46 protein-coding genes and 4 pseudogenes (1 of these 50 cut by a window edge) are annotated in these 55,605 nt (G+C 73.2%); 13 read left to right on the plus strand and 37 right to left on the minus strand.

Annotated features, from left to right (window positions below; translation table 11 throughout):
• Together AY578_RS06560 and AY578_RS06565 are read right to left on the minus strand one after the other, a co-directional pair.
• Positions 1-132, minus strand: the 5' end (the start) of a protein-coding gene (locus AY578_RS06560) for a lipase family alpha/beta hydrolase (protein ID WP_136237695.1). 732 nt of this gene lie to the left of the window's left edge; only the first 132 of its 864 coding nucleotides appear in the window; its start codon is at positions 130-132; the stop codon falls past the left edge of the window.
• A gap of 177 nt (positions 133-309) precedes the next feature.
• Positions 310-727 (minus strand): annotated as a pseudogene (locus AY578_RS06565) (MarR family winged helix-turn-helix transcriptional regulator); the annotation flags it as partial.
• On the opposite strand from AY578_RS06565, the pseudogene AY578_RS06570 reads away from it, so the two are divergent.
• Positions 728-919, plus strand: a pseudogene (locus AY578_RS06570) (cupin domain-containing protein); the annotation flags it as partial.
• Positions 920-930: 11 nt separating this feature from the next.
• Here the strand turns inward: AY578_RS06570 and AY578_RS06575 are convergent.
• The gene (locus AY578_RS06575) at positions 931-1,899 is read right to left on the minus strand and encodes a DNA polymerase Y family protein (protein ID WP_136237696.1); all 969 of its coding nucleotides are present in this window, start codon (positions 1,897-1,899) and stop codon (positions 931-933) included.
• Positions 1,896-5,429 carry a DNA polymerase III subunit alpha gene (locus AY578_RS06580; protein ID WP_161108362.1) on the minus strand — a complete coding sequence of 1,178 codons (3,534 nt, stop codon included), beginning with the start codon at positions 5,427-5,429 and terminating at the stop codon, positions 1,896-1,898. The genes AY578_RS06575 and AY578_RS06580 overlap by 4 nt, the downstream gene beginning before the upstream one ends.
• Positions 5,430-5,583: 154 nt before the next feature.
• Here AY578_RS06580 and AY578_RS06585 point away from each other — a divergent pair, with 154 nt between their 5' ends.
• The gene (locus AY578_RS06585; protein ID WP_019522792.1) at positions 5,584-6,630 is read left to right on the plus strand and encodes an ABC transporter permease; all 1,047 of its coding nucleotides are present in this window, start codon (positions 5,584-5,586) and stop codon (positions 6,628-6,630) included.
• Positions 6,631-6,699: 69 nt separating this feature from the next.
• On the opposite strand, the gene AY578_RS06590 is transcribed toward AY578_RS06585, so the two are convergent.
• The 3 genes from AY578_RS06590 to AY578_RS06600 form a co-directional block, all read right to left on the minus strand.
• A complete protein-coding gene (locus tag AY578_RS06590) occupies positions 6,700-7,782 on the minus strand; it encodes a S1 family peptidase (RefSeq protein ID WP_106959519.1) in 1,083 nt (360 codons plus the stop codon).
• 428 nt (positions 7,783-8,210) lie between these two features.
• On the minus strand, positions 8,211-9,116 hold the full coding sequence (locus AY578_RS06595) for a S1 family peptidase (RefSeq protein ID WP_019522794.1): 906 nt from the start codon (positions 9,114-9,116) through the stop codon (positions 8,211-8,213).
• Between the two features lie 329 nt (positions 9,117-9,445).
• Positions 9,446-10,606 carry a DUF5685 family protein gene (locus AY578_RS06600; RefSeq protein WP_019522795.1) on the minus strand — a complete coding sequence of 387 codons (1,161 nt, stop codon included), beginning with the start codon at positions 10,604-10,606 and terminating at the stop codon, positions 9,446-9,448.
• Positions 10,607-10,897: 291 nt separating this feature from the next.
• Between AY578_RS06600 and AY578_RS06605 the strand changes: the two genes are divergently transcribed.
• Positions 10,898-11,335, plus strand: coding sequence for a cell division protein SepF (locus AY578_RS06605; RefSeq protein WP_019522796.1), 438 nt, complete (start codon positions 10,898-10,900; stop codon positions 11,333-11,335).
• Positions 11,336-11,374: 39 nt separating this feature from the next.
• Here the strand turns inward: AY578_RS06605 and AY578_RS06610 are convergent, their stop codons facing one another.
• Together AY578_RS06610 and AY578_RS06615 are read right to left on the minus strand one after the other, a co-directional pair.
• On the minus strand, positions 11,375-12,565 hold the full coding sequence (locus tag AY578_RS06610; protein ID WP_019522797.1) for an acyl-CoA dehydrogenase family protein: 1,191 nt from the start codon (positions 12,563-12,565) through the stop codon (positions 11,375-11,377).
• Between the two features lie 391 nt (positions 12,566-12,956).
• On the minus strand, positions 12,957-14,708 hold the full coding sequence (locus AY578_RS06615) for an MFS transporter (RefSeq protein WP_019522798.1): 1,752 nt from the start codon (positions 14,706-14,708) through the stop codon (positions 12,957-12,959).
• A 264-nt stretch (positions 14,709-14,972) separates the two neighbouring features.
• Here AY578_RS06615 and AY578_RS06620 point away from each other — a divergent pair, with 264 nt between their 5' ends.
• Together AY578_RS06620 and AY578_RS34015 are read left to right on the plus strand one after the other, a co-directional pair.
• The gene (locus AY578_RS06620; RefSeq protein ID WP_019522799.1) at positions 14,973-16,253 is read left to right on the plus strand and encodes a glycosyltransferase family 39 protein; all 1,281 of its coding nucleotides are present in this window, start codon (positions 14,973-14,975) and stop codon (positions 16,251-16,253) included.
• Between the two features lie 231 nt (positions 16,254-16,484).
• Positions 16,485-17,474 (plus strand): annotated as a pseudogene (locus AY578_RS34015) (phosphatase PAP2 family protein); the annotation flags it as partial.
• On the opposite strand, the gene AY578_RS06630 reads toward AY578_RS34015, so the two are convergent.
• Together AY578_RS06630 and AY578_RS06635 are read right to left on the minus strand one after the other, a co-directional pair.
• Complete coding sequence (locus tag AY578_RS06630) at positions 17,468-17,683, minus strand: I78 family peptidase inhibitor (RefSeq protein WP_019522801.1); 216 nt, start codon at positions 17,681-17,683, stop codon at positions 17,468-17,470. The pseudogene AY578_RS34015 and the gene AY578_RS06630 overlap by 7 nt on opposite strands.
• A 395-nt stretch (positions 17,684-18,078) precedes the next feature.
• Complete coding sequence (locus AY578_RS06635; RefSeq protein WP_161231020.1) at positions 18,079-18,711, minus strand: LysM peptidoglycan-binding domain-containing protein; 633 nt, start codon at positions 18,709-18,711, stop codon at positions 18,079-18,081.
• 545 nt (positions 18,712-19,256) lie between these two features.
• Here AY578_RS06635 and AY578_RS06640 point away from each other — a divergent pair.
• Entirely contained in the window at positions 19,257-20,126 is an 870-nt protein-coding gene (locus AY578_RS06640) for a DUF8842 C-terminal domain-containing protein (RefSeq protein WP_019522802.1), read from the plus strand.
• A gap of 176 nt (positions 20,127-20,302) precedes the next feature.
• Positions 20,303-20,677 carry a hypothetical protein gene (locus AY578_RS06645; RefSeq protein ID WP_028961892.1) on the plus strand — a complete coding sequence of 125 codons (375 nt, stop codon included), beginning with the start codon at positions 20,303-20,305 and terminating at the stop codon, positions 20,675-20,677.
• A 55-nt stretch (positions 20,678-20,732) separates the two neighbouring features.
• Here AY578_RS06645 and der read toward each other — a convergent pair whose 3' ends face one another.
• The 5 genes from der to aroH all read right to left on the minus strand — a co-directional run bounded on the left by der (position 20,733) and on the right by aroH (position 25,213).
• The gene (gene der / locus AY578_RS06650) at positions 20,733-22,223 is read right to left on the minus strand and encodes a ribosome biogenesis GTPase Der (RefSeq protein WP_019522804.1); all 1,491 of its coding nucleotides are present in this window, start codon (positions 22,221-22,223) and stop codon (positions 20,733-20,735) included.
• A gap of 64 nt (positions 22,224-22,287) precedes the next feature.
• Entirely contained in the window at positions 22,288-22,947 is a 660-nt protein-coding gene (locus tag AY578_RS06655) for a lysophospholipid acyltransferase family protein (RefSeq protein ID WP_136237702.1), read from the minus strand.
• Positions 22,944-23,630, minus strand: a complete 687-nt coding sequence (cmk, locus tag AY578_RS06660; protein ID WP_019522806.1) for a (d)CMP kinase — start codon at positions 23,628-23,630, stop codon at positions 22,944-22,946. Before cmk ends, AY578_RS06655 begins: the two co-directional genes overlap by 4 nt.
• 138 nt (positions 23,631-23,768) lie before the next feature.
• Positions 23,769-24,854 (minus strand): prephenate dehydrogenase, encoded by a 1,086-nt coding sequence (locus tag AY578_RS06665; RefSeq protein WP_019522807.1) that lies wholly within the window; start codon positions 24,852-24,854, stop codon positions 23,769-23,771.
• On the minus strand, positions 24,851-25,213 hold the full coding sequence (gene aroH, locus AY578_RS06670) for a chorismate mutase (RefSeq protein ID WP_019522808.1): 363 nt from the start codon (positions 25,211-25,213) through the stop codon (positions 24,851-24,853). Before aroH ends, AY578_RS06665 begins: the two co-directional genes overlap by 4 nt.
• Positions 25,214-25,406: 193 nt before the next feature.
• Here aroH and AY578_RS06675 point away from each other — a divergent pair, with 193 nt between their 5' ends.
• Together AY578_RS06675 and AY578_RS06680 are read left to right on the plus strand one after the other, a co-directional pair.
• Positions 25,407-25,826 carry a Rieske (2Fe-2S) protein gene (locus AY578_RS06675; protein WP_019522809.1) on the plus strand — a complete coding sequence of 140 codons (420 nt, stop codon included), beginning with the start codon at positions 25,407-25,409 and terminating at the stop codon, positions 25,824-25,826.
• A 22-nt stretch (positions 25,827-25,848) separates the two neighbouring features.
• Positions 25,849-26,544 carry a nucleotidyltransferase domain-containing protein gene (locus AY578_RS06680; RefSeq protein ID WP_215048307.1) on the plus strand — a complete coding sequence of 232 codons (696 nt, stop codon included), beginning with the start codon at positions 25,849-25,851 and terminating at the stop codon, positions 26,542-26,544.
• Between the two features lie 4 nt (positions 26,545-26,548).
• On the opposite strand, the gene AY578_RS06685 is transcribed toward AY578_RS06680, so the two are convergent.
• From AY578_RS06685 to AY578_RS06730, 11 genes and pseudogenes are all read right to left on the minus strand, one after another.
• Positions 26,549-27,577 (minus strand): ADP-ribosylglycohydrolase family protein, encoded by a 1,029-nt coding sequence (locus tag AY578_RS06685; RefSeq protein WP_019522811.1) that lies wholly within the window; start codon positions 27,575-27,577, stop codon positions 26,549-26,551.
• Complete coding sequence (locus AY578_RS06690) at positions 27,574-28,293, minus strand: NUDIX hydrolase (protein WP_026243506.1); 720 nt, start codon at positions 28,291-28,293, stop codon at positions 27,574-27,576. Before AY578_RS06690 ends, AY578_RS06685 begins: the two co-directional genes overlap by 4 nt.
• Positions 28,294-28,374: 81 nt before the next feature.
• Entirely contained in the window at positions 28,375-29,490 is a 1,116-nt protein-coding gene (locus tag AY578_RS06695; RefSeq protein WP_019522813.1) for a pseudouridine synthase, read from the minus strand.
• Entirely contained in the window at positions 29,490-30,143 is a 654-nt protein-coding gene (scpB, locus tag AY578_RS06700; protein WP_019522814.1) for an SMC-Scp complex subunit ScpB, read from the minus strand. The genes AY578_RS06695 and scpB overlap by 1 nt, the downstream gene beginning before the upstream one ends.
• Entirely contained in the window at positions 30,140-31,039 is a 900-nt protein-coding gene (locus AY578_RS06705; RefSeq protein WP_106432446.1) for a segregation and condensation protein A, read from the minus strand. Before AY578_RS06705 ends, scpB begins: the two co-directional genes overlap by 4 nt.
• 549 nt (positions 31,040-31,588) lie before the next feature.
• Positions 31,589-32,072, minus strand: a pseudogene (locus AY578_RS34020) (hypothetical protein); the annotation flags it as partial.
• A gap of 41 nt (positions 32,073-32,113) precedes the next feature.
• Positions 32,114-33,250: a ParA family protein gene (locus tag AY578_RS06710; protein WP_078492773.1), complete on the minus strand. Its 1,137-nt coding sequence runs from the start codon at positions 33,248-33,250 to the stop codon at positions 32,114-32,116.
• Between the two features lie 413 nt (positions 33,251-33,663).
• A complete protein-coding gene (gene ald, locus AY578_RS06715; RefSeq protein WP_019522818.1) occupies positions 33,664-34,788 on the minus strand; it encodes an alanine dehydrogenase in 1,125 nt (374 codons plus the stop codon).
• A gap of 136 nt (positions 34,789-34,924) precedes the next feature.
• Complete coding sequence (locus AY578_RS06720) at positions 34,925-36,982, minus strand: tetratricopeptide repeat protein (RefSeq protein ID WP_258902170.1); 2,058 nt, start codon at positions 36,980-36,982, stop codon at positions 34,925-34,927.
• A gap of 184 nt (positions 36,983-37,166) precedes the next feature.
• A complete protein-coding gene (locus tag AY578_RS06725; protein WP_189902441.1) occupies positions 37,167-37,793 on the minus strand; it encodes an NUDIX domain-containing protein in 627 nt (208 codons plus the stop codon).
• Between the two features lie 107 nt (positions 37,794-37,900).
• A complete protein-coding gene (locus tag AY578_RS06730; RefSeq protein ID WP_019522821.1) occupies positions 37,901-39,550 on the minus strand; it encodes a CTP synthase in 1,650 nt (549 codons plus the stop codon).
• A 462-nt stretch (positions 39,551-40,012) separates the two neighbouring features.
• Here AY578_RS06730 and AY578_RS06735 point away from each other — a divergent pair, with 462 nt between their 5' ends.
• Together AY578_RS06735 and AY578_RS06740 are read left to right on the plus strand one after the other, a co-directional pair.
• Positions 40,013-41,815 carry a glycoside hydrolase family 15 protein gene (locus tag AY578_RS06735; protein WP_215187726.1) on the plus strand — a complete coding sequence of 601 codons (1,803 nt, stop codon included), beginning with the start codon at positions 40,013-40,015 and terminating at the stop codon, positions 41,813-41,815.
• 108 nt (positions 41,816-41,923) lie between these two features.
• On the plus strand, positions 41,924-43,555 hold the full coding sequence (locus tag AY578_RS06740; RefSeq protein ID WP_019522823.1) for a PucR family transcriptional regulator: 1,632 nt from the start codon (positions 41,924-41,926) through the stop codon (positions 43,553-43,555).
• 21 nt (positions 43,556-43,576) lie between these two features.
• Here the strand turns inward: AY578_RS06740 and AY578_RS06745 are convergent, their stop codons facing one another.
• The 5 genes from AY578_RS06745 to AY578_RS06765 all read right to left on the minus strand — a co-directional run bounded on the left by AY578_RS06745 (position 43,577) and on the right by AY578_RS06765 (position 48,915).
• Positions 43,577-44,716 (minus strand): glycosyltransferase family 4 protein, encoded by a 1,140-nt coding sequence (locus AY578_RS06745; RefSeq protein ID WP_161108355.1) that lies wholly within the window; start codon positions 44,714-44,716, stop codon positions 43,577-43,579.
• A gap of 207 nt (positions 44,717-44,923) precedes the next feature.
• Positions 44,924-46,666, minus strand: a complete 1,743-nt coding sequence (gene recN / locus AY578_RS06750; RefSeq protein ID WP_215048310.1) for a DNA repair protein RecN — start codon at positions 46,664-46,666, stop codon at positions 44,924-44,926.
• Between the two features lie 167 nt (positions 46,667-46,833).
• Positions 46,834-47,739, minus strand: coding sequence for an NAD kinase (locus tag AY578_RS06755; RefSeq protein ID WP_026243509.1), 906 nt, complete (start codon positions 47,737-47,739; stop codon positions 46,834-46,836).
• Positions 47,736-48,551 (minus strand): TlyA family RNA methyltransferase, encoded by an 816-nt coding sequence (locus AY578_RS06760; protein ID WP_019522827.1) that lies wholly within the window; start codon positions 48,549-48,551, stop codon positions 47,736-47,738. The genes AY578_RS06755 and AY578_RS06760 overlap by 4 nt, the downstream gene beginning before the upstream one ends.
• 7 nt (positions 48,552-48,558) lie before the next feature.
• Positions 48,559-48,915 carry a hypothetical protein gene (locus AY578_RS06765; RefSeq protein ID WP_019522828.1) on the minus strand — a complete coding sequence of 119 codons (357 nt, stop codon included), beginning with the start codon at positions 48,913-48,915 and terminating at the stop codon, positions 48,559-48,561.
• Between the two features lie 42 nt (positions 48,916-48,957).
• On the opposite strand from AY578_RS06765, the gene AY578_RS06770 reads away from it, so the two are divergent.
• Positions 48,958-49,305 carry a sterol-binding protein gene (locus AY578_RS06770; RefSeq protein WP_019522829.1) on the plus strand — a complete coding sequence of 116 codons (348 nt, stop codon included), beginning with the start codon at positions 48,958-48,960 and terminating at the stop codon, positions 49,303-49,305.
• A gap of 4 nt (positions 49,306-49,309) precedes the next feature.
• Here the strand turns inward: AY578_RS06770 and AY578_RS06775 are convergent, their stop codons facing one another.
• From AY578_RS06775 to AY578_RS06790, 4 genes are read right to left on the minus strand one after another with little or no spacing between them, the layout of a single operon-like run.
• Positions 49,310-50,161, minus strand: a complete 852-nt coding sequence (locus AY578_RS06775) for an ABC transporter ATP-binding protein (protein ID WP_086020112.1) — start codon at positions 50,159-50,161, stop codon at positions 49,310-49,312.
• Positions 50,158-51,195 (minus strand): FecCD family ABC transporter permease, encoded by a 1,038-nt coding sequence (locus AY578_RS06780; protein ID WP_161108353.1) that lies wholly within the window; start codon positions 51,193-51,195, stop codon positions 50,158-50,160. The genes AY578_RS06775 and AY578_RS06780 overlap by 4 nt, the downstream gene beginning before the upstream one ends.
• Positions 51,192-52,235 carry a FecCD family ABC transporter permease gene (locus AY578_RS06785; protein ID WP_161108352.1) on the minus strand — a complete coding sequence of 348 codons (1,044 nt, stop codon included), beginning with the start codon at positions 52,233-52,235 and terminating at the stop codon, positions 51,192-51,194. Before AY578_RS06785 ends, AY578_RS06780 begins: the two co-directional genes overlap by 4 nt.
• Positions 52,236-52,290: 55 nt before the next feature.
• The gene (locus AY578_RS06790; protein WP_258902171.1) at positions 52,291-53,319 is read right to left on the minus strand and encodes an HAD hydrolase-like protein; all 1,029 of its coding nucleotides are present in this window, start codon (positions 53,317-53,319) and stop codon (positions 52,291-52,293) included.
• A 72-nt stretch (positions 53,320-53,391) separates the two neighbouring features.
• Between AY578_RS06790 and AY578_RS06795 the strand changes: the two genes are divergently transcribed.
• A complete protein-coding gene (locus tag AY578_RS06795) occupies positions 53,392-54,684 on the plus strand; it encodes a DUF1015 domain-containing protein (protein ID WP_258902172.1) in 1,293 nt (430 codons plus the stop codon).
• Positions 54,685-54,771: 87 nt separating this feature from the next.
• On the opposite strand, the gene AY578_RS06800 is transcribed toward AY578_RS06795, so the two are convergent.
• The gene (locus AY578_RS06800; RefSeq protein WP_026243511.1) at positions 54,772-55,515 is read right to left on the minus strand and encodes a tetratricopeptide repeat protein; all 744 of its coding nucleotides are present in this window, start codon (positions 55,513-55,515) and stop codon (positions 54,772-54,774) included.
• Positions 55,516-55,605 lie beyond the last annotated feature (90 nt).

A 55,605-nucleotide genomic window follows, 5' to 3' on the forward strand; every position in this document is an offset into this window, starting at 1 on the left:
GCAGGCGAAGTCGTTCCAGCCGGAGCTGGGTGCGGCGGCGGCCTGCGCGCCCGAGGCGGCGGGGACGGTGACGGCGACCGCGGCCAGCAGGAACGCGGCCAGCGGTCTGATCACCCGCTTCCAGGGCAGCATCGTGTGATCTCCTTGCGGCTCAAGGGGAAGGGTGGGGTCCTACGCCCTGTGATCCGGATCACGGGATGCTGTTCACTCATCAAGTTACGGGCGAGTAGGGAAAGCCGGGAAGTTACGGGTCGGTAAAAAATTCCGACGATGACCCGCGACCACTCGCCGGGACCTGATAAGGGCTCGCCAAGCGGGACGAATCGCCCCGTTGGGCGCGATGCGCAGCAATTGCGCTCCCAGCGCCCGCACTTCGGACTCCCCGAGCGTCTCGCTCCAGACATGCACGGCCTCCGCCGCCCCCTCGGCCGCCCGGTACAGGCCCGCCCCGCCTCGGTGAGCACGACCAGCCGCGCCCGCGCGTCCGCGGGGTGCGGGCGGCGCTCGGCGTACCCCTTGCGCACCAGCTCGTCGACGGTCACCCCGAGATGGGCCGCGAGGTGGTGACGGTCGCGCCGTCCGGGGCGAGCCGGGTGAAGGCGAAGCCGTGCGCGGGCCGCAGCCCCTCGAACCCCCGGGCGACGACGCCCTCATGGATACGCCGGGTCAGCTCGCCCGCGACGGCGAGCACGGCGGCGGACAGGGCCATGGCCTCGGAGTTCTCCACGAGCTGCTGATCACGCTCGACGGCACCCCGCACCGCGTCGGCGCGGGCGACGCCGTCGGCGTGCACCCCGGCTCTACGCTCGCCGTCGAGAACCCGGGCGACGGGACGGCCGTCACCTGGGTCACCACCTCCCCCGGCCTGGAGGCGACCCTCGACGACGGCACGCGCATCGCGCCGCCGTGGACCCGGTGACCGAAGGGGACCTACGCCGCCAGCGACCCCGGCATCAGCGCACGCGGGCCGAACTTGGCCCGTACGCGGTCCGCGACCTCCTCGATGCGGCGCACCTTCTCGTCCACGGGGTCGAAGGTGAGCTGGTGGGCGGCCTGTTCGGCGGGGTCGAGGCCCTCCGCGCGGAGGGCGACCGCGCGTACCCGGGCGCGCTGCAGACCGAGCGCCTCGTACAGCCCGTACGCCGTCCTGGTGAGCGCGGGCGAGTGCGCGGTCGGTTCGGGGAGGGTGCGGGTGCGGGTGGTGGCGGACCGGTCGGCGTAGCGGACGGTGAGGGTGAGGCCGCGGCAGACCTTGTCCAGGGCGCGCAGCCGGGCGCCCAGTTCCTCGGCGGCCGAGAGCAGGGCGCGCCGGTGCCGGCCGGGGTCCAGTTCGTCGCGGGTGAAGGGGCGTTCGGCGGCCAGGGAGCGGGACACCGCGTTGGGGACGACCCGGCCGCGGTCGACGCCGTTGGCCTTCTCGTGCAGCTCGCGTCCGGCGCGGGCGCCCACCAGCCGCTGGAGCGTGGACAGCGGGGCGGCGGCGACCCGGCCGAGGGTGTCCAGGCCGTACTCGCACAGGGTGCGGGCGGTCCTGGCGCCCACGCCGGGCAGCGCGACGACGGGCTGCCCGGCGAGGAACTCCCGTACCTCGTCCGCGTCCACCGCGCGGGTCCGCCCCGGCCGGGCCTCCCGCAGCGCCATCCGGGCCGTCATCGGTCCGGGCCCCGCGCCGATCACGCAGTCGACGCCGTGCAGGGCGAGGGCGCGCACCCGGATCACCGAGGCCAGTTCCAGCGCGGTGCGCCCGAAGTACCGTTCGGCGCCGCGCAGATCGGCCAGCGCGCCGTCCGGCGGCAGGGCCTGCACGACGGGGGTGAACTCCTCCAGCAGGCCGAGCAGCCCCGGCAGGGCCGCCTCGTACATCGGCGGCAGCTGGAAACGTACGCAGAGAATGGTCATCCCGCACTCCCCGGACTCTGGTGCCACAACTTCCTTCCCACCGCGGGCCCTTCGCCCGCGGGGCGCAGATCGGCCCAGGGGTGCATCTCGTACCCCGTGGGCATGCGGATCGTCCGCTCCTCCATCGGATCGCGGGCGGCCGAGCCGGCCGGCGCGGGCAGCCCGTCCGAACCGGCCAGCCGCCTGCGGGCCGGCGCGTCGCCGTCGTCGGCGGCCCCGGAGCCGTTGCCCGCCGGGGCGGCGAGCCGCGCGGCGACCCCCTCCAGGCCCTCCTCCTGGCGGACCTCCAGCAGGTCGGCGAGGTTCCAGGCGGCGGAGCCGACCACGCTGAAGCTGCGCGGGCCGCGCCGCTGCACCACCCCGCGCACCAGCAGCAGCCAGGAGTGGAAGACGGTGTGGGCGCAGGTGTCGTGCGAGTCGTCGAAGAAGGCGAGGTCGACCAGGCCCGTGCCGTCGTCCAGGGTGGAGAAGATGACCCGCCTGCCGGAGCGGATGGGCGGGGTCTGGGTGGCCGCCTTGGCGCCCGCGACCAGCACCGTCTCCCCGTGCCGCACCTCGCGCAGCCGCCGCGCGGAGACCACGCCCAGCTCCTTGAGGAAGTCGCCGTGGTCGTCCATCAGATGGCGGGAGGCGTCCATGGAGAGCACGCCCAGCTCGGCGCTGAGCTTCTCCGGCTCGGTGAGATCGGGCAGCCCGGCCGGGGCGGTCCGCCGGCCCCCGGACAGCGGGAGCTGGTCTCCGCGCCCGCCGCGGGCGCCGCGGTGCAGTTCGGTCAGGTGCAGTTGCAGGTCGCGGCGGTTGGCGCCGAACGCGTCGAGCGCGCCGACCTGGGCGAGGCGCCCGGCGAGCGGACGGCTGGGCCGGGCCCGCTCCCAGAAGTCGAGCAGCGAGGAGTACGGCTGGCCCTCGGCGATCCGCTCCGCCTCGGCCTCGCTGATGCCGTGCACGTCGGACAGCGCCAGGCGCAGGCCCCACACCTTCGGCCCCGGCTCCCCTGATTCAGACATCAGTTCGATCCTGTGTGCGACCCCCGACTTGTTGACGTCCAACGGCAGTACCGGCACCCCCCGTCGTCGCGCGTCCGCCAGCAGCAGCCGCTTCGGATACATCCCGGGGTCGTGGGTGAGCAGCCCGGCGTAGAAGGCGGCCGGATGGTGCGCCTTCAGCCACGCCGACTGGTACGTCGGCACGGCGAAGGCGACCGCGTGCGCCTTGCAGAAGCCGTAGGAGCCGAAGGCCTCGACGATCTCCCAGGTCCGCTGAATCGTTTCCGCGTCGTAGCCCCGGTCCGCCGCGTGCTGGGCGAACCACACCTTGATCCGCCCCTGCGACTCCGGGTCGGACAGCCCGCGCCGCACCCGGTCCGCCTCGCCGCGCCCGCAGCCGGTCATCACCGAGACGATGTCGATGACCTGCTCGTGGAAGACCACGACGCCGTACGTCCCCTTCAGCGCCTCCTCCAGGTCCGGGTGCGGGTAGCGCACCGGCGCCCGCCCGTGCCGGGCCTCGATGAACGGCCGCACCATGTCGGCGGCGACCGGTCCCGGCCGGAACAGCGAGATGTCCACGACCAGGTCGTGGAAGGTCGACGGCTGAAGCCGCCCCACCAGGTCCCGCTGGCCCGGGGACTCGATCTGGAAGCAGCCGAGCGTCTCGGTCGACCGGATCAGCGCGTACGTCGCCGGATCGCCCTCCGGCACCGCGTCCAGGTCGATCCGCTCCCCCGTCGCCCGCTCCACCTCGCCGACCGCGTGCGCCATCGCCGACTGCATCCGCACACCCAGCACGTCCAGCTTGAGCAGCCCCAGGTCCTCCACGTCGTCCTTGTCGAACTGCGCCATCGGGAAGCCCTCCCCGCTGGTCGGCATGACCGGTGTGCGGGAGAGCAGGGAGGCGTCGGACAGCAGCACCCCGCAGGGATGCATGGCGACACCGCGCGGCAGCGCGTCGAGTGCCTCGACCAGCTCCCAGAGCCTGCCGTACTTCTCCTTCTCCCCCGCCAGCTGCCGCAGTTCGGGCAGCTCCTCGAGCGCCGCGCGGGCGTCGCGGGCGCGGATGTGCGGGAAGGACTTGGCGACCCGGTCGATCTCGGCCGGGTCCATGGACAGCGCCGCGCCCACGTCCCGGATGGCGTGGCGCACCCGGTAGGTCTCCGGCATGGCGACCGTGGCGACCCGCTCGGCGCCGAACCGGCCGATGATCGCGCGGTAGACCTCGAGCCGGCGGGCGGACTCCACGTCGATGTCGATGTCCGGCAGCACCACCCGCTCCTTGGACAGGAAGCGCTCCATCAGCAGCCCGTGCTCGACCGGGTCGGCGTGCGCGATGCCCAGCAGATGGTTGACCAGGGAGCCCGCGCCGGAGCCCCGCGCGGCGACCCGGATGCCCATGTCCCGCACGTCGTCGACCACCTGGGCGACAGTGAGGAAGTAGGAGGCGAAGCCGTGGTGGGCGATGATGTCCAGCTCGTGGTGCATCCGCTCCCAGTACTCCCGGCGGCGGTCGTAGCCGCGCAGCACCATGCCCGCCGCCGCACGGGAGGCCAGCGCCCGCTGGGCGGTGCGGCGGCCCGCGCCGACGAGGTGCGGCTCGGGGAAGTGGACGCTGCCCATGCCGAGGTCGTCCTCGGGGTCGACCAGGCACTCGGCGGCCGTGGCCTGCGTCTGGTCGAGCAGCCGCAGGGCGGTGTCGCGGCGGAATCCGGCGGCCTCCACGATCCGCTCGGCCGTCTCCAGCATGGCGCCCCGGTCCTTCAGCCAGGCCTCGCCGGAGTCCAGCCCTTTGGCCGGGTCGACCGGGACCAGCCGGCGGGCCGCGTCCAGGACGTCGGCGACCGGGCCGAGGCCGGGGTCGGCGTATCGGACGGCGTTGCTGAGCACGGGCCGCACCCGCTGCTCGGCGGCGAAGCCCAGGGTGCGGGCGGCCAGCCGCAGCGAGCCGGGGCCGGTGCCGGTGCGCCCGTGCCAGACGGCCTCCAGACGCAGCGCGTCGCCGTACACCTCGCGCCAGGGGGCGAGCAGCCGGGCGGCGCGGTCGGGGCGTCCCGCGGCGAGGGCGCGGCCGACGTCGGAGTCGGGGCCGAGCAGGACGGTCAGTCCGCCGGCGTGGTTGTCCTCCCAGGCGAGCCGGGGCAGGCCGTCGGCGGTGTGGGCGGCGGAGACCAGCCGGCACAGGTCGGCCCAGCCGCGGGCGCCGTCCCGGGCGAGGAAGGTCACACGCGGTGTCGACTCGTCGATGAAGGCGCCTCCGCGCACCGGGGTGCGGCGCCGGTCCCGCCGTACGGAGCTGTCGCCGGGGGCGGAGGCGGCGGCCGGGGGCGTCACCGCGAGCTCCGCGCCGAACAGCGGGCGGACGCCGGCCTTGGCGCAGGCCTTGGCGAAGCGGACGGACCCGGCGAGGGTGTCGCGGTCGGTGAGGGCGAGGGCGTCCATGCCCCGCTCGGAGGCGCGCTCGGCCAGCCGTTCCGGGTGGGAGGCGCCGTAGCGCAGGGAGAACCCGGAGACGGTGTGCAGATGCGTGAAACCCGGCACACGCACCTCCCGCACTCGTGAGTCCCGACCGTCTATCGAACAACTGTTCCCAGTCACCTCACCCCCACCATAGACCAATTTTCGAATGAGTGTGCGACATCCGTTCGGCCCTCCCCCACCTGCGCAAACACCCGCTCCCCCGGACCGTGGGGACATGACACAGAGCACCGTCCCCGGGGCCCGCCCGCACTCGTTCCCCGGCGAGGTGCGCGACGCCGTGACCCCGCGGGCCACCCTGCTGGTGCTCGGCGTGATCGCGCTGATGCTGCTGTTCATCACCTCGTACGTGGGCGCCCTGCACCACCCCGCCCTGCGCGACGCGTCCGTCGGGGTCGTCGCGCCCCCGTCCGTGGCGAAGGAGACGGTGGCCCGGCTGAAGGAGCTGCCGGGCTCTCCGCTGGACCCGCGGACGGTGCCGGACGAGGCGGCCGCCCGCCGGCAGATCGAGGACCGGGACGTCGACGGGGCCCTGGTGGTCGACCCCGAGGGGACCACCGACACCCTGCTGGTCGCCACCGGCGGCGGCACCTCGCTGGCCACCGCCCTGGAACGGCTCTTCACCGAGGTGGAGCGGGACCAGGGGCGCACCCTGCGGGTCGAGGACGTCGCCCCGGCCTCCGCCCAGGACGCCAACGGGCTGTCGTCGTTCTACGTGGTGGTCGGCTGGTGCGTGGGCGGCTATCTGTGCGCGTCGATCCTGGCGATCAGCGCGGGCGCGCGGGCGTCCACCCCGCGCCGGGCGGTGATCCGGCTCGGCGCCATGGCCGTGGTCGCGGTGCTCGGCGGGCTCGGCGGCGCACTGATCGTCGGCCCCGCCCTGGACGCGCTGCCGGGCGGGTTCGCGGGGCTGTGGGGGCTGGGCGCGCTGATCATCTTCGCGGTGGGCGCCGCCACGCTCGCGCTGCAGGCCGTCCTCGGGGTCCTCGGGATCGGCGTGGCGATCCTGCTCGTGGTGATCCTGGGCAACCCGAGCGCGGGCGGGGCGCTGCCGGCGCCGCTGCTGCCGCCGTTCTGGGCGGCGATCGGACCCGCGCTGCCGCCGGGCGCGGGCACCTGGGCGGCCCGCTCGATCGTGTACTTCCGGGGCAACGCCGTGACCGGCCCGCTGCTGGTGCTGTCCGCCTGGGCCGTGGCGGGGGCCGCCGTCACCGTGCTGATGTCGGCGCTGCGCCGGCGCCCGGAACCGGAGCGTGCCGCATAGCGCCCGCCGCACGCGGACGTCCCGCCCCTCCGCACGGAAGGGACGGGACGCCGTGGAGCCCGAGCGGACTCAGCCGATCTGCGTACCGGTGGCCGACAGGGCCTCGGTGACGGGCTGGAAGAAGGTCGTGCCGCCCGAGGTGCAGTCGCCGCTGCCGCCGGAGGTCAGGCCGACCGCCTTGTCGCCCGAGAAGAGCGAGCCGCCGCTGTCGCCGGGCTCGGCGCACACGTCGGTCTGGATCAGACCGTTGACGATGTCGCCGTTGCCGTAGTTCACGGTGGCGTCCAGACCGGTGACCGTGCCGGAGTGGACCTGGGTGGTGGAGCCGCTGCGGGTCACCTGCATGCCCACGGTCGCCTCGGCGGCGCCGGAGATCGACTGCGAGGAGCCGTTGTAGAGGTTCACCTGGCTCGGGTGCGCCACGTCCGCCGTGTACTTGACCAGGCCGTAGTCGTCGCCCGGGAAGCTGGACGCGGCGTTCGTGCCGATGACGTTGCCCGAGGAGTCCGACCAGGTCGAGATGGACTCGGTGCAGTGGCCCGCGGTGAGGAAGTGCGGCTCGCCGCCCTTGGTCACGTTGAAGCCCAGCGAGCAGCGCCCGCCGCCGCCGGTGATGGCGTCACCGCCGGCGATGAAGGGCTTGAACTCGCTCTGGGTGCGCTTGAGCTCCACCGTGGTGCCGAGCCCCTCGGCGACCTCGGTCAGCTTGGCCCACTCGGCCTTGGAGACCGTGCGGTCCGCCGTGACGACGACCTTGTTGGAGACCGGGTCGGTCACCCAGGACGTGCCCGGGATGGTGGCGTCCTGCTGGAGCGTGGTGCGCGCGCTCTTCAGCTCGGCGAGCGAGTTCGCCACGACTCTGGCCTTCGCGCCGGCCGACTCGACGGCCTCGGCCGCGGTCTCGTCGAGCACGTTCACCACGAGGCTCTTGCTCTTCGCGTCGTAGTACGTTCCCGCCGCGTCGGCGCCCAGGTCCTGGAGCAGCGTCGAGGCGAGATTTCCGGCCGCCTGGACCGAGAGGGTGCGGGGCGCGGCGTCGGCCGGAACCTCGCTGGCGTTCGCAGTCTGGAAGGTGACCGCGCCCGCGGCCAGTGCGGCGATGCCCGCACCCGCCATGACGGCACGGCGCCTGGATATGCGTCGGTGCTTCAACTCACGTCCTCCTGTGGGGGGACGGCCCGGAGGGGTTGTGGGGACTCCGCCGGACCGGAAGGCGTACGGCCACGGGGGTGGAGCACAGCAAAAGCCACGCCCGCGCCGGTTGAACGCCGCCTACTCTTCCGAACGTCACTGGGAGCACACAAGGTCGACTTCAGGACGCGCGTACGACAAGCGCCGTGCGCCCCCTATGTCCTGACAGTTCATGGAGACGCGGGACGGTTCATACTGCAAACGTCACACGGGGGTTACCGGGGGCACGTACCGCCCATTCGGTCGGTGGCTGAAAATCGCCCCTCCACGGCGAGATTCGTCCGGTCCGGAACAGGGACGAGCCCCCGCACGCGGGTCGCGTGCGGGGGCTCGTGGAGGCTGTCGGCTCCTCAGGAGCCGTACAGAACCGGCCGCGCCGGCGGGGCGTCCTAGTAGACGCTGACCCCGTAGGCGCTCAGGGCCTCGGTCACCGGCTGGAAGAAGGTCGTGCCGCCGGAGGTGCAGTCACCGCTGCCGCCGGAGGTCAGACCGTACGCGGTGCCGTTGCTGCCGTAGAGCGAGCCGCCGGAGTCGCCGGGCTCGGCGCAGACCGTGGTCTGGATGAGACCGTAGACGATGTCTCCGCCGCCGTAGTTGACGGTCGCGTTGAGGGCGGTCACCCGGCCGCTGTGCGTGCCCGTGGTGGAGCCGTCACGGATGACGGTGGTGCCCACGCTCGGGGTGGCCGCGCGGGTGATGTCCACGCCGTTCGCGGTGCCGGGCCGGCTGACGGAGCCGGTGTACCGGACGATGCCGTAGTCGTTGCCCGGGAAGCTGGATCCGGCCGTCGTGCCGATGGCCGTCGTGCGGGCGGAGTTGGAGTACCAGGTGCCCGCGCCGTCGGTGCAGTGACCGGCGGTCAGGAAGTACTCGGTGCCGCTGCTGCTGCGGACGTTGAAGCCGAGGGAGCAGCGCCAGCTGCTCGCGTAGATGGCGTCACCGCCCTGGATGAGCTTGGTGAACTTGCCCGGGGTGCGCTTGACGGTGATCGCCTCGGCGTTCTCCCCGGCCTGCTGCTTGATCTTGTTGATCTCGGCCTGGGAGACGGTGCTGTCGACGGTCACGACGACCCGGTTGGTCTTGCTGTCGACGGCCCAGGCGGTGCCGGGGACGTCGGCCTTCAGCACCGAGTTGCTCGCGCTCTTGAGCGCGGAGGCGCTGAAGGCTGTGGGGGTGTCGGCCGCGTTCGCGCTGGGGATCGCGATCGCGGCGGCGGCCACGAGGCCGGTGGTGACGGCGATCAGCCGAGTCCGTCTCGAGATGCCGCTCTGGGGGGTGGTGCGCTTGATCCTCACGTTTCGTTCCTCCACAAAGGAAGTTGGGGGCCCTCGTGGGGTTGTGGGCCCGGTGAGGCGCAGTCAGCGGACGGCGGACCGGATTCCGGACCCGTCGTGCCCCTGACAAGCGCTGCGGCGAGTATTCGGCCGACCGACCGTTCGGCGCAAGGGTGCCTTTTGGCCTGGGGATTAGGGACGACTAGTCGACTTACTCCCCTCCCGACCCGGCGTTACCGGTCGTCACACCGGGGTGCCGACCGGTCGAACGGTGATCGGGATGGCTGAATCCCGACCCCTGAGGATCTACGGATGGAACCGCGGGCGCGCTTTTCACGTCCGAGGCCGCCTCAGCAGTCGCAGCCGCAGTCGCACCCGCTGCAACAGCAGTCCTCCCCGCAACAGTTGCAGCAGTCGCAGCACTCGCAGCAGTCGCAGTCGCAGTTGCTGAGGCAGCCGTCCTTGCGCTCACGCGTCCACGGGTCCTCGTAGGTCCCGCAGCAGAGCTGACAGGTACAGGCGAGTCCCAGCCATACGGCGCATCCCGCCAGCAGCCCGCGTCGGTCCCGGCGCGGCGGCTCGGGCGGTGTGGGACCGCCCGGCGCACCGGGAGCACCCGGAGGGGCGTACGGATGCGAACCGTGGGCACAGGAGGGCGTACCGAAGGCGCGCCGTACGGAGTTGGGGAGCTCATGCACGAGAAGCCGGTGGGCGAGACCGCCGTCCGTGAACTCGGCCTCGCGCAGCGCCAGCCGGATGCCGTGCACCGCGTCGTCGGCGAGCCGGCGGGCCTCCTCGAGCGAGGTGCCCGTGGCGGTGAGCGGGTTCCAGGCGCCGGAGGCGGCGTCCGCCTCCCGGTCCTCCACCGCGTCCAGCAGATGCGCGAGCCGCCCGAAGAGGCGCCCGGCCTCGGCGAGCGGTGCGGCGTTGTGCGGCCGTCCGGCGAGCACGGCGGTGTGCGCGAAGGCCGCCGCGGTCGCCGTCTCGGTCGGCTCGGTGACCGTCAGGATCGGGGTGCCGGGTCCGGCCAGCGACTCGATGCCGGTCTGCCGGTCCACCGCGTCGACCAGGACCGCCGTGTCGAAGCCGACGTCGGAGCCGGTCCGGGCGCCCGCCCGGTCCCAGCTCGCCGCCACCCGGCGCGCGGCGAGCGCCACCGGACGGCGGGCCAGCAGCCCGTCCCCGTCGGCGACATGGTCCCGCACCTTCGCGGAGGCGAGGACGAGCGAGACGGCCGCGGCCAGCCGCGCGCCCTCACCCTGAGCGACGGACGCGGTGCGCATCCCGCGCAGCGGGCAGGGTCCCGCGGTCCGGCGCCCCGAGCCGCTGCCCGGGTCCGCCTGAGCCTCCGTCAGGACGGAGATGAGCAGCCCGTCGTAGTTGGTGACGATGCGTGCGAGCTGCCCGTGGTCACCGCGCAGGGCCAGGCAGAGCCCGCAGAGATGGGCCGTCCACTGGGCGGTGAGCTTCTCACCCAGCCGGTGACGGCACGGCCTGACGATTCCGAACACGGCATCCCCCCGTGCATGTGTACGACGTCCGGCTGCGGCATCGTACCGGCCGCGGCGTTCACCCGGATGCGCCCCTCATCACCCGTACGCCGCGTAGAATCATATTTCACTCACAGTCAGCAGCCGTTTGTGTCACGCCCCTTGGGAAACCAGGACTCTCGACGGATTCGCTGTGCACCAGTACCGTCACAAACCCCCCGCGCGGCGTCTATCCACTTGGCGCAGCCTCCGCATCATGGACGACCATAGGGATGCGGAACGCACGAAAGACCGCTGTGAGAGGAGGCGTCCATGGGATCGGTACGCAAGGCGAGTGCCTGGCTTGGCCTCGTCGACGACAACGAAGACGAGCGTTACTACGACGACGACTACTCCGACGGGACCGAGCCCGGCGAGGCCTGGGTCACCGACCCGCGGGTCAAGGTGGCCGCGGACGCCGCCGAGGAGCGGGGCCGCCGGATCGGCACGGTCACCCCGGACAGCTTCCGGGACGCCCGCGCCATCGGTGAGCTGTTCCGCGAGGGCGTGCCGGTCATCATGAACCTCACGGCCATGGACGCGGCCGACGCCAAGCGCGTCGTCGACTTCGCGGCCGGACTGATCTTCGGCCTGCGCGGCTCCATCGAGCGGGTGTCCAACCGCGTGTTCCTGCTCAGCCCCGCCGACACCGAGGTGGTCAGCGGCGAGCCGGCCGCGCACCGCGCCGACGGTTTCTTCAACCAGAGCTGAGGCGGGGCCGCCGAGCCGGCCCCGCCCCCGCGGTCCGGCCTACCGGAACGCGTCGATTCCGGTGAGCGCCTTGCCCAGCACCAGCTGGTGCATCTCCACGGTGCCCTCGTAGGTGAGCACCGACTCCAGGTTCGTCGCGTGCCGCATCACCGGGTACTCCAGCGAGATCCCGTTCGCCCCGAGGATCGTCCGGGCCGTGCGGCAGATCTCGATCGCCTCGCGCACGTTGTTGAGTTTGCCGAAGCTGACCTGCTCGGGACGCAGGCGGCCGGCGTCCATCCGCCGCCCCAGATGGTGGGCGAGCAGAATCCCCTTGTGCAGTTCCACCGCCATGTCGGCGAGTTTCGCCTGGGTGAGCTGGAAGCCGCCGATGGGCCGCCCGAACTGCTCCCGTGACTTCGCGTAGTCGACCGCCGCCTCGAAACAGCTCCGCGCGGCGCCCATCGCGCCCCACACGATCCCGTACCGCGCGTGCGACAGACAGCTCAGCGGGCCCTTCAGCCCGGTCACCTCCGGCAGCACCGCGTCGGCGGGCAGCCGCACGTCGTCCATGACCAGCTCACTGGTGACCGAGGCGCGCAGGGACCACTTGTGCTTGATCTCCGGCGCCGAGAAGCCGGGCGCGTCGGTGGGCACGGCGAAGCCGCGGATGCCGTCGTCGGTCTGCGCCCAGACGACCGCGACCCCGGCGACGGACCCGTTGGTGATCCACATCTTGCGGCCGTTGAGCACCCAGTCGGAACCGTCGCGCTTGGCGTAGGTACGCATCGAGCCGGGGTCGGAGCCGTGGTCGGGCTCGGTCAGGCCGAAGCAGCCGATGACCTCGCCGGCTGCCATCCGGGGCAGCCACTCCTGCTTCTGCTCCTCGCTGCCGAAACGGTGGATCGCGTACATGGCGAGGGAGCCCTGCACGGACACCAGGGAGCGGATGCCGGAGTCGGCCGCCTCCAGCTCCAGGCAGGCCAGCCCGTACTGCACCGCGCTCGCGCCCGCGCAGCCGTACCCGTCGAGGGACATGCCGAGCGCCCCGATCCCGCCGAGCTCCCGGGCCAGCTCCCGGATGCCGGGCAGCTCGCCCTTCTCGTACCAGTCCGCCACGTACGGCAGCACACGGTCCGCCGCCCAGCCGCGCACCGTGTCCCGGATCGCCAGGTCCTCCGGCTCCAGCAGGTCGTCGAGGCCGAGGGGGTCGGCGGGGTCGAACGCGGGCGGCTTCGCGGACGCGGCCATGGGTGCACCCTCCGGGGGCTGGTCATCCGATATCTCGACTAGCACTGCTAGTCAGGCTCGGCCCGACGTTACGACGAGCTCCCCCCGCCGTCCACCCCGGCACGGTTCCCGCTGCGCGGGCGGGCGCGCGGGGCGTGCGGCGGCGAACGCCGTTCCCGGGGCGCTCCGGGACGGGCGTGCCGGCCTCCGCCGCCCGGACTGCCTCGCACGGCGCACCGTCCCGGGCTCCCGGCTGACTCAGGTGCCGCACCGTCGTCGGCCTCCCGGCCCGTCCGCCGGCCCGCCGGCGCGGAAAGCCCTCGGGACTGCCGAGCACAGGGTGAGCGGGAAGGCCGCCGAGCCGCGCCGAGGGCCGCTCGGGCCCCCCTCGAGACCTCGTCGGCCTGGGGGATCAGACCTTCACGCCCGAGCCACGCGACCCCCGCTGCGCGGGCATCCGCGTGGGGGTGCCGCCGAGGCCCGGGCCGGGAGACGCCTCGGCGGTGGTCCCGGAAGCGGGGGCGGAGGGGTCCTTTCCCGGAGATGTCGCGGACTCGGGCCCGGAGGGGGCTGCGGAGCCGGCCTGGGCCGCAGACGCACCGGACGCGGGTCCGGAGAAGGTCTCCTCCGGGTCGCAGTGCATCAGGCGCGGCAGGCGCAGGGCCATCGCCGCGCCGGCGAGGAGCAGGCCCGCGCTGACCAGGAGCGTCACATGCAGACCGTGGACGAAGGAGTGGCGGGCGGCCAGCCGCAGCGCCTCACCCGCGGGACCGCCCAGGCGGGCCGCGACCTCGTACGCCTCGCCCAGCGAGTGCGCCGCCGCGGCGGACGCCGAGGCCGGCACCCCGGGGACCTCGGAGAGGCCGGGCGCGTAGGCCGCGTTCATCACGCTGCCGAGCAGCGCGATGCCGATGCCGGCGCCGAGCTGGTAGGACGTCTCGCCGATGGCCGCCGCCCCGCCGGCCTGGTCCTGCGGGGCCTCGCTGAGCATCGACTCGTACGCGCCGAACAGGGTGGTCTCCAGGCCGAAGCCGAGCAGCACGAAACCGCCGAGCAGCAGTGGCGCGTTGTCCTCGCCGCCCATGGCGGTCAGCAGCACCACCGCCCCGGCCGTGAGGCAGAAGCCGAGGGAGACCATGCGGCGCGGTCCGAACCGGCGCAGCATCCGGGCGCCCGCCAGGCCCGCGGCCATCGCCGCGAAGGTGAGCGGCACCAGCCGCAGCCCGGTCTCCAGCGGGGACAGTCCCAGCACGAGCTGGAGGTACTGCGCGGCGATCAGCTCGAGGCCCACCAGGGCGAGCATGGCCAGCACGATGCAGCCGACCGAGGTGCTGAACGCGGGCCGGGAGAACATCCGCAGGTCGAGCAGCGGGTGCTCGCGCCGCCGCTGCCGGCGGACGAACAGCACCAGCAGGACGATGCCCGCGGCCAGCGGCACCAGCGTGGCCGCGCCCAGTTCGCCCGCGCCGAGCCGCTTCACGCCGAGGACCACCGCGAACAGCCCGGCGGCGGCCGTGAGCGCGCCGGCCACGTCCCAGGGGCCCTTCCCGTCGCCCTTCGACTCGGGCAGCAGGATCCGCCCGACGGGCAGGCTGACCAGCATCAGCGGGATGTTGACCAGGAAGACCGAGCCCCACCAGAAGTGCTCCAGCAGGAAGCCGCCGAGCAGCGGTCCGACCGCGGCGCCCACGGCGGCGACGGCGCTCCAGACGCCGATGGCGAGCGCCCGCTCGCGGCGGTCGGGGAAGACCTGGCGCAGGATCGACAGCGTGGCCGGCATGATCATCGCGCCGCCGACGCCGAGCAGCGCCCGCGCCACGATCAGCAGGTGCGCGTCGTGCGCGAAGGCCGCCATGGCCGAGGCCACGCCGAACAGGGTGTAGCCGAGGAGGAGGACGCGTCTGCGGCCGATCCGGTCGCCCAGGGTGCCGAACAGGATCAGCAGCGAGGCGCAGACCAGCGGATAGGCGTCGACGATCCAGAGCAGTTCCACCGCGCCGGGCTTGAGGTCCTCGGTGACGGCGGGGACGGCCACGTGCAGCACGGTGGCGTCGACGGCGACCAGCAGCAGGCTGACGCAGAGGACGACGAGCACCACCCACCGGTTGGCACCGGCCCCGGCCGCCCGACGGCGCAGCGCGGCGGCCGTGGTCGTCCCGGACATGTACGTACCTCCCAGAAGTTCCCTCGCGGGTGCCGCGGGCTCACGGGGTGGGGGACTCCCCCGTGCCTCGGCCGGAGAGGAGCGGTCGTCCCCGGCCCGCGCGGCGAACGGCGAGTGACACGTCAGAGTACGCGAGGGAACGCTGAGGTCGAGTGGCGGGCCTCTCAACCCCGGGGCCGATCGGTGTGGCGTGCACCACGTCCTCCATGGGGGCCGAAGGCCGTCGCGGGCGGGCCGGTTCCGGGCCGGGTCGATAATCGGCGCGTGAACGATCTCGAGACGCGTGCCGCCGCGGCCCGCCCCGGAGCTCTTCGCCGGGCCGCCCCGGCGCTCCTCGGGTACGCCGCCGTGCGTGCCCTGGGCCTGGTCGTCCTGGCCCTGTGGAGCGAGGCGCGCGGCAAGAGCGCGTACACCTTGCTGACCGCCCGCTGGGACTCCCTCTGGTACACGAGGGTCGCGGAGCTGGGGTACGGCTACGAGGTGCGGCTGCCGGGCGGCGACGTGCACTCCAACCTGGCGTTCTTCCCGCTGCTGCCGTGGCTCGAGCGGCTGGCGGCGGCGGTGTCCCCGCTGTCGTACGCCGACGGGGGGTTCGTGGTGAGCCTGCTCGCCTCGCTCGCCGCGGCCTGGGGGATCTTCGCGGTGGCCGACCGTCTGTACGGGCGGCGGGCCGGGGTCTGCGCGGTGCTGCTGTGGGCGGTGCTGCCCGTCGGGATCGTGCAGTCGATGGCGTACAGCGAGTCGCTGTTCACGGCGCTGGCGGCCTGGGCGCTGTACGCCGTGCTCACGGAGCGCTGGGTGACGGCGGGCCTGCTGGCGGGACTGGCGGGGCTGACCCGGCCGGTGGGGCTCGCGGTGGTCGCGGCGGTGTGGGCGGCCGGGGCGGCCGCCTTCCTGCGGGAGCGCTCCGGCTCCTCCTTCGTGGGGGACGGCAGTACGGCGTCGGCGGGCGGCGCGCGCGGTGACGGCCACGCCGGTCCCCTGCCCGGCGCCCCGCGTACGGGCGCGCCCGACGGCGCTCCGTCATCGCCGCACGCCCCCGGAGTGCGCCTGCGCCGGGCGGCCGGAATGCTGCTCGCGCCCCTGGGGGCGGCCGGGTACGTCCTGTGGGTCGGCGAGCGGACCGGGGGCGGTCCGCTGGGCTATCTGAACGTGCAGGCCGGCTGGCGCAACGGCTTCGACGGCGGCTATGCCTTCGCCCTGTTCGTCGCCGGACGGTTCACGTCCTTCCCGTCGGCCCTCGCCGGGGCCGCGCTGGTGGCGGGCGTGGCCCTGGTGGTGTGGCTCTACGTCCTGTGCGTACGCCGGCGGCAGCCGCTCCCGCTGCTGGTCTACGCCGGCACGGTCACCGCGCTCGCCCTGTGCGCGTCGAGCTACTTCGGGTCGAAGCCGCGGCTGCTGATGCCGGCCTTCCCGCTGCTCCTGCCGCTCGCCGTGGCCCTGGCCCGGGCGCGGACGCGCCTGCTCGCGGCGGGTCTGGGGACGGCCGCGGCGGCCTCCGCGGCGTACGGGGCCTTCTGGCTGAACGGGTCGGGGCCGCCCTGACCGGGCCGCCCGGCCGGCCGGTGAGCGGCACGGGAATTCCGCGCGAGCCCTGGGTGAACCAATTCGGACGGCCGATAAACCGGGCGTACGACATGCCCAAAACAATTGCGCTCCGGGGTTCGGATTCGTCGCAAATAAAGGGCCCGTCTGAGAGGAATGCCACATCACATCGTCATCACAAAGCCGCTGAATCGTCGGGTCGGCACACTCACTCGCTGTAACGTCGATTGGGTGCGTACCGAACGGAGTCACACCCGTCTGGACCGGGTGTTCGCGAGGCTGGACCGTGAGCCGGAGCGTCCGGCGCACGTCGGCATGCCGCGAATGAGCCGGCACCGGATCGTGCTCCTCGGCGCGACCCTGGCCTTCTACGGGGCCATCGTGTGGGCCGTGGTGGCCACCTCCTGGCTGGTCCGTCTGGACTGGCAGGTCATGTTCTTCCGCCCCTACCAGCAGTGGCCGGAGCTGCACGCCTTCGTCGACTACTACGTGGTCCTGGGCCAGCGCGGCCCCACCGCCGTGATGGTCGCCGCCTGGCTGGGCTGGCGCTCCTGGCGGCAGCACACGCTGCGCCCGCTGCTCGCCCTCGGCGTCTCCCTGCTGCTGCTCAACATCACGGTGGGCGCCGCCAAGTACGGCATGGGGCGGCTCGGGCCGCACTACGCGACCGAGATCGGCTCGAACGAGATGTGGCTCGGCGGGGATATATTTCCGAGCGGTCACACCGCGAACGCCGTGGTGACCTGGGGAATCCTGGCCTATCTGGCCTCCACCCCGCGGGCCCGCCGCTGGCTTTCCGCACTGTCGGCCGTGACGTCCCTGGGCGTCGGGCTGTCCACCGTCTACATCGGCACCCACTGGCTGAGCGACGTCCTGCTGGGCTGGGCCGCGGGCCTGCTGATCCTGCTCGCGCTGCCGTGGTTCGAGCCGCTGATCGCGCGGGCCGAGGCGCGGATCCTGGCCGTACGGGACCGGCTGCGCGACCGCCGCAGGACCAAGGCGCGGGTGCCCGCCCCCGCCGGCCGCCCGGTCGTGGTCCGTCCGCTCTCCGAGCACGCCGCCGCCGCGGTGCACGAGCCGGTTCCCGCCGGACGCGCGGCCCGCTCGCCCGCCTACCTCGCACCCGGCCCGCACACCAGCCGCGCGGAGCGCTCCCCGGTGACGCCCGCGGGCAGCAGACGCCCGCAGCACACCGACCGCCACCCCCGCGTGTCTCAGCCCTTCCAGGCCCGCGCCACCCGGCCGTCCCTCACCTCGAAGTTCAGCCGGCCCACGCGGTACTCCATGGTGACGATCGTCCCCGGCGCCAGGGCCCGTACCGAGGACCAGCCGCGCTCGCGCGCGAGGTGCTCGGCCCGGTCGGCGGCGAGGCCGACATAGGCGTCCGGATGGTCGCTGGGTTCCGTGGGGGGTGTCGGAATGGGTGCCATGCGGCCACGCTATGCCCTGGCCCGGAAACGGGGAAGTCCGCGCCGGAAGACGCGTCCCGGGACCGACGCGGTCACACTTGTGTCACAGGATCACGACGGGGGCGTACGGGCGGCCGTCACCCGAAAGAGCGGTTCCGTACTCCGTTCGCCGTCATTCGACTGGAATTCCCGGGTGCCTTGCCGTCGCGCCGACAAACCCCGAAAGAATTGTGCCCCGTGAGGTATTCGGGAACGCCACCGCGGCACATTCCCGGGCGGGCGCGATCAGCCCGTGAAAGGGATGTGCACAAGAAATGCGCATTTTCGCCACAAGGCCCGCCGTGCCACGGCCGACGGACGGGCGAGGGCCCCTCCGCCGCCGGAGGGACCCTGGTGCCCGGACGAAGGGGGGCACCTCAGATGTCGAGCCGCTGCCCGGGCACGATCAGGTCGGGATCGTCGCCGATGACGTCCCTGTTGGCCGCGTAGAGCCGCCGCCAGTCTGTCCGGTGCCGGGCGGCGATCCCGCTCAGGGTGTCGCCGGGACGGACGGTGCAGTCGCCGCGGGAGGCGCTCCTGCCGGGGCGGGCGGAGGTGCGCCCGGGGGACGTCTGCGCCGTGGCCGGCTTCCGCTCTGCCGTCTTCCCGGGCGCGGGGTCCGCGGCGGGGGCGGGTCCCGACGCCCCGGCACGGGCGCCGCACACGGGCCAGGCGTTCCAGCCCTGGGCGTGCTGGACCTTGGCGGCGATCTCGATCTGCCGGCCCTTGCTCGCGCGGTCAGCCGTCGGGGCGTAGGCGGTGCCGCCGAAGGCGCGCCAGGTGGAGGCGGAGAACTGGAGCCCGCCGTAGTAGCCGTTGCCGGTGTTGATGTGCCAGTCGCCGCCGCTCTCGCACTGGGCGATGCGGTCCCACACCCCGCCGTCCGCGGCCGCGGCGCCGCCTGCGGCGGCGAGCAGTCCGAGCGGTGCGAGCAGGGCCGCGCCGGCCAGGACGGCCGCCGGACGGGCCCTGCGGGCGTGACGACGAGCGTTGTCGGCACATGCGGACATGGAGGTCCTTCCCCGAGGACCCGGGCTTCCCCCGGCGGTGCGCCGCCCGGCGCGTCGTGGGACACGCGGGCCGCGGCCGCCCCGTCCGACGGCGAGGTCGTACGAAGGGTGGTGCGTCGGTGGTGCGGTCGGCGGACGTGCCCGGGCAGTGCTCGTTGCACACGGCGGAGGAATGTAAGGAGCCGCCGGTGCGGAGATCAACCAACGGCCCGTCGTGCCTGGCCAGTGGGGACTTACCCGGGGTATCGGCGAATTTCGGCCACCCATTTCATTGCGCGATTTCCGGATTTGTCGACCACGGCACGGAGTGAGCTGTGAGGGACCTCACCCCGTCAAGCCCCTTGTACGTGCGGCAAGTTGACGTTGAGTGCCGGATTCCGCACCTGCCGTGACCCTGTGCGCTGGATGGTTCGATTCCGTTCGCCGTAAGGCGTGACTCCCGCCACAGATCGCCCGTTGTCTTCTTCATGAGCCGGGGATCCACCCGGACCACGGGCCGGGAGCCACCCGGCCTCGCCACGCACCGCATCCCGAGGGAGCCACCCGTGCCGCGCATGCTCGACGTCAGCGACGAGGTACGCGCCGAGATCGGCGACGAAGAAGCAGCCCGCCTGCTCGCCGGAGAGTCCGCCCCGGGCAGTTACGACTGCACCTCCTGTCGCACCCCGGGCGACTCGGAGCAGGAGCGCACCAGCACCGTCCTGTTCATCGGGGACGAGACCGCCGTACTGGCCTTCGCCCACGCCACCTGCCTGCCCTCGCAGGTCGTCCAGGTCACCGAGGAACAGCTCCAGGGCGCCGTGCGGTCGATCGGCGCCGTGGGCGGGGAGGCGCAGCAGCAGGTTCCGCAGGCGCAGCACACCCAGCAGGCGCCCCAGCAGCATCACCTCCAGCAGCCGCACCGGCCGACGCAGGCCCAGCAGCCTCCGAACCTGGTGCCCGAGCAGGCCGTGCTGGGGGTGACCAGCGGGCTGGTGCTGATCCAGAACGAACTGCACCCGGCGCTGGTGGTCGAGCCGACCGCCCCCATCGCCCGGCCCGGCACGCTGGGCTCCGGCGACGACTTCCTGCCACTGCTGATCGAGCAGGGCTTCATGCCGATGACCGAGATGTCCGCCGTGCCGCCGGTGCTGCACGGGTGGTCGGTGCTGCTCGCGGCGGGGCAGCTGCACGCCGTGCTCCAGCCGAACCCGAGCGGCGGCCGTCCGGTGGCCTGGTGGCAGGCGCATCAGCCGTTGCAGGTCACCGACGGGTGGCGGGCGGCGGCGAACAAGCACCAGCAGGTGCTCATGTTCGCCGCGCCGGTGGGGTCCATCGGGCGTCAGCCCCGGGAGGATCTGATGCGGGACGCGCTGGACAAGGCCGCGGCCAACGGGAAGCTGGTGGCTGCGGCGTTGCCGCTCGCGGGGATCTGAGGCCGGGGGCGCGTCCGGTGGTGCGTCGGCCGGCCGTGCGTGGGGGTTGAGCGCACGGTTCCCCGCGCCCCTGAAGGGGCGCTCGGGTCCCGGCGCGCTCCCAAGGATCCGGGGTGCGGCCTGCGAAAACTTGCGGTGGGCCGCATCCCTTGTGGCACGGGGTCGTTTGGAGATACGTGCACGCATATGACGCTCCCCGCCGCCAGTCCCTCGCCTCCGTCCCCGCACCCGTGCGCCCGGCGCAGGACTACCGGAGCGGCCACTCGGCCACGCCGATCTACGACGCTCTCTACGCCGAGTACGTCAAGTCCTTCCGTACGCTGCCGGGCGACCGCAGCGGCGAGGAGGACTGGGGCTTCACCGCCTTCGGGAACATCCCGCACAGTACGGGCGCGTACCGTGACCACAGTCCCGGATCGTTCGGCGCCTCCCTCCTGCGGCCCGCCGTCGAACCGCCCCAGTGGCAGCGCGTGGCCACGGTCCACCGCGGGACGAACGAGATGCACCATGTGCCGGCCGGGCTGCCCCCGGCCCCCCGCAGCGGCGTCTGACGGACATGGCGAAGGGGCGGTCCCGTGATCGGGACCGCCCCTTCGCCATGGACGGCTACTTCTTGCGTCCGCGCTTCTCTCGCACCCGCACCGAGATGTGGATCGGCGTGCCCTCGAAGCCGAACTCCTCACGCAGCCGGCGCTCGATGAAGCGGCGGTAGCCCGCCTCGATGAAGCCGGAGGCGAACAGCACGAACCGCGGCGGCCTGGTGCCGGCCTGGGTGCCGAACAGGATGCGCGGCTGCTTGCCGCCCCGCACCGGGTGCGGGTGGGCGGCGACCAGCTCGCCGAGGAAGGCGTTCAGGCGGCCCGTCGGGACCCGGGTCTCCCAGCCGGCGAGAGCCGTCTCGATCGCCGGGACCAGCTTCTCCATGTGCCGGCCGGTGCGCGCCGAGACGTTGACCCGGGGCGCCCAGGCGACCTGGCCGAGCTCCGTCTCGATCTCGCGCTCCAGGTAGTAGCGGCGCTCCTCGTCGAGGGTGTCCCACTTGTTGAAGGCGAGGACGAGCGCGCGGCCCGCCTCGACGGCCATGGTGACGATGCGCTGGTCCTGCACGGAGATGGACTCGGCGGCGTCGATGAGGACGACGGCCACCTCCGCCTTCTCGACGGCCGCGGCGGTGCGCAGCGAGGCGTAGTAGTCGGCGCCCTGCTGGAGGTGGACCCGCTTGCGGATGCCCGCCGTGTCGACGAACTTCCAGGTCTTGCCGCCCAGTTCGATCATCTCGTCGACCGGGTCGCGGGTGGTGCCGGCGAGTTCGTTGACGACGACCCGCTCCTCCCCCGCGACCTTGTTCAGCAGCGAGGACTTGCCGACGTTGGGCCTGCCGATGAGGGCGACGCGGCGGGGGCCGCCGACGGCCGTGCCGAAGGTCTGCGCGGGCGCCTCGGGCAGCACCTCGAGGACCTGGTCCAGCATGTCGCCGGTGCCGCGGCCGTGCAGCGCGGAGACCGGGTACGGCTCACCCAGGCCCAAGGACCACAGGTAGGCCGCGTCGGCCTCGCCGCTCGGGCCGTCCACCTTGTTGGCGCACAGCACGACCGGCTTGCCCGCCTTGCGCAGCAGGCGCACGACGGCCTCGTCGGTGTCGGTGGCGCCGACCTTGGCGTCCACCACGAAGACGACCGCGTCGGCGGCGTCGATGGCGTACTCGGCCTGGGCGGCGACGGAGGCGTCGATGCCGAGGACGTCCTGCTCCCAGCCGCCGGTGTCGACGACCTTGAAGCGGCGGCCCGCCCACTCGGCCTCGTAGGTGACCCGGTCGCGGGTGACGCCCGGCTTGTCCTCGACGACCGCCTCGCGGCGGCCGATGATCCGGTTCACCAGGGTCGACTTGCCGACATTGGGGCGGCCGACGACGGCGAGCACCGGGAGCGGGCCGTGGCCCGCCGCCTCGATGGCGCCCTCGACGTCCTCGAGGTCGAAGCCCTCCTCCGCGGCGAGCTCCATGAACTCCGCGAACTCGGCATCGCCCAGCGCCCCGTGATCGTGCTCGTGCGCAGCGTCGTGCGCGTCCGAGCCGCCGGGCTCGATGTGGTCGTTCATGAAGTCCGTACCTCGTCGTTCATCGTGGTGATCGGTGGAGCCCCGCGGGGCGGAGATCCACTACTCAAAGTGTCGCTCGGCGGCCGGTGAGACGCCTGGCGTTTTCCAGGTGAGCGGTGAGCTGCTTCTGGATGCGTGCCGTGGCCTCGTCGAGCGCCTTGCGCGTACGTCTCCCGCTGCCGTCGCCCGCGTCGAACGGGTCGCCGAAGACGACGTCGACGCGGGAGCGCAGCGGGGGCAGTGCCTTTATCAACCGGCCGGGCCGGTCGGAACTTCCCAGGACGGCCACCGGGACGATCGGCGCCCCGCTGCGGACCGCGAAGTACGCGAGCCCGGCGCGGATCGAGGCGAAGTCGCCCTCGCCGCGGGTGCCCTCGGGGAAGATGCCGAGGACGCCGCCCTGCTCCAGCACGCCCAGCGCCCGCGCGATGGCCGTGCGGTCGGTGGAGTGCCGGTCGACCTTGACCTGGCCGATGCCGGTCAGGAACGGGTCGAGGGGGCCGACGAACGCCTCCTTCTTGATCAGGAAGTGCGTCGGCCGGGGCGCCACGCCCATGACCATCGGGCCGTCTATGTTGTGCGAGTGGTTCACCGCGAGGATCGCCGGGCCGGCCGCGGGGACCCGCCAGGAGCCCAGCACCCGCGGCTTCCACAGCCCGTACATCAGGCCGACGCCGATGCGCCGCCCGACCTCGGCGCCCCGCTCGGTGGGAACGTCGGTCACTTCCCCGCCCGCTTCTCCTCGACGAGGGTGACGACGCACTCGACGACCTGCTGCAGGGTCAGGTCGGTGGTGTCCACCTCGACCGCGTCGTCGGCCTTGGCCAGGGGGGAGGTCTTGCGGCTGGAGTCGGCCGCGTCCCGCTTGACCAGGGCCTCGCGGGTGGTGTGCAGGTCGGCGCCCTTGAGCTCGCCGCTGCGGCGGGCGGCGCGCGCCTCCGGGGAGGCCGTGAGGAAGATCTTCAGGTCGGCGTCGGGGAGCACCGTGGTGCCGATGTCGCGGCCCTCGACGACGATGCCGGTGACGGCGGACGCGGCGATGGTCCGCTGCAGCTCCGTGATCCGGGCACGCACCTCGGGGACCGCGCTGACGGCGCTGACCTTGGAGGTGACGTCCTGCTCGCGGATCGGTCCGGCCACGTCCACGCCGTCGACGGTGATCGTCGGGTTCGCCGGGTCGGTGCCGGAGAGGATCTCGGGCTTGGCGGCCGCGGCGGCGACCGCGGACGGGTCCGCTATGTCGATGCCGTTGTTCACCATCCACCAGGTGATCGCCCGGTACTGGGCGCCGGTGTCCAGGTAGCTCAGGCCTAGCTGCGCCGCCACGGCCTTCGACGTGCTCGACTTGCCCGTGCCGGAGGGACCGTCGATGGCGACGATCACGGGCTTGGCGGCGCCGTTTTCCACGGAGGAACACCTTCCTGGTGCGGTGGGGTGGGGTGTGCGGGGCGTGGACACGCCCCGCACCAGATTACTGGCTCCCGGGAACCCCTCCGACATGCGGACGCCCTCCCCCGCCCGCGGGGACGGGCGGGGAGACGGGGGTCACTGCCGGATCGCCCAGCCCCGCTCCCGCAGCGCGGCCGTGAGGACGGGGGCGGCCTTGGGCTCGACCATGAGCTGGATGAGGCCGGCCTGCTGTCCGGTGGCGTGCTCGATGCGGACGTCCTCGATGTTGACCCCGGCGCGCTCGGCGTCGGCGAAGATGCGGGCGAGCTGGCCCGGCTGGTCGTCGATGAGCACGGCGACGGTCTCGTAGACGCGCGGGGCGGAGCCGTGCTTGCCGGGGACGCGGACCTGGCCGGCGTTGCCGCGGCGCAGCATGTCCTCGATGCCGGTGGCGCCCTCGCGGCGCTTGTGCTCGTCGGAGGACTCCAGGGCGCGCAGGGCGCGGACGGTCTCCTCCAGGTCGGCGGCGACGTCGGTGAGCAGGTCGGCGACCGGTCCGGGGTTGGCTGAGAGGATGTCGATCCACATCCGCGGGTCGGAGGCGGCGATCCGGGTCACGTCGCGGATGCCCTGCCCGCACAGCCGTACGGCGGCCTCGTCGGCGTTCTCCAGGCGGGCGGCGACCATGCTGGACACCAGGTGCGGCATGTGGGAGACGAGGGCCACGGCGCGGTCGTGGGCGTCGGCGTCCATGACGACCGGCACGGCACGGCAGTGCGACACCAGTTCCAGGGCGAGGTTGAGGACCTCGGTGTCGGTGTCGCGGGTGGGGGTGAGCACCCAGGGGCGGCCCTCGAAGAGGTCGCCGGTGGCGGCGAGCGGGCCGGACTTCTCCCGCCCGGACATGGGGTGGGTGCCGAGGTAGGGGGTGAGGTCGAGTCCGCGTGCCTGGAGCTCGCGGCGGGGGCCGCCCTTGACGCTGGCGACGTCGATGTAGCCGCGGGCGACGCCGCGCCGCATGGCGTCGGCCAGTACGTCGGCGACGTGCGCGGGCGGGGCGGCGACGACGGCGAGGTCCACGGGGCCTTCGGGCGCCTGGTCGGTGCCGGCGCCGAGGGCGGCGGCGGTGCGGGCCTGCTCGGGGTCGTGGTCGGCGAGGTGGACGGTGACGCCCCGCTGGGACAGGGCGAGGGCGGCGGACGTGCCGATCAGTCCGGTGCCGATGACGAGGGCGGTTCTCACTGGGCGATGTCCTTGCGGAGGGCGGCCGCGGCGCCGAGGTAGACGTGGGCGATGTCGGAGCGGGGCCGGTCCGACTCGATGTGCGCGAGGAGGCGGACGACGCGGGGCATGGCGCCCTCGATGTCGAGTTCCTGCGCGCAGATGAGGGGCACGTCGGCGATGCCCAGCTTGCGGGCGGCGGCGGCCGGGAAGTCGGAGTGCAGGTCGGGCGTCGCGGTGAACCAGATGCTGATCAGGTCGTCGGTGTGCAGTCCGTTGCGTTCCAGCACCTCGGTGAGCAGGGCTCCCACCCGCTCCTCCATGTGTCCGGCCTCGTCCCGTTCCAGCTGGACGGCCCCCCGGACCGCGCGTACCGCCACGACGATGCTCCTCGCTCACGTGCGTAAAGGCTGTTCGGTCGTCCAGCGTAGCCAGGAGCGGGCCGGGGCGGCGCGGGGCGCCCGCCCGGTGAGACGGGCGATATGCGTGATGGGTGACGTTGTGCCGGTTTTTACTTCTCCTGGGCGGTATTCGGTGTCAGGATGCGACGACGGCGATCCAGGGAGTGACGACATGACGACACGGGCGACGAGGCGGACCGTTCTGCTGGTCCCGGGAGCGGCGGCGCTGAGCGCGGGCTGCGGATCCGACGGTTACGGCGGGGGCGACACCTCCGCGGACACCTCGGCGGCGGAGGCGAGCCCCGGGCAGGAGCTCCTCCCGGCCGCAGACGTCCCGGTGGGCGGGGGGAAGATCCTCCCGGACGACAAGATCGTGGTCACCCAGCCCGAACAGGGGCGCTTCAAGGCGTTCTCCGCGATCTGCACGCACCAGCAATGCCTGGTCTCCGAGGTCGCGGACGGCACGATCAACTGTCCCTGCCACGGCAGCCGCTTCCGCGTCGCCGACGGTTCGGTGGCCCACGGCCCGGCGACCCGGCCGCTGCCCGAGGAGCGGATCACGGTGGACGGAAATACCATCCGCCGGGCGTGATCCGCCGCGTACGCTCCCGGGCATGCGCCCCGAGAGCCTGGTGACGGACCACACGATCTACGCCTGTGTCATGGGCTCGCGTGCCTTCGGTCTGGCCACGGAGGCCAGCGACACCGACCGCAGGGGCGTGTTCCTGGCGCCCACTCCCTTGTTCTGGCGCTTCGAGAAGCCGCCCACGCACGTCGAGGGGCCGGCCGATGAGCAGTTCAGCTGGGAACTGGAGCGCTTCTGCGAGCTGGCCCTGCGCGGCAATCCCAACATCCTGGAGTGCCTGCACTCCCCGCTCGTCGAGTACGCCGACGCCACCGGCCGCGAGCTGCTGGCGCTGCGCGACGCGTTCCTCTTCCGCGGGGTCCACGAGACGTTCGTCCGGTACGCCCACGGCCAGCGCCGCAAGCTGGACGCCGACGTCCGCACCCACGGCGCCCCGCGCTGGAAGCACGCCATGCACCTGCTCCGCCTGCTGATGACCGCCCGAGACCTGCTGCGCACGGGCGTCCTCACGGTGGACGTGGGCGACCGCCGCGAGGAGCTGCTGGAGGTGAAGCGCGGCAAGGTGCCGTGGCCCGAGGCGGAGGCCCGTATGAACCGCCTGGTCCGGGAGGCCGGGGAGGCGGCGGCCCACAGTCCGCTCCCCCAGGAGCCGGACCGGCGGCGGGTGGAGGACTTCCTCACCCGCACCCGCACCCGCCGCGCCTCGGCCCTCAGGGCCGCGTGACCGATCAGGGGCGGGCGTCCCAGAGCGTGCCCAGGGTCACCAGTTCGTCGCGGTACTCGATGCGGGACGCCCACTCGGCGGGCCAGGCGTCCGCGCCGAGGTAGGCGCCCGCGAAGGCCCCGGCGAGGCAGGCGATGGAGTCGGAGTCGCCGGAGGTGCAGGCGGCGCGGCGCAGGGCCGTCACCGGCTCGTCGACGAAGAGCAGGAAGCAGAGCAGGCCGGTCGCCAGGGCCTCCTCGGCGACCCAGCCCTCGCCGGTGGCCCTGCACGGGTCGGTCTCCGGCGAGACGGTCCGCACGGCCTCCTGGAGACGCCCCAGGATCTCCAGGCACTCGTCCCAGCCGCGCGCGATGAAGTGCTCCGGGGAGGCGTCCCCGGCGCGGGTCCACAGGTCGCCGAGCCAGGACTCGTGGTAGCGGGTGCGGTTCTCATAGGCATAGGAGCGCAAGAGGCCGATCAGGCCGGCCGGTTCGGCGCCCTCGGCGAGCAGCCGTACGGCGTGGGCGGTGAGGTCGGAGGCGGCGAGCGCGGTGGGGTGGCCGTGGGTGAGGGCGGACTGCAACTGGGCGGCGCCTGCACGCTGTGCGTCGGTGAGCCCGGGGGCCAGGCCGACGGGGGCGACGCGCATGTTGGCGCCGCAGCCCTTGGAGTGGATCTGGCTGGCGTCCTGCCAGGGGCGTTCGTCACCGGACAGCAGGTGGCAGGCGCGCAGGCAGGTGTTGCCGGGGGCGCGGTTGTTCTCCGGGGAGCGCCACCACTCCACGAACTCCTCGCGCACCGGCCGTTCGAGGCGCTTCGGGCCGAGCGTCCCCCGGTCCATGGCGGTGCGCAGGCCCCTCCCGAGGGCGAGGGTCATCTGCGTGTCGTCGGTGACGATCGCCGGCTCCGGCAGCTCCAGGGAGCGCCAGTCGCCGTACGTGGCGAGGATCGAGGGGACGTCCTTGAACTCGGTGGGGAAGCCCAGCGCGTCCCCCAGGGCGAGTCCGGTGAGCGCTCCGGTAGCGGCGCGTTTGGTGACGGTGGTCGTGGTCATGCGGGACGTCCTTCCGTGGTGGGCCGGAGCAGCGGCGGGTGGAGGGCGGCGGCGGGGCCCGCGCGGTAGAGCGCGGCGGGTTTGCCCCGGCCGCCGGTGAGGCGCGCGGCGCCGGGGACCGCTTCGACGAAGCCGGGGGTGGCGAGGACCTTGCGCCGGAAGTTGGGGCGGTCCAGGGCCGTGCCCCAGACGGTCTCGTAGACCTGCTGGAGCTCGCCCAGGGTGAACTCCGGCGGGCAGAAGGCGGTGGCGAGGCCCGTGTACTCGAGCTTGGCGCCGATCCGGTCCCGCGCGTCGGCGAGGATCCGGTCGTGGTCGAAGGCTAGGTCCCGGGCCGCCTCGCAGGGGGTCCAGCGGGCCTGGGCCGCGTCGCCGCCGCCGTGCGCCTCGGGGGCGTCGGGCAGCAGCGCGGCGAAGGCGACGGACACCACGCGCATGCGGGGGTCGCGGCCGGGTTCGCTGTAGGTGCGCAGCTGCTCCAGGTGCAGCCCGGTGACGTCGGTCAGACCGGTCTCCTCGCCCAGTTCGCGCCGGGCGGCGCGCTCCGCGGACTCGTCGGGCCGCAGGAAGCCTCCGGGAAGCGCCCAGCGGCCGGCGTACGGCTCCTGGCCGCGTTCGACGAGCAGGACGTGCAGCGCGGCCTCGCGGATCGTGAACACGGCGAGGTCGACGGTCACGGCGAAGGGCTCGAAGGCGTGCTTGTCGTAGCCGTCCACGACGACCGCCACCCCCTTTAATAGTCGGTGTGACTATTAAAGGGGGTGGTGGTGCGCAAGCACAAGGGTGCGGGGACCGGCCTAGAGGTCGACCTCCTTCATCAGCATGCCGACCTCGGTGTTCGACAGCCGCCGCAGCCAGCCCGACTTCTGGTCGCCCAGGGTGATCGGACCGAAGGCCGTGCGCACCAGCTTGTCGACCGGGAACCCGGCCTCCGCGAGCATGCGGCGCACGATGTGCTTGCGGCCCTCGTGCAGGGTCACCTCGACGAGGTAGTTCTTGCCGGTCTGCTCCACCACGCGGAAGTGGTCGGCGCGGGCGTACCCGTCCTCGAGCTGGATGCCGTCCTTGAGCCGCTTGCCCAGGTCGCGCGGGATGGGCCCGACGATGTGCGCGAGGTAGGTCTTCTTCACCCCGTACTTGGGGTGGGTCAGCCGGTGCGCCAGCTCGCCGTGGTTGGTGAGCAGGATGACGCCCTCGGTCTCGGTGTCGAGCCGGCCGACGTGGAAGAGCCGGGTCTCGCGGTTGGTGACGTAGTCACCGAGGCACTGGCGGCCCTCCGGGTCCTCCATGGTGGAGACGACGCCGGCGGGCTTGTTCAGCGAGAAGAACTGGTACGACTGCGTCGCCACGGTCAGGCCGTCGACCTTGACCTCGTCCTTCTCCGGGTCGACCCGCTTGCCCTGCTCCAGCACGATCTCGCCGTTGACCTCGACCCTCGCCTGGTCGATCAGTTCCTCGCAGGCGCGCCGCGAGCCGTAGCCGGCCCGGGCGAGCACCTTCTGCAGCCGCTCGCCCTCCTGCTCGGCGCCGGGGAAGGTCTTGGGCAGCTTGACGTCCTTCCTGCCCGCGTACCGCTCCCGGTTGCGCTCCTCGGCCCTCGCCTCGTACTCGCGGGACGTCGCCGGGACCGACCGGCCCCGCTGCAGGGGCTTCTTCGGCCCGCCCTTGGCGCCGCCGCGCGCCCCGGGGCCGCGACCCGACTTGGGTCCCTCCTGGGAGGCGCCGGGGCCCACGTCGTAGCGCCGCTCCTCCGGGCGCGGCTTCTTCGGACGGCCGCCCTGCCGGTCGTCACGGTTGTTGCCGGCGCCGCGGTGGTTACCGCGGCCACCGCCGCTCCCGCCGCGGCCGCCGCTGTTGCCACCACGGCTCCCGCCGTTGTTTCCGCTGCTGTTCCTGCCGCTGCTGCTTCGCATCAAAATTCCGTCTTGTCGTCTGCGTCCTCGGAATCCGGGGCGTCCGGATCGAACGACGGGACTCCTTCCAGTGTCTCGGCCTCGATCGCCTCCGCCTCCGGGAGGAAGGGCGCGAGCTCCGGGAGCTCGTCCAGACCGCGCAGGCCCATCCGCTCCAGGAAGTAGTTCGTCGTCGTGTACAGGATCGCACCTGTTTCGGGTTCCGTGCCCGCCTCCTCGATCAGACCCCGCTGGAGGAGGGTGCGCATCACGCCGTCGCAGTTGACCCCGCGCACCGCGGAGACCCTGCTGCGGCTGACAGGCTGGCGGTACGCGACGACCGCGAGGGTCTCCAGCGCGGCCTGGGTGAGGCGGGCCTGCTGGCCGTCCAGGACGAAGCCCTCGACGGCGGCGGCGTACTCGGGGCGGGTGTAGAAACGCCAGCCGCCGGCGACCCTGCGCAGCTCGAAGCCGCGGCCCTGCACGGTGTACTCGTCGGCCAGCTCCCGCAGGGCGTCGGCGACCTGCCGCTTCGGGCGCTCCAGGATCTTCGCCAGGTGCTCCTCGGTCGCGGGCTCGTCCACGACCATCAGCACGGCCTCGAGAGCCGGCTTCAGGTCGAGCTCCGCGACCCCGCCGGCCCCGGCCGGGGCGCCGCTCGTGTCCTCGCTCACGGTGTCCTCTCCTCCTGGGGCTGCTCGGGCGGCCGGTCGAACTCGTCGGTGACGGCGGGTACGGCGTCCCCGTCGCCGCCCGTCCAGCGCACGGTCAGCTCGCCAAGCGCGGTCTCCTGGTCGAGGGCGACGGCCTTCTCGCGGTACAGCTCCAGCAGGGCGAGGAAGCGGGCGACGACGGTCAGGATGTCGTCGGTGTCCTCGACGAGCGCCCGGAAGCCGGCCTCGCCCAGCTCCTTGAGCCGCGCGACGACGATCCCGGCCTGCTCCTGCACGCTGACCAGCGGCGCGTGGATGTGGTCGACGTACACCTGCGGCCTGGGCTTGGGCTGCATCGCCTTGACGGCCAGCTTGGCGAACCCCTCGGGCCCAATGCTGATGACCACGTCCGGCAGCAGCTCGGCGTGGTGCGGCTCCAGCCCGACGGTACGGGGGAACCGGCGCGCCTCGTCGTCCAGCCGCCGGCTGAAGATGTCGGCGATCTGCTTGTACGCGCGGTACTGCAGCAGCCGCGCGAACAGCAGGTCGCGCGCCTCCAGCAGGGCGAGGTCGCCCTCGTCCTCAACCTCGGCGGCGGGCAGCAGCCGGGCCGCCTTGAGGTCGAGCAAGGTGGCGGCGACGACAAGGAACTCGGTCGTCTCGTCCAGGTCCCAGTCCGGCCCCAGGGCCCGGATGTACGCCATGAACTCGTCGGTCACCTTGGACAGGGCGACCTCGGTGACGTCCAGCTTGTGCTTGGCGATCAGCTGCAGCAGCAGATCGAAGGGCCCCTCGAAGTTCGCCAGCCGGACCGTGAACCGCCCGTCCCCGGGGTCGCCCTCGCCGTCGGACGCCTCGCCCCCGGAGCCGCCGCCCTCCCGCGCACCGCCGGACGCGCCAGTGCGCGCGGCCCGCACGGCGGCGTCGGTCGCCTGGAAGGCACCGCGGGCGGCGCGACCGCGTCCGACGCGCCCGACGCGGCCGGCGACGCGCCGGGCGCGACGGGAGGCGTACCGGCATCCGCGGCCGGTGTCCGCGTGCTCGCCGGCGGCGGCGCCGAAGCGGTGGGTGCCGCGTCGGCGGGCCGGTGTCCCGCCTGCTCGCCGGCGGCACGGCCGCCGAAGCGTGGGTGCCGCGTCCGTGCTCGGCGGCTCAGCCCCGGCGCCGGCCGGCGGCCCGCTGATCAGCAGGCGCGCCGAGCGGCTCGTGAGTGACGCACCAGGGGCGCGTCTCCGCGTCGGCGGGCGCGGCTGGCGGCCGCCGGCTCGGGCCGGGCTCCGCTCTCCGGAGGCGGGACGTCCGCGGCGGGCGCCTCCGGTGTGACAGCGGCGCGGCCTCGGCCGAGGCGTCCTGCGCAGCACCCTCCCGGCGAGGGGAATCGCCGCGGACGCGGCCCAGGGGGCGGCGGCGTGGCCGGGGCGGCTGCGTCGTTCGAGGTCATGGCCCCCGCAGGCTACCGCTACCGTCCCCGCAGGCCGTCGTACGAGGATGCTGGCGTCCCCGCGGCTCTCCAGGTCCGCGAGGACCACGGCGACCGCCTCGCGGACGATGCGCCCGCGGTCGAACGGCGAGGCCGTGCTCGCCGCGCAGGACCAGGCGCGCGTGCTCGAGGTCCATCAGCTCCTCGGCGAGACGTACACGGTGATCTTCTCGTCGTGCCGTTCGCGGCCGCTGGCCGCCGTGGCGGCGTCCCCGCTTGCGCGGGGCCCGCGGCGGCCGGCCGTCCGCGGACGCCGGCGCACGCCGTGCGCCGCCCCGACTGCGGACTCCCCGGCCTCGCGGGCTCCACGTCCGCCGCGGCGTGCTCCGCGCCCTCGCCGTCCCGCCCTGCACGGGCACCGACTGCGGCGCGTCCTCGTGGGCGGCCGCGGCCGCGTCCCCCTCCCCCGCGGGGGCGGGGACCCGGGCGTCGCCGGCGGCGCGCCTGGGGGTGGACGCCTGCAGCGCCATCCCCCCTGTCGTACGGAAGAGTTCGTCGGCCCCCGGCAGACTCACTCGGCGTGACACCGGGCGAGCACCTCCCTGGCGAGCTGACGGTAGGCGGCGGCGCCGACGGAGTTGGACGCGTACGTGGTGATCGGCTCACCGGCGACCGTGGTCTCCGGGAAGCGGACCGTGCGTCCGATGACGGTGTGGTAGACGTGGTCGTCGAACGCCTCGACCACCCGCGCGAGCACCTCACGGCTGTGCACCGTGCGCGAGTCGTACATGGTGGCGAGGATCCCGTCGAGCTCCAGCTCCGGGTTGAGCCGCTCCTGGACCTTCTCGATCGTCTCGGTCAGCAGGGCGACACCGCGCAGCGCGAAGAACTCGCACTCCAGCGGCACGATCACCTTGTGCGCGGCGGTCAGCGCGTTGACGGTGAGCAGGCCGAGCGAGGGCTGACAGTCGATCACGATGTAGTCGTAGTCGTCCATCAGCGGCTTCAGCGCCCGCTGCAGCGTCGACTCGCGCGCGACCTCGCTCACCAGCTGCACCTCGGCCGCCGACAGGTCGATGTTGCTGGGCAGCAGGTCCATGTTGGGGACCGCAGTCTTCAGCAGCACCTCGTCGGCCGCCATGCCCCGCTCCATGAGCAGGTTGTAGACGGTGAGGTCGAGCTCCATCGGGTTGACGCCGAGTCCGACCGACAGCGCGCCCTGCGGGTCGAAGTCCACGAGCAGCACCCGGCGTCCGTACTCCGCGAGCGCGGCGCCCAGGTTGATGGTCGACGTGGTCTTGCCGACGCCGCCCTTCTGGTTGCACATCGCGATGATCTTCGCGGGGCCGTGGTCGGTCAGCGGGCCCGGGATCGGGAAGTACGGCAGCGGGCGTCCGGTCGGGCCGATGCGCTCACGGCGCTGGCGTGCCGCGTCGGGCGCGAGCGTGGCCGCGTACTCCGGATCGGGCTCGTACTCGGCGTCGGGGTCGTAGAAGTGCCCCTCGGGCAGTTCGTCGTAGTCGGCGAAATGGTTGTGGGGCGCGCCACTTCCGTCGCCGGCCATGGCGTTCACGTGATGGCCATCCATGCTCTGGTGTGCTGGGTGAGTCACTCCTGGAGTTGCGTGACTCTGGTGGGCTGCGAAGGTGCGCACAGCGACGGAGCCGACAGCAGCGAATCCCGCGGACCCCTGGCCCGGCGCAGGCATTCCTGGTTGACCACCCCCGGGAGTAAATGTCGACTCATTCACAAGTCGTCTTACCTCCTTGGTGACCAGGAAACTTCTAGACAGGTCAGCGTGGCACCATGCCGACGGTTGGCGACTCTATGGCGTGTCGGCCGTCCGCAGCAACACAATCCGCCGGACCCGGCACGATGTGTCGGTAATGAAACACGCCTCTGTCAAGGGCGTACAGCCGTCGCACGGCAGGATTCACAGGTGTACGAATCGGTAGAACGGTTACGTTCGAGGCGAGTTGTCCCTGAATCAGGACGTGACCATACACACATCTGGCCGAACCTTGGCATCCAAGGTCCGGCCAGGTGCGAGAGGTTGACGCCCCGAGTTGACGTATCGCCTTGACGAGTCCGTGACTTGGTCGACTTGGCGTCGTGCGCGGGTCAGCCGAGCAGCGAGGCGAGCTCCACGTGCTCGAGACCGTGCGCCTCGGCGACCTCCTTGTAAACGACCTTGCCGTCATGGGTGTTGAGACCCTTGGCGAGCGCCGGGTCGCGGCGCAGCGCCTCCACCCAGCCGCGGTTGGCGAGTTCGACGATGTACGGCAGCGTCGCGTTGGTCAGCGCGTAGGTCGAGGTGTTGGGCACCGCGCCGGGCATGTTGGCGACGCAGTAGAAGACCGACTCGTGGACCTTGAAGGTCGGCTCGGCGTGCGTGGTGGGACGGGAGTCCTCGAAGCAGCCGCCCTGGTCGATCGCGATGTCGACAAGGACACTTCCGGCCTTCATCCGGGAGACCAGCTCGTTGGTGACCAGCTTCGGCGCCTTGGCGCCCGGCACCAGCACGGCGCCGATCACGAGGTCGGCCTCCAGGCAGGCCTTCTCCAGCTCGAAGGCGTTGGAGACGACGGTCTGGATGCGTGTGCCGAAGACCTTGTCGGCCTCCTTGAGCTTGTTGATGTCCTTGTCGAGCAGGGTCACGTGGAAGCCCATGCCGATGGCGATCTGCGCGGCGTTCCAGCCGGAGACGCCGGCGCCGATGACGACCGCGCGGCCGGCGAGCACGCCGGGGACGCCGCCGGGCAGCACGCCGCGGCCGCCGTGGGCGCGCATCAGGTGGTAGGCGCCGACCTGGGTGGAGAGCCGGCCCGCGACCTCGGACATCGGGGCGAGCAGCGGCAGTGCGCGGCCGGGCAGCTCGACGGTCTCGTAGGCGATGGCGGTGGTGCCGGACTCCAGCAGGGCGTCCGTGCACTCCTTGGACGCGGCCAGGTGCAGGTAGGTGAAGAGCGTCTGGTCCTTGCGCAGGCGGTGGTACTCCTCCGCGACCGGCTCCTTGACCTTGAGCAGCAGGTCGGCGGCGGCCCAGACCTCGTCGGCGGTGTCCAGGATCTGGCCGCCCGCGGCGATGTACTCGCCGTCCGGGATCGAGGAGCCGACACCGGCGCCGCGCTCGATGACGACCTGGTGGCCGTGGCGCACGAGCTCGTGCACGCCGGCGGGGGTGATGGCCACCCGGAACTCGTTGTTCTTGACCTCGCGGGGGATGCCGACCTTCACGTCGATCACGGTCCTTGGCTCAGAGGGTATGGGGATACAACTACACATACCCGGGCACGCACGGGCACACCGGGAGAGACCGCAGGAGATGGTGCGGCAGAGCCAGTCTAATGAAGGCGTTCCCGCTGTCTAGCCTTTCATTGCATCAATCTTCCGCAGAAGCGCTACGGATTTCGCAGGCGTTAGCTCCATGTTCCGGCTCGGAGTCGCCCTCAGGGGCCTCCTCGGCCAGCATGTGCTCGGCCGTGGACCGGTGCAGCGCGGCGGACGCGGGGTCCCCGAGACGCTCGTACGAGTCCGCCAGCCGCAGGTGCAGCGCGGCCTGCAGCCGGGTGTCCTCCGCGCGCCGCGCCCACTCCACGGCCTCCCGGCAGGTACGCAGCGACTCCTCCAGCCGCCCCGCGTACTCCTGCACCCGGCCCAGTTCGCTCAACGCCCGCGCCTGCGCGGCCACGTCCCCGTCCCTGCGGTGCCCGGCGACGGCCGCGCGCCAGTTGCGCATCGCCTCGCCGTAGCGGCCCGCGTAGGTGTGGGCGGCGCCGATGCGGCCGTAGAGCCGGGCGGCCTCGGGGCGCTCGTCGCGGGCGAGGCGCTCGGCGAGGGCGCGGCCGAACCAGTCCGCCGCCCGGTCGTAGTCGCCCAGCTCCAGGTGCGCGCCTCCTACGGATTCCATCGCGCGCCCGGTGGCATAGGGGTCGTTCGCCTCGCGTCCGGCGTCCAGGGCGGCCCGGTAGCGCGCCAGCGCCTTGCTGGTGCGGCCGGTGCGGGCGTCGAGGTCGCCGAGGTTGAGCAGGGCGGCGGCCCGCTCGCGGGGCAGCGCGCGGCGCTCGGCGACGTCCAGGACGAGGTTGTGGATGTCGTAGAGGTCGCTCGCGGCGGCGCGGGTGCCGAAGTGGGCGACCAGGGCCCGCACCAGCTGGGACATCAGCCGCCGCGCCAGGGTGTCCAGCTCCCCGTCGGCGACCGCGAGCCGGGCGGCGGCCAGCAGGGCGGGACGGCGCAGACGCAGCCAGTCGGCGGCGGCGCGGGGCGTGGGGAACCGCAGGGGACGCGGCAGGGCGAGGGCCTTCCGGCGGGCCTCGGGGCTGTCGGTCTCGGTGATGGCGCGGCAGGACTGGAGCAGCCGTACGGTGCGCTCCAGCATGCGGGCGCGGGCGAGCTGGAGCTCGGCGGGCCGCTCGTGGTCCTCGGCGAGCCTGCGCAGCTCACGGTGCAGGCAGCCGGGCACCCGGTACTGCGGCAGGGAGGAGCCGACCGAGTGCAGCAGACCGTGGGCGGCGAAGTCGTCGAGGGTGGTGTGCGCGGCCTCCACCGAGCAGCCGGTGAGCGCGGCGGCGGTGTGCGGGTCGGCCAGTCCGGCCGGGGCGAGGGCGAGCAGGCGCAGGGTGCGGGCGGCGGTCTGCGGCAGCGCGTCGTGCACCAGCCGCAGCAGCCGGGCGGTGACCGGTTCGGCGCCGGGGTCGGTGTGCAGCTGTTTGGCGAGGTCGGCGACGGCGGCCTTGGGGCGTGCGGCGAGCCAGCCGCCGGCCAGCACGAGCGCGGCGGGCTGGCCCTGGCACTGCTCGGCGAGGCGTTCGGCGGCCCGGGGGTCGACGGTGATGCGCACCGAGCCGGTGAACCGGGACAGCAGCTCCACCCCGGACTTGGTGTCGAGGCCGCCGAGGGTGCAGGGACGGACGTCGGCGATGCCGGTGAGCGGTCCTGAGGAGACGGCGACGGCCAGGCAGTCGGGGTTGTCCGGGAGCAGCGCGTCGACCTGCTCGGCGTCGGCGGCGTCGTCGAGCAGGAGCACCGCGCGGCGCTCGGCGAGGGCGGTGCGCAGCGCCTCGCCGAGCTGGTCCTCGGGGGCGCCGGCAGGGGCGGGCTCGCCGAGCGCGTCGAGAAGGTCGCGGGCGGCGCGCCCGACGGGCACGGGGGTCCCGTCGGGCTCGCTGAGCCGGGTGCGCAGGACGCCGTCGGGGTAGTCGGCGGCGACCTGGCGGACGAGTTCCTCGGCGAGCGCCGAACGGCCGGATCCGGGGCGTCCGGCGATGAGCAGGACGCGGGCGCGGGGGGCCTTGCGGCCGGAGAGGGTGTCGAGTCCGGCGCGCTCGATGTCGGCGCGCAGTTCCTTCAACTCCCTGGTACGGCCCAGGAATCGACCTTCCGGCCGGGCGTCCCGAGGGAGCCGCACACCGTTCGGGTCCACCGCCTGATCCGTCACGGGCCACACTCCCGTCCCACCGCACGCGCAAGCCCGCCGGGTCTCCGTACGGGCGTTTTCCAGAGCCTAGTTCACGCTCTGCGACGTTCCGTGAGGAGCGCGGCGCGGTGGGCGAGACTCCCTCGATCGGATCAACAGATCGTAGGATTCACGCCCTCGACGGCGGGGTCGTACGCCGTACGGCTCAGGCCTCGAACGGCCGGGCCGGCCACGGCGCCTCCGCCGGGCGGAGCGCGTCCAGGCCGTCGCCGGAGCGGGCGGCGACCAGCGAGAGCACGCCCACCACCAGGCAGTTGTTGTGCAGGTCACCGGCGAGCACCCCGCGCACCAGCTCGTCGACGGGAACCCGGGCCAGCTCCATGTCGGCCTCCTCGTCCTCCACCGCGAACCGGTCGCCCTCGGCCTCGGACAGCCCGCGCGCCAGGAAGATCCGCACGGCCTCGTCGCAGCCGCCGGGGGTGGTGTAGACGTCGGCCAGCACCCGCCAGTCCTCCGCCTTGACGTGGGCCTCCTCGTACAGCTCGCGCTGGGCGGCGTGCAGCGGGTTCTCACCGGGCACGTCGAGCAGGCCGGCCGGGATCTCCCACAGCTTCTGGCGCACGGGGTGCCGGTACTGGCGCAGCACCACGGCCCGGTCCGCGTCGTCGAGGGCGAGGACGGCCACGGAGCCCGGGTGGACCTGGTAGTCGCGGTTGACCACGGCGCCCCCCGGCATGACGACCTCGTCGGTGCGCACGGAGGTCTTCTTGCCGACGAAGGGGGTCTGCGTCCCGCGGATCTCCCACTCCTCCGGGGTGTCCTTGATCGTCATGCCTGTCCTTCCGAACCGATCCGGTGGTACCCGTCCTGCCTGCGAAAAGGCGGCCGGGGCGCGAACCGTTGAAGGTTCGCACCCCGGCAACCGTACAACTGGGCGTGCTACTGCGAGATCTTCCGCTCGACCGCGGCCTTCACCAGCCCGGCGAAGAGCGGGTGCGGACGGGTCGGACGCGACCGGAGCTCCGGGTGCGCCTGCGTGGCGACCAGGTAGGGGTGCACGTCACGCGGGTACTCGACGTACTCGACGAGCTTGCCGTCGGGGGAGGTGCCGGAGAACACCAGGCCCGCCTTCTTCTCCAGCTCCGCGCGGTAGGCGTTGTTCACCTCGTAGCGGTGCCGGTGGCGCTCCTCGACGTACTCCTTGCCGTCGTAGACCTCGCGGACGATGGAGCCCTCGGCCAGCTTGGCCGGGTACATGCCGAGCCGCATGGTGCCGCCCATGTCGCCCTCGCCGGCGACGATGTCGAGCTGCTCCGCCATGGTGGAGATCACCGGGTGGGCGGTGGCCGGGTCGAACTCGGTGGAGTTGGCGTCGGAGATGTCGGCCAGGTTCCGCGCGGCCTCGATCACGATGCACTGCAGACCCAGGCACAGACCGAGCAGCGGGATGCCGTTCTCACGGGCGTACTTGATCGCGCCGACCTTGCCGAGCACACCGCGGTCGCCGAAGCCGCCGGGGATGCAGATGCCGTCGACGTCGCCGAGCTGCGCCTGGGCGCCGGCCGGGGTCTTGCAGTCGTCGGACGTCACCCACTTGATCTTGACGCGGGCCTTGTTGGCGAAGCCGCCGGCGCGCAGCGCCTCGGTCACCGAGAGGTAGGCGTCCGGCAGGTCGATGTACTTGCCGACCAGGGCCAGGGTGATCTCGTGGTCGGGGTTGTGCACCCGGTCCAGCAGGTCGTCCCAGGTGGTCCAGTCGACGTCGCGGAACGGCAGGTCCAGCTTGCGGACCACGTAGGCGTCCAGGCCCTCGCCGTGCACGGTCTTCGGGATGTCGTAGATCGAGCGGGCGTCGGGGCAGGCGACGACGGCGGCCTCGTCGACGTCGCACATCAGCGAGATCTTCCGCTTGATGGCGGTGGGGACCTCGCGGTCGCAGCGCAGCACGATCGCGTCGGGCTGGATGCCGATGTTGCGCAGCGCCGCCACCGAGTGCTGGGTCGGCTTGGTCTTCAGCTCACCGGAGGGGCCGATGTAGGGAAGAAGGGAGATATGGACCACGAACACGTTGTCGCGGCCGACCTCGTGCCGCACCTGGCGGACGGTCTCCAGGAACGGCAGCGACTCGATGTCGCCGACCGTGCCGCCGACCTCCGTGATGACGACGTCGACCTCGTCGGTCGCCATGCGGCGGATGCGGTGCTTGATCTCGTTGGTGATGTGCGGGATGACCTGGACGGTGTCGCCCAGGTACTCGCCGCGCCGCTCCTTGGCGATCACGGTGGAGTAGACCTGGCCCGTGGTGACGTTCGCGGAGCCGTCGAGGTCGCGGTCGAGGAACCGCTCGTAGTGGCCGATGTCCAGGTCGGTCTCGGCGCCGTCGTTGGTGACGAACACCTCACCGTGCTGGAAGGGGTTCATCGTGCCCGGGTCGACGTTCAGGTACGGGTCGAGCTTCTGCATCACGACGCGCAGACCGCGGGCCTTGAGCAGCATGCCGAGGCTGGAGGCGGTCAGACCCTTGCCGAGAGAGGAGGCGACACCCCCGGTGACGAAGATGTGCTTGGTCGTCGAAGATTTGGGCGGCATGGCCAAGAGGGGGCTCCCGTGGTCGCGGTCTGTGGGTGCGGTTCCGGGGTTTCTCGCCCACCGGTCCACGGGCTACCAGCGTATCAGCGCCTCGGGGGAACGGCTCACGGCCACGCTCCGCGCACGGGAGGCAACGGAGCATGTAGCACACACGAGACCCTCACCCGGGGCTCACTCGTTCGGCGGAGCCGCGTTGCCGCGAGCGGCACACAGATCATCTACGTGCGTCGTATCCTGCTCGGACACTCGCTGCCGAGCCCGGCCGGCCGAACGGCACCACCCCGCCCGTAAGTTCCGGAACAACGTGAGCTCGTCAGTTCGTTGAGCGAAGATTGGCGCTTTGCATGCACGGCGGAGCGGCTGCTTTGCTTCACAGCTCAACGACGCATTGCAATACCCCCCTTGACCGCACTAGCGACAGCCCCCTCGTGGGGTGACGTGGCCGTTCGACTGGAGATGCACGTGGCCGGGCGCATCGAAGACTACGCACTCATCGGAGACATGCAGACCGCGGCGCTGGTCTGCCGGGACGGCACGGTCGACTGGCTGTGCCTGCCGCGCTTCGACTCGCACGCCATCTTCGCCGGGCTGCTGGGAACCGAGGAACACGGCTTCTGGCGGCTGGGCCCCGCGCACGCCGACGACGCGGAGCCGCCCGCGGCGACGCGGCGGCACTACCGGGGCGACTCCCTGATCCTGGAATCCGAGTGGGACACCCCTCGCGGCACGGTCCGCGTGACGGACTTCATGCCGCCGCGCGAGGGCGCGCCCCAGCTGATCCGCATCGTGGAGGGCGTGTCGGGCCGGGTCCCCATGCGCTCGACGCTGCGCATGCGTTTCTCCTACGGCCGGGTGGTGCCGTGGGTGCACCGGCACGAGGGCCGTACGATCGCCGTGGCGGGACCGGACTCGGTGTGGTTCGACACCACCGCCGACACCTACGGCGAGGAACTGACCACGTACTCGGACTTCACCGTGGCGCCCGGCGAGCGGGTGGCGTTCACGATCTCCTGGGAGCCCTCGCACAAGCAGCCCCCGGCGCTGCCCGAGCCGGAGCAGTCCCTGGAGGCCACCGAGGACTTCTGGCGCGAGTGGGTGGAGCACTGTACGTACCACGGGCCCTACCGTGAGGCCGTGATCCGCTCCCTGATCACGCTGAAGGCCCTCACCTACGCCCCGACCGGCGGCATCGTCGCCGCGCCGACCACCTCGCTGCCCGAGGACATCGGCGGCGTCCGCAACTGGGACTACCGCTACACCTGGCTGCGTGACGCGGCGATCACCCTGTCCTCGCTGCTGCGCACCGGCTACCGCGAGGAGGCCCGCGCCTGGCGCGAGTGGCTGCTGCGCGCGGTCGCCGGCGACCCGGAGAACCTGCAGATCATGTACGGCATCGCCGGCGAGCGCGAGCTCGGCGAGGCGGAGCTGGACTGGCTGCCCGGCTACGAGGCCTCCGCCCCGGTCCGGGTCGGCAACGGCGCGGCCCACCAGCTCCAGCTCGACGTGTACGGCGAGGTCACCGAGGCCCTGCACCTGGCCCACATGACGGGCCTCGCGCGCAACGACTACGCCTCGCTGCTCCAGCTGAAGCTGATCCGCTACCTGGAGAAGCACTGGCAGGAGCCGGACGAGGGCATCTGGGAGGTGCGCGGCCCGCGCCGCCACTTCGTGCACTCCAAGGTGATGGCCTGGGTGGCCGTCGACCGCACGATCAAGCTGATCGAGTCCGGCGACGCCGACGGCCCGCTGGAGGAGTGGAAGCAGCTCCGCGACGACATCCACCGGGACGTGTGCGAGAAGGGCTACGACAAGGAGCGCAACACCTTCACCCAGTCCTACGGCTCCAAGGAGCTGGACGCGTCCCTGCTGCTGATCCCGCAGGTGGGCTTCCTGCCGCCGGACGACAAGCGGGTGATCGGCACGGTCGAGGCGATCCAGCGGGAGCTGTCCACCTCCGACGGGTTCATCCTGCGCTACCCGACCGAGGGCATGGACGAGGGCGTCGACGGCCTGCCCGGCGACGAGGGCGCGTTTCTCGCCTGCTCGTTCTGGATGGCCGACGACCTGGCCATGATCGGCCGCGTGGACGAGGCGCGGAAGCTGTTCGAGAAGCTGCTGGCGCTGCGCAACGACCTCGGTCTGCTGGCGGAGGAGTGGGACCCGCGCCTCCAGCGCCAGGTCGGCAACTTCCCCCAGGCGTTCAGCCACGTCCCCCTCATCGACACGGCCCTGCGCCTGACGGCGTCGGGGGCCTACGGGGGCTGACGCGAGCATCGCGCCCCGTCTTCCCGGCCGGCCCGGGAGGCGGGGCGCGGGTGTGTCCGTGCAGGCCGGACGTGTGACGGGGACACGTCCCCGGGTACCGTCCGCTGCATGAGCACCGCCGTCACTCCCCCGCCCACCGGCATCACCGTGCAGCGCGCCCTGGAGCTGCCCGGGCTGCGCAGCGGCCTTCCCGAGGTCGTCGCCTGCGCGGAGCGGCTGGGGCGCACGGTGCGCTGGGTGCACGCGGGCGAGGTGCCCAACATCGCCTCTCTGCTCAAGGGCGGTGAGCTGCTGCTGACCACCGGCTACGGGCTGGGCACGCGCCCGGCCGACCAGCGGGCGTTCGTGCGCACCCTGGCCGAGCGGGGCATCGCGGCGCTGGTGGTCGAGCTGGGACCGCGCTTCAGCCGGCTGCCCGCCGCCCTGGTGGACGCGGCCCGCGCGGCCGGGCTGCCGCTGGTGCAGCTCCACCGTGAGGTGCCGTTCGTCACGGTCACCGAGGAGATCCACACAGAGATCGTCAACGGGCACTACGCGCTGCTCCAGCGCGCGGAGGAGGTGCACCGGCGCTGCACCGAGGCGCTGCTCGGCGGCGGTGGCGTGCCGCAGGTGCTGGAGATCCTCGCCGGGTTCACCGGCAACCCCGTGTTCCTGGAGACCACCGACGGCCAGCTGCTGTACGCGGCCGGGGAGGGACCGGAGGGCGCGGACCCGCTGCAGGTGTGGGAGGGGCTGCGCGACCGGCAGCGCGACGACCCGCCGGGCGGCACGGTCCTGGTGGACGTGCCCGGAGGAGGCCCCGGCAGCGGCGGGGTGCGGGCGCGGCTGGTGCTGCTGCCGGTGCGCAGCGCGCCGGAGCCGGTGCACCGGATGGCGGCCGAGCGGGCGGCGGGCATCCTCGCCCTGGTGCTGATGCAGGCCCGTCAGGAGGAGGAGCTGGCGGCGCGCGGCCGGGGCGACTTCCTCACCGACCTCGCCGAGGGCCGGATCAGCGCCGAGGACGCGCCCGCGCAGGCCCGGGTGCTGGGCTTCAAGCCGGGCGGGGGGCCGCTGCTGCCGGTGGTCATGCGGCTCGGCGACACGCTGTCCCCGCAGGGCGGCGGGTGGGCGGTGCTGGCCCGCGCCGTGGGCGAGGAGCTGTCCTCCCTCGGCGTGCCGGTGCTGCTGGGTGTGCGGCCGGTCGAGGGGCGGGTGCCGCTGCTGCTGGCGCTGCGCGCGGAGTCGGACCGGCCGTCCGTCGCGGACCGGGTGGCGGCCGCGCTGCGCGCCGGGGTGGAGCGGGCGGGCATGCTGCGTCCGGGCGGACGGCCGCCCGTGGTGGTGGTCGGGCCGGCCGGCGACTGGGCGGCGGTGCCGACGGGGCTGCGGCACGCGGTGGAGACCGCGACGGCGGCGCAGGGACTGCCCGAGCGGCCCTGGTACGACGCCCGGCGGCTGGACATCGACCTGCTGCTGTGGCGGCTGCGCGACCATCCGGACCTGGCGGACTTCGTGCGGCGGGCGATCGGCCCGGTGCTGGACCACGACCGCCGTTCGCGGCCCGCGCTGCTGCCGACCCTGGAGACGTATCTGGCGCACGCCGGACGCAAGGCGGAGACCGCGCGGGAGCTGCACCTCAACCGGCAGACGCTGTACAACCGGCTCGCCCGCATCGAGGAGTTGCTGGGCGTCGACCTCGACGACCCGCAGACGGTGCTGACGCTGAGTCTGGCGCTGCGGGCGCGGCGGCACGTGCCGTGACGGCGCCCGCGGACCGGGAGGTCAGACCAGCGGCCGGGGCCGGGTCAGTTCGTCGTAGACGCTGAGCACCTGGGCGACCGTCTGGTCCTCGGTCGGCCAGGTCGCGGCCTGCCGCACACCCCGCCGCACCAGCGTCTCCCGGTGCCCGGGGTCCTCCAGGAGCCGGGTCACGGCGTCGGCGAGCGCCCGCGCGTTGCCGTGCGGCACGAGTTCCGCCGCGTCGCCGACGAGTTCGGGGACGGAGCCCACCCGGGTCGCCACGAGCGGCACGCGCGCGTGCAGCGCCTCCTGCGCGAACGTCGACCGCGCTTCCTCCCTGCGGCTGGGCAGCACGGCCACGTCGGCCGCGGCGAGCAGGTCGGAGGCGTCCTCACGGCGGCCGAGCAGCCGCACCGGCAGGTCCTGGGCGTCGACGGCGCGCCGCAGTTCGCCGTGGAGCGGACCCTCCCCCGCGATCACCACGAGCGGCACCGGGTCGAGGCGCTGCCAGGCGTGCGCGGCGTCCACCAGGACGTCGAGGCCGCGGTGCCGCTCGAGCGACCCGACGGCGACGATCAACGGCCGGTCCACGGCGCCGAGTTCGGCCCGCACCTTCGGCGTGCGCCGCTCGGCCTCCTCGGCCGCCGGCGCGCTGCGGGGCCCGGGCAGGGAGACCGCGGCGAGCCGGGCGTCACGCGCCCCGCTGCGGCGGGCCCGGTCCACCAGGAGGGAAGTCGTGCCGAGGACCACGGTGGCCGAGCGTACGACCCGCCGCTCCAGCACGCGCAGGAAGTGGGCGCGGGGGCCTTCGGCGTGCGCGCGGTCGTGCCAGGTGACGACGAACGGGGTGCTGCGTCCGCTGAGCGCCATGGACGTGCGGAACGAGGCGTGCAGACCGTGCGCGTGCACCAGGTCGGCGCCCGAGCAGGCGGCGCGCAGGGCGGCCACCGACCCCGGGTCGCTGCTGCGCGGCACGGGTACGTGCTCCGCGCCGACGCCGGTGAAGCCGTAGGCGCGGTCCGCCTCTTCGGGGGCGCACACCGTGACCCGCACGCCCCGTGCCACGAGCCCGGCGGCCAGCGAGCGTACGTGCGCGCCGCCGGCGGCGTTGCCGCCGCCCAGCACCTGCACGGTGCGCAGCGACGACTGGCCGTGCGGTGCGTGGCTGCTCACGGGGGTCACGTGGCCGGGCTCCTGGTTCGGGTCGGACGGTCACGACGAACGTACCGAAGGATCCCGCGGAGGGGTGGCCCGCGCGGCGTCCTCCGCGTACACCGTCAAGCATGCCAGCACGCACGGCGGTTCCGGGAAACGCGCGGGCGTACGCCTGGGTCCACACCGGAGGGCACATCACCCGTACGGATGACGGAAGGTGCCCGTCCGGCAGGGTCAGGCGTCCGCCCGTGCGGCCGCCAGCAGTTCCTCCGCGTGGGCCCGCGCCGTCTCGGAGTCCTCCTGGCCCGCCAGCATCCGCGACAACTCCCGTACGCGGTCCTCGCCTTCGAGCACCTTCACGCCGGACCGGGTGACCGAACCGTCGTCGGTCTTCTCCACCAGCAGCTGCCGGTCGGCGAACGCGGCCACCTGCGGAAGGTGCGTGACGACGACGACCTGCGCCTTCTTCGCCAGCCGGGCCAGACGCCGTCCGATCTCCACGGCCGCCTTGCCGCCGACGCCGGCGTCCACCTCGTCGAAGAGGTACGTCGGCACCGGGTCGGTCCCGGCGAAGACGACCTCCACGGCCAGCATCACGCGCGACAGCTCACCGCCGGAGGCGCCCTTGGCGATCGGCCGGGGCGGCGCCCCGGGGTGCGGGGCGAGCAACAGCTCGACCTCGTCCACACCCGAGGGTCCGTACGCCACCGTGCGCCCGTTCACCTCGACGCCGTCGGGGTCCTCGGTCTGCCGGATGTCGAACGACACACGCGCGTGCGGCATGGCGAGGGAGGCCAGCTCCTCCGTCACGGCCGCCGCGAACCGCTCCGCCGCCTCCGCCCGAGCCTCCGACAACTCCTGCGCGAGCGCGCCCAGTTCGGCGCGGAGGGCATCACGCTCGGCGGTCAGCTCGCCGATCCGCTCGTCGTCGCCCTCCAGTTCGGTGAGGCGCGCGGCGCTGCGCTCCGCCCAGGCCAGCACCTCGGTGACGTCCTCGCCGTACTTGCGGGTCAGCGCGTTCAGCGCGGCCCGGCGCTCCTCGACCGCCGCGAGCCGCAGCGGGTCCGCGTCCAGGTCGTCGGCGTAACCGGCCAGCTCACCCGCGACATCGCTCAGCAGGATGCCGACCTCGCCGATTCGGTCGGTCAGCGCCGCCAGCGCCGGGTCGTGGGCCCGTACGGCCTCCAGGGCCCGCTGGGCGCCCGCGACGAGCGTCCCGGCGTCCACGCCCTCCGGGTCCTCCGGGTTGCCCGCCAGCGCGGCGTGCGCGACGGCGGCGGCTGACGCGAGCGCCTCGGCGTGCCCGAGCCGCTCGGCCTCCTCGGCCAGTTCCGTGTCCTCACCGGCGCGCGGCTCGACGGCGGCGATCTCCTCAAGACCGAAGCGGAGCATGTCGGCCTCCTGGGCCCGCTCCCGCGCACGGGTGGTGATCTCCTCCAGCTCCGCGGCGACCGCCCGCAGCCGCTTGTAGGCCTCCGCGTACTTGCCGAGCGGCACGGCGACCGCGTACCCGGCGTACCGGTCGAGCGCCTGGCGCTGCCGGGACAGCTTCATCAGGCCCTGCTGGTCGCTCTGCCCGTGCACGGCCACCAGGTCGTCGGCGAGCTCCGCGAGCAGCCCCACGGGCACGCTGCGCCCGCCCAGGTGCGCCCGGGACCGCCCCTCGGCCGAGACGGTACGGCTGACCAGCAGCGTCCCCTCGTCGAGCTCGGCCCCGGCCTCCTCGGCTCGCACGACGGCCGGCGAGCCCTCGGGCACGGCGATCCGCCCCTCGACCACGGCGTTGCGCGCGCCGATCCGCACCAGGGCCGCATCCGCCCGTCCGCCCAGCAGCAGGCCCAGGCTGGTGACCACCATGGTCTTGCCCGCACCCGTCTCACCGGTGACGGCGGTGAAGCCGGGCGACAGCTCCACCACAGCGTCGTCGATGACACCGAGCGACCGTATCCGCATCTCCTCTAGCACGGACACGACCATACGAGGTCGACACGGCGAAGTGCGACTGCCCCACCCTTGTCACCCACGCGAGTGGACACCCCGAAGGAGCACGGAGCTGTACCGATGTGCGGCTCCGCCGCGTGGGCGCGACAAGCCACGATCCACCCTCAGCCGCCCACGCTCGGGCGACCACCTCACCGGGACCGCTAGTGCGGCGCCCCTCGCCATCCCGACACGGGCAACGCGAACTTCGCAACGAGCCGGTCGGTGAACGAAGCGTGATGCAGTCGAGCCAACCGCACCGGCACCGCCCCCCTTCGCACCTCCACCCGGGCCCCCGCCGGCAGCTCGACGGTCCGCCGCCCGTCGCACCACAGCACACCCGGCGGCACGTGCGGCAGCACCTCCACCGCCAGAACGGAGTTCGGAGACGTCACCAACGGCTTCGCGAACAACGCGTGCGCGCTGATCGGCACCATCAGCAGCGCCTCCACCTCCGGCCACACCACGGGCCCGCCCGCGGAGAACGCGTACGCGGTGGACCCGGTCGGCGTCGCGCACACGATGCCGTCGCAGCCGAACCCGGTCACCGGACGGCCGTCGATCTCCAGGACGACCTCCAGCATCCGCTCGGCGGACACCTTCTGCACGGCCGCCTCGTTCAGCGCCCAGTCGGTGTGCACGATGTCGCCGTTGCGGTGCACCACCACATCGACGGTCATCCGCTCCTCGACCTCGTACGACCGGCTCACCACGCGGTCGACGACCTTCTCCAGGTCGTCCCGCTCGGCCTCGGCGAGGAACCCCACGCTGCCGAGGTTGACGCCGAGCATCGGCACCCCGGAGGCGCGGGCGAACTCGGCGCCGCGCAGCAGCGTGCCGTCACCGCCGAGGACGATCAGCAGCTCGCAGTCGTCCAGGCACTGCGGGGTGGCCTCCTTGACCGTCTCCACGTCGTCCGGGAGCGGCAGGTCGCGGGCCTCCTCCTCCAGCACCCGCACCCCGAGTCCCGAGCGCAGCAGGCCCTTGACCACGAGTTCGGCGCTGCGGATGGCCGCGGCCCGTCCCGTGTGGGCCAGCAGGAAAACAGTACGAGCACGGTTCTGTGTCAACGCGGCCCCTCCGCCACAGCACGGTCAACGTCGGCCGGGTCCAGTTCCGGTGCCCCGGCCCGCAGCCACAGGAAGTATTCGACGTTCCCGGAGGGCCCCGGCAGCGGGCTCGCCGTCACGCCCTTCGCCCCGAGCCCCAGCTCCCAGGCCTTGGCGGCCACCCCCCGGACGGCCTCGGCGCGCAGCTGCGGGCTGCGTACGACACCGCCGCTGCCCAGCCGCTCCTTGCCCACCTCGAACTGCGGTTTGACCATCATCACCAGATCGGCGTCCGGCGTCACGCACCGCTTCAGAGCGGGCAGCACCAGTCCGAGCGGGATGAAGGACAGATCCCCCACGACAAGATCCACAGGCTCCCCATCGATGACCTCGAGCGTCAACTCCCGTACGTTCGTACGGTCTTTGACGGTCACGCGTTCATCCTGCCGGAGAGACCACGCGAGTTGTCCGTATCCGACGTCCACCGCGACCACGTGGGCGGCGCCCGCCCGCAGCAGCACGTCGGTGAAACCGCCGGTGGAGGCGCCCGCGTCGAGCGCGCGGCGGCCCTTCACGACCAGCCCCTGCGGCACGAAGGCGTCCAGCGCCCCGGCCAGTTTGTGACCCCCGCGCGAGACGTAGTCGGGGTCGCCGGCGTCCTCGGCGACCACGATCGGGGCCGCGGTCTCCACCTGGGTGGCGGGCTTGGTCGCCACCGTCCTGCCCACGCTGACCCGCCCGGCGGCGATCAGCTGGCTGGCGTGCTCGCGCGAGCGCGCCAGCTTGCGGCGGACCAGCTCCGCGTCGAGACGGCGGCGTGCGACTCCTGCCACGTTCGGTTCAGCTCCTGTGTACGTGTGCCGACTGGGACGGGTGCCCCGGTGTGCCCCGGTGCGGGGCGGCGGGTGAGGGACCCGGGCGGGCGTCGAGCGCGGTGAGCGCGTCGCGCAGCCCCCGGTGTACATCCTCGTACACCTCGAGGTGGCCGTCGGTGGTGAGGTGGTCGGCGTCGGCCAGCCGCTCCACATGGGCGTCGACCTCGGCGTTCCCGGTCGGGGTGCGCGGCACGCCCAGCGGTGCGGGTCCGGCGGGCCCGTCGTCGTACGGCGGCTGCGGCGCGGCCCGCCCCGGCGGCCCGTCCTGCGGGGCCCCGGGGTCCGGCTCCGTGTCCGCCGCCTGCGGCACTGCGTCGTTCATGCCCCGACGCTACCGCGAACGGCTGGGGTACCGTCGTGCGCGATGGCCACGATCGAGGAGTGCCGTGCGGCACTCGACAAGCTTTCGGACAGCATGGGCGACGCCGAGGGCGACGTCCGCGCCGCGGCGTCGATGGAGCGGTCGGTCAGCTGCCACGTCACGGACCTGGACGTGACCTTCGCGGGCCGCCTCACCGGCGGCCGGATCGAGGTGCGGGAGACCTTTCCGGGGCCGCCGCGCGAGAAGGCGCAGATACGGCTCGCCATGACGGGTGACGACCTGGTGGCCCTGGTCGACGGGGGTCTGCACTTCGCGCGGGCGTGGGCCTCGGGGCGGGTGCGGCTGGAGGCGGGCCTGCGCGATCTGTTCCAGCTGCGGAAGCTGCTGTAGCGCCTCAGACCTTCGCGGTCTCCGCCCTGGTCCGGGACGCCCGTGCCGCCGGCACCACCAGCGGGGTGCCCGTCTCGGGGTCGTCGATGATCTGGCAGCGCAGCCCGAACACCTCCTCCACCAGCTCGGCGGTGACGATGTCCTTGGGCGCGCCCTGGGCGACGACCCGGCCCTCGCGCAGGGCGACGAGGTGGGTGGCGTAGCGGGCGGCGTGGTTGAGGTCGTGGAGGACGGCGACGAGGGTGCGGCCCTGCTCCTCGTGCAGGTCGGCGCAGAGGTCGAGCACGTCGATCTGGTGCTGGATGTCCAGGTAGGTGGTCGGCTCGTCGAGCAGCAGCAGCGGCGTCTCCTGGGCCAGCGCCATGGCGATCCACACGCGCTGCCGCTGCCCTCCGGACAGCTCGTCGACGTAGCGCTCGGCGAGGTCGGCGACGCCGGTGCGGGCCATCGACTCCCGCACGACCCGCTCGTCCTCGGGGGACCACTGGCGCAGCAGGCTCTGGTGCGGGTAGCGGCCGCGCGCGACGAGGTCGCCGACGGTGATGCCGTCGGGCGCGATGGACGACTGGGGCAGCAGGCCGAGGGTGCGGGCGACCTTCTTGGCGGGCAGGGAGTGGATGGCCTGCCCGTCGAGCAGCACGCGGCCCGCGCTCGGCTTGAGCATGCGGGACAGGGCGCGCAGCAGGGTGGACTTGCCGCAGGCGTTGGGGCCGACGACGACGGTGAAGGAGTGGTCCGGGATCTCCACCGACAGCTGTTCGGCGATGACCCGCTGGTCGTAGGCCAGGGTGACGTTCTCGGCGGAGAGACGGTTCACGGTGCTCCTTCGGGTGTTCGTGTTCTCGGCGCCGCTCATATCCGGCCGGCCCTGCGCTCGGTGACCAGCAGCCACAGCAGGTAGACGCCGCCGACGACACCGGTGACCACGCCCACCGGCAGCTGCTCGGCGCCGAACGCCCGCTGGGAGAGGACGTCGGCGAGGACCAGCAGGGCGGCCCCCATCCACATCGAGGCGACCAGGTTCGGTCCGGGCGACCGGGTGAGGCGCCGGGCGAGCTGCGGCGCGGTGAGCGCGACGAAGCTGACGGGTCCGGCGGCGGCGGTCGCGGACGCGGTGAGCAGGACGGCGGACAGCATCAGCACCAGCCGCAGCCGCTCGACGCGCACGCCGAGGGCGCCCGAGACGTCGTCGCCCATCTCCGTCATGCGCAGGGCGCGGGAGTTGGCGAGGACGACGGGGACGAGGACGGCGCACAGCGCGAGCAGCGGCCACACCTGGTCCCAGTCGCGCCCGTCGAGGGACCCGGTCATCCAGACGACCGCGCGGGCGGCGTCGACGATGTCGGACTTCGTGAGCAGATAGCCGTTGACGGCGGTGACGACGGCGGAGACGCCGATGCCGACCAGCACCAGCCGGTAACCGTGCACGCCCCGCTTCCAGGCGAGGACGTAGATGGCGGTGCCGGTGAGCAGGCCGCCGGCGAGCGCGCCGAGGGCGACCTGGTTGGCGGTGCCGGAGAACAGCACGATGACGGTGAGCGCGCCGGCGGTGGCGCCCTGGCCGAGGCCCAGGATGTCGGGGCTGCCGAGCGGGTTGCGGGAGATCGTCTGGAAGAGGGCGCCGCCGATCCCGAGGGAGGCGCCGACCAGCAGGCCGACCAGCACCCGCGGCAGCCGCAGCTCGGTGACGATGAACTCCTGCCCCTCGTTGCCCTGTCCGACGAGGGTGGTCAGCACGTCGGAGGCGGACATCGGGAAGTCGCCGGTGCCGATGAGCAGCACGCTCGCCCCGAGGGCCAGCAGCATCAGCAGCAGGACGACGGTGAGGGCGCGCACGTCCAGCCGGACCGAGAGGCCGCCCGGGATGCGCACCGCACGGGTGGTCTTCACAGCTGGGCCGTCCTCCGCCGTCGTACGAGAAGAATGAACACCGGGCCGCCGATGATCGCGGTGACGATGCCCACCTGGAGTTCGGCGGGCCGTGCCACGACGCGGCCGAGCACGTCCGCGCCGAGCAGCAGCACCGGCGACAGGACCGCCGCGTACGGCAGGATCCAGCGCTGGTCGGGTCCGGTGAAGGAGCGCACCACGTGCGGCACCATCAGGCCGACGAAGACGATCGGACCGCACGCTGCGGTGGCGGCGCCGCTCAGCATCGTCGCGACGAGCATCGACAGCGCGCGGGTGCGGTTGAGGTCGGCGCCGAGCGACTTGGCGGTGTCGTCACCCATGGCCATGGCGTTCAGCGGCCGCGCGAGCAGCAGCGCGAGCACGCTGCCGACGACCAGGAACGGCACGACCTGCATGACGGCCTCGTCGCTGCCGGAGCCGAGCGAGCCGACCGTCCAGAAGCGCATCCGGCCGAGGGCGGCGTCGTCGAGGATCATCACGGCCTGGAGGTAGCCGTAGAGCGCGGCGCTGATGGCCGTGCCGGCGAGCACCAGCCGTACGGGGGTGGCGCCCCGGCGTCCGCCGAGGAACCACACGATCGCGCCGACGGCGGCCGCCCCGAAGAACGCGAACCACACATACCCGGACAAGGAGGTGACGCCGAAGAAGGTGATGGCGGTGACGACCGCGGCGGAGGCGCCCGCGTTCAGGCCGAGGAGTCCCGGGTCCGCCAGCGGGTTTCGGGTGAGCGCCTGCAGCACGGCCCCGGCCAGGCCGAGGGCGGCGCCGGCGAGCAGACCCAGCAGGGTGCGGGAGAGCCGGTCGGACACCACGGTGTCGGCGTAGGTGCCCGACGCGTCGAACAGCCCGTGCCACACCTGCCCCAGGGACAGCTCCTTCGCGCCGACCGCGATGCTCGCCAGCGCGACGAGCACCAGGACCGCGAGGGACACGAGCAGACCGGCCGCGCGTATCGCCCGGCGGCCGGGGAGCGCGGAGCCGGTCTCCGCGCGATGTTCGGGGGGACTCTCGACCAACACCCGGTTAGGTTAGCCTATCCTCCAAATCGATCACGATCCGGTTCCCGGCGGACCGTCAGAGTCCCAGCCTGGCCAGCGCCTTCTCCGCGTCCAGCCCGCACGCCTCCTCACCGGCCGCCGTCCAGGCCGCCGCGCACAGAGCCCGCAGCCCGTCCAGCGGCGCGCCGTCGCCGTCGAGTTCCAGCCGCCCGGCGCCGGCCCTCGCGGTCCACCCGCCGCACCGGAAGGCGCCACCCTCCTCGACGACCTCGGGCTGCCCGGTGAGCAGCCCCCGCAGGTCGGCGTCCACGTACGTCGGCCGGTGGTGCGGCGGCGCCGAGAGCAGCTGGGCGCCGTCGGTCACCCCGGTGAGCACCAGCAGCGAGTCCACCCCGCCGTTGAACGCGCCCTCGATGTCCGTGTCCAGCCGGTCCCCCACCACCAGCGGCCGCTCGGCACCCGTGCGCAGGATCGTCTCGCGGTGCATCGGCGGCAGCGGCTTGCCCGCCACCTGCGGTTCGGCGCCGGTGGCGATCCGCACGACCTCCACCGCCGCGCCGTTGCCGGGCGCGATGCCCCGGCCGCTGGGGATCGTCAGGTCGGTGTTGGACGCGAACCACGGCACCCCGCGCGCCACCGCGTAGGACGCCTCGGCGAAACGGCCCCACGGCAGCTCCGGACCGCCGTACCCCTGCACGACCGCCGCCGGATCGTCGTCCGCCGACTCCACCGGTACGAGACCGCGCTCGCGCAGCGCCACCCGCAGGCCCTCGCCGCCCACGACGAGCACCCGGGAGCCCTGCGGCACCTGATCGGCGATGAGCCGCGCCACCGCCTGCGCGGAGGTGATGACGTCACCGGCCTGGGCCGGTATGCCCAGCTCGGTCAGGTGCGCGGCGACGGCGTCGGGCGTGCGCAGCGCGTTGTTGGTGACGTAGGCGAGACGCATCCCGCCGTCGCGCGCCGCGGCGAGGGAGGGCACCGCGTGGTCGATGGCCTCACCGCCCGCGTACACCACTCCGTCGAGGTCGAGCAGCGCCGTGTCGTACGCCTCGCTCAGGGCCTGCCCACTGCCCTCGGGCCTCGTCCTGACGCTCCGGCTCATTCCGCATCGCTCCTCGTTCGACGGCTTTCCCCCGATCATCCCCCATGGGACCGACACCCGTACGATGCCGGGATGAACTCTGCAGGTCACTCGACGGCAACGGCGCCCCGAGGGCTGGAACTCACCCCGTTCCGAGGCCTCCGGTACGACCCGGACCGGGTCGGCAGCCTGGCCGCCGTGACATCCCCGCCCTACGACGTCGTGGTCCGCCCCGACGGCCTGCACCATCTCCAGTCCGCCGACCCGTACAACATCGTCCGCCTGATCCTGCCCGAGGCGGGCACGCCCGCGGAGCGCAACGCCCAGGCCGCCGAGACGCTCCGCCGCTGGCGCGCCGAGGGCGTCCTCACCCCCGACCCGGAACCCGGCCTGTACGTCTACGAGCAGCGCGACGGCGACGGCCTGGTGCAGCGGGGCGTGATCGGCACGGTGCGCGTCTCCGAACCGGAGGAGCGGCTGGTGCTGCCGCACGAGGACGTCATGCCGCACGTCGTCGCGGACCGCGCGGACCTCATGCGCGCCACCAGCGCCAACCTGGAGCCGCTGCTCCTCACCTACCGGGGCGACGGCACGACGGCGGGCACGGCCGGTCTGATCGAGCGCACGGCCGCACAGCCGCCGCTCCTGTCGACCACCACGGAGGACGGCGTCCACCACCGCCTCTGGTCGCTCACCGACCCGGCCGACCTGGCGGTGATCCGCGGCGAACTCTCCGCCCACCAGGCCCTGATCGCCGACGGCCACCACCGCTGGGCGACCTACCTCCGGCTGCGCGCGGAGCACCCCTCCCCCAGCCCCTGGGACCACGGCCTGGTCCTGCTCGTCGACACGGCCCGCTATCCGCTGCGGGTCCGCGCCATCCACCGCCTGCTGCACGGCCTGCCGGTCGCCAAGGCACTGAAGGCGCTGGACGGCTCCTTCCGCGTCCGCCGTCTGGACATGCCGCTGACTCAGGCGATGGACGCGCTGGCCGAGGCGGCGGAGCAGGGCAACGCGTTCCTCCTCACCGGGGACGACCGCGCCTTCCACCTCGTCGACCGGCCCGACCCCGCGCTCCTCGACCGCACGGTGCCGGCGGACCGCCCGGAGGCCTGGCGCACCCTGGACGCGACAGTGCTGCACGCCACGCTCCTCGACCACGTCTGGCGCGTCCCCGACGACTCCGCCCACATCGCGTACATCCACGACACGGCGGCCACGGTGGACAAGGCCCACCGCGACGGCGGTACGGCGGTGCTGATGCACCCGGTGCACGAGGACGTGGTGCGCGACCTCGCCCGGCAGGGAGTGACGATGCCCCGCAAGTCGACGTCGTTCGGCCCGAAGCCGGCGTCGGGACTGGTGCTGCGCGCGCTGGACATCTGAGACGGTCCGGACACATGAAAGGGGCGGGCCCCGGCTGATGGCCGGGGCCCGCCCCTTTCATGTCATGTGCGTGGTGCGGCGAGGACGTCAGTCCTTGTCGTCGTCCTGCGCGCCCTGCTCGTCGCGGTCGGCGCCGTCCTGGTCCTCGTCCTCGACGAGGGCGTCCATGAACTCCACGCCGTCCAGCTCGGCGAGCCGGTCGGAGGCGTCGGTGCTGCCGTCGCGGTCGGCCTCGACGGCCTTGGCGAACCACTCGCGCGCCTCGCCCTCACGGCCGGCGGCGAGCAGCGCGTCGGCGTACGCGTACCGCAGACGAGCGGTCCACGGCTGCACGGAGTTCGACGCCAGCTCGGAGCTCTGCAGGGTGACGATGGCCGCGTCCAGCTGGCCCATGTCACGCCGGGCGCCGGCCGCGACGAGCCGCATCTCGACCTGACCGGCCTTGTCCAGCTTCTGCACCTCGGGGGCGCCTGCCATGTCCAGCGCCTTCTCCGGCCGGCCGAGCCCGCGCTCGCAGTCCGCCATCAGCGGCCACAGCTCCACGGTCCCGGTCATCCGCCGCGCGGCACGGAACTCGGCGAGGGCCTCCGCGTACTTCTGCGTCGCGTACGCGGCGAACCCGGCGGCCTCCCGCACGGCGGCGACGCGCGAGGCGAGCCGCAGGGCGATACGCGAGTAGGCGTAGGCGCGCTCGGGATCCTCGTCGATGAGCCGGGCGACCATCACCAGGTTCTTGGCGACGTCCTCGGCGAGCGTCTTGGGCAGGCTCTGCAGCTCCTGCTTGACGTCCTTGTCGATCTCCTCCCCGGTGACGTCCTCGGGGATCGGCAGCCGCTTGACGGGCTCGCGGTCACGGTCCCGCTCGTCACGGAACCGGCCGCCGCCCTGGCGGTCGTCGCGCCCGCGGTAGCCGCCGGGGCG

It is taken from the genome of Streptomyces thermocarboxydus (assembly GCF_024760485.1).
GTDB classification, from domain to species: domain Bacteria; phylum Actinomycetota; class Actinomycetes; order Streptomycetales; family Streptomycetaceae; genus Streptomyces; species Streptomyces cellulosae.

Excerpts from the sequence above, each read along its gene's own strand:
- AY578_RS06775 (WP_086020112.1), bottom strand. The coding sequence starts at position 50,161 with ATGAGCGGCGCCGAGAACACGAACACCCGAAGGAGCACCGTGAACCGT.
- AY578_RS06680 (WP_215048307.1), top strand. The coding sequence starts at position 25,849 with ATGCGCCCCGAGAGCCTGGTGACGGACCACACGATCTACGCCTGTGTC.
- AY578_RS06695 (WP_019522813.1), bottom strand. The coding sequence starts at position 29,490 with ATGCGAAGCAGCAGCGGCAGGAACAGCAGCGGAAACAACGGCGGGAGC.
- AY578_RS06765 (WP_019522828.1), bottom strand. The coding sequence starts at position 48,915 with ATGAACGACGCAGTGCCGCAGGCGGCGGACACGGAGCCGGACCCCGGG.
- AY578_RS06630 (WP_019522801.1), bottom strand. The coding sequence starts at position 17,683 with ATGGCACCCATTCCGACACCCCCCACGGAACCCAGCGACCATCCGGAC.
- AY578_RS06575 (WP_136237696.1), bottom strand. The coding sequence starts at position 1,899 with ATGACCATTCTCTGCGTACGTTTCCAGCTGCCGCCGATGTACGAGGCG.
- AY578_RS06685 (WP_019522811.1), bottom strand. The coding sequence starts at position 27,577 with ATGACCACGACCACCGTCACCAAACGCGCCGCTACCGGAGCGCTCACC.
- AY578_RS06730 (WP_019522821.1), bottom strand. The coding sequence starts at position 39,550 with ATGCCGCCCAAATCTTCGACGACCAAGCACATCTTCGTCACCGGGGGT.
- AY578_RS06770 (WP_019522829.1), top strand. The coding sequence starts at position 48,958 with ATGGCCACGATCGAGGAGTGCCGTGCGGCACTCGACAAGCTTTCGGAC.
- AY578_RS06710 (WP_078492773.1), bottom strand. The coding sequence starts at position 33,250 with ATGCCTGCGCCGGGCCAGGGGTCCGCGGGATTCGCTGCTGTCGGCTCC.
- AY578_RS06740 (WP_019522823.1), top strand. The coding sequence starts at position 41,924 with ATGAGCACCGCCGTCACTCCCCCGCCCACCGGCATCACCGTGCAGCGC.
- AY578_RS06585 (WP_019522792.1), top strand. The coding sequence starts at position 5,584 with ATGACACAGAGCACCGTCCCCGGGGCCCGCCCGCACTCGTTCCCCGGC.
- AY578_RS06790 (WP_258902171.1), bottom strand. The coding sequence starts at position 53,319 with ATGAGCCGGAGCGTCAGGACGAGGCCCGAGGGCAGTGGGCAGGCCCTG.
- AY578_RS06795 (WP_258902172.1), top strand. The coding sequence starts at position 53,392 with ATGAACTCTGCAGGTCACTCGACGGCAACGGCGCCCCGAGGGCTGGAA.
- AY578_RS06615 (WP_019522798.1), bottom strand. The coding sequence starts at position 14,708 with ATGTCCGGGACGACCACGGCCGCCGCGCTGCGCCGTCGGGCGGCCGGG.
- recN (WP_215048310.1), bottom strand. The coding sequence starts at position 46,666 with ATGGTCGTGTCCGTGCTAGAGGAGATGCGGATACGGTCGCTCGGTGTC.
- AY578_RS06675 (WP_019522809.1), top strand. The coding sequence starts at position 25,407 with ATGACGACACGGGCGACGAGGCGGACCGTTCTGCTGGTCCCGGGAGCG.
- der (WP_019522804.1), bottom strand. The coding sequence starts at position 22,223 with ATGAACGACCACATCGAGCCCGGCGGCTCGGACGCGCACGACGCTGCG.
- AY578_RS06635 (WP_161231020.1), bottom strand. The coding sequence starts at position 18,711 with ATGTCCGCATGTGCCGACAACGCTCGTCGTCACGCCCGCAGGGCCCGT.
- AY578_RS06605 (WP_019522796.1), top strand. The coding sequence starts at position 10,898 with ATGGGATCGGTACGCAAGGCGAGTGCCTGGCTTGGCCTCGTCGACGAC.
- AY578_RS06610 (WP_019522797.1), bottom strand. The coding sequence starts at position 12,565 with ATGGCCGCGTCCGCGAAGCCGCCCGCGTTCGACCCCGCCGACCCCCTC.
- AY578_RS06725 (WP_189902441.1), bottom strand. The coding sequence starts at position 37,793 with ATGACGATCAAGGACACCCCGGAGGAGTGGGAGATCCGCGGGACGCAG.